Origin of the sequence: Nocardia aurea, assembly GCF_003123685.1 — a bacterium.
GTDB lineage: Bacteria > Actinomycetota > Actinomycetes > Mycobacteriales > Mycobacteriaceae > Nocardia > Nocardia aurea.
On sequence record NZ_QCYJ01000154.1, the window covers coordinates 112,286 to 168,500 of the forward strand.

General features: G+C 67.5%; 53 protein-coding genes. 28 read left to right on the forward strand and 25 right to left on the reverse strand.

The window, feature by feature from the left end:
• The first annotated feature begins 128 nt into the window (after positions 1-128).
• The 3 genes from DAT37_RS38390 (at position 129) to DAT37_RS38400 (ending at position 2,608) form a co-directional block, all read left to right on the forward strand.
• Positions 129-641, forward strand: a complete 513-nt coding sequence (locus DAT37_RS38390) for a hypothetical protein (RefSeq protein ID WP_157978893.1) — start codon at positions 129-131, stop codon at positions 639-641.
• Between the two features lie 275 nt (positions 642-916).
• Positions 917-1,576 carry a hypothetical protein gene (locus DAT37_RS38395; protein ID WP_109529853.1) on the forward strand — a complete coding sequence of 220 codons (660 nt, stop codon included), beginning with the start codon at positions 917-919 and terminating at the stop codon, positions 1,574-1,576.
• Positions 1,577-1,813: 237 nt separating this feature from the next.
• The gene (locus tag DAT37_RS38400) at positions 1,814-2,608 is read left to right on the forward strand and encodes a hypothetical protein (protein WP_109529854.1); all 795 of its coding nucleotides are present in this window, start codon (positions 1,814-1,816) and stop codon (positions 2,606-2,608) included.
• Positions 2,609-3,015: 407 nt separating this feature from the next.
• Here DAT37_RS38400 and DAT37_RS44520 read toward each other — a convergent pair whose 3' ends face one another.
• The 3 genes from DAT37_RS44520 to DAT37_RS38410 all read right to left on the reverse strand — a co-directional run bounded on the left by DAT37_RS44520 (position 3,016) and on the right by DAT37_RS38410 (position 5,262).
• Positions 3,016-3,192, reverse strand: coding sequence for a hypothetical protein (locus DAT37_RS44520; RefSeq protein WP_157978894.1), 177 nt, complete (start codon positions 3,190-3,192; stop codon positions 3,016-3,018).
• A 527-nt stretch (positions 3,193-3,719) separates the two neighbouring features.
• A complete protein-coding gene (locus tag DAT37_RS38405; RefSeq protein ID WP_109529855.1) occupies positions 3,720-4,214 on the reverse strand; it encodes a DUF6764 family protein in 495 nt (164 codons plus the stop codon).
• 718 nt (positions 4,215-4,932) lie between these two features.
• Positions 4,933-5,262 (reverse strand): hypothetical protein, encoded by a 330-nt coding sequence (locus tag DAT37_RS38410; RefSeq protein WP_157978895.1) that lies wholly within the window; start codon positions 5,260-5,262, stop codon positions 4,933-4,935.
• Positions 5,263-5,639: 377 nt separating this feature from the next.
• Between DAT37_RS38410 and DAT37_RS38420 the strand changes: the two genes are divergently transcribed.
• Genes DAT37_RS38420 through DAT37_RS38430 form a run of 3 tightly spaced genes read left to right on the forward strand, consistent with a single transcriptional unit; the run spans position 5,640 to position 8,317 of the window.
• Positions 5,640-6,560, forward strand: a complete 921-nt coding sequence (locus tag DAT37_RS38420) for an ABC transporter substrate-binding protein (RefSeq protein ID WP_109529858.1) — start codon at positions 5,640-5,642, stop codon at positions 6,558-6,560.
• Between the two features lie 3 nt (positions 6,561-6,563).
• Positions 6,564-7,517: an amino acid ABC transporter permease gene (locus tag DAT37_RS38425; RefSeq protein ID WP_109529859.1), complete on the forward strand. Its 954-nt coding sequence runs from the start codon at positions 6,564-6,566 to the stop codon at positions 7,515-7,517.
• Positions 7,518-7,564: 47 nt separating this feature from the next.
• A complete protein-coding gene (locus tag DAT37_RS38430; RefSeq protein WP_109529949.1) occupies positions 7,565-8,317 on the forward strand; it encodes an amino acid ABC transporter ATP-binding protein in 753 nt (250 codons plus the stop codon).
• Positions 8,318-8,400: 83 nt separating this feature from the next.
• Here DAT37_RS38430 and DAT37_RS38435 read toward each other — a convergent pair whose 3' ends face one another.
• The 3 genes from DAT37_RS38435 to DAT37_RS38445 form a co-directional block, all read right to left on the reverse strand.
• Positions 8,401-8,940, reverse strand: a complete 540-nt coding sequence (locus DAT37_RS38435) for a hypothetical protein (protein ID WP_232840256.1) — start codon at positions 8,938-8,940, stop codon at positions 8,401-8,403.
• Between the two features lie 173 nt (positions 8,941-9,113).
• Complete coding sequence (locus DAT37_RS38440; protein WP_109529860.1) at positions 9,114-9,797, reverse strand: respiratory nitrate reductase subunit gamma; 684 nt, start codon at positions 9,795-9,797, stop codon at positions 9,114-9,116.
• A 96-nt stretch (positions 9,798-9,893) separates the two neighbouring features.
• A complete protein-coding gene (locus tag DAT37_RS38445; RefSeq protein ID WP_109529861.1) occupies positions 9,894-10,793 on the reverse strand; it encodes a LysR family transcriptional regulator in 900 nt (299 codons plus the stop codon).
• Between the two features lie 71 nt (positions 10,794-10,864).
• On the opposite strand from DAT37_RS38445, the gene DAT37_RS38450 reads away from it, so the two are divergent.
• The 4 genes from DAT37_RS38450 to DAT37_RS38460 all read left to right on the forward strand — a co-directional run bounded on the left by DAT37_RS38450 (position 10,865) and on the right by DAT37_RS38460 (position 13,667).
• Positions 10,865-12,235 (forward strand): FAD-binding oxidoreductase, encoded by a 1,371-nt coding sequence (locus DAT37_RS38450; protein ID WP_109529951.1) that lies wholly within the window; start codon positions 10,865-10,867, stop codon positions 12,233-12,235.
• A gap of 76 nt (positions 12,236-12,311) precedes the next feature.
• A complete protein-coding gene (locus DAT37_RS38455; protein WP_109529862.1) occupies positions 12,312-13,196 on the forward strand; it encodes an SPFH domain-containing protein in 885 nt (294 codons plus the stop codon).
• Positions 13,197-13,204: 8 nt separating this feature from the next.
• Positions 13,205-13,381 carry a hypothetical protein gene (locus DAT37_RS45105; RefSeq protein ID WP_198654649.1) on the forward strand — a complete coding sequence of 59 codons (177 nt, stop codon included), beginning with the start codon at positions 13,205-13,207 and terminating at the stop codon, positions 13,379-13,381.
• Positions 13,382-13,466: 85 nt separating this feature from the next.
• Positions 13,467-13,667, forward strand: a complete 201-nt coding sequence (locus DAT37_RS38460) for a cold shock domain-containing protein (RefSeq protein WP_109529863.1) — start codon at positions 13,467-13,469, stop codon at positions 13,665-13,667.
• Positions 13,668-13,839: 172 nt separating this feature from the next.
• Here DAT37_RS38460 and DAT37_RS38465 read toward each other — a convergent pair whose 3' ends face one another.
• On the reverse strand, positions 13,840-14,691 hold the full coding sequence (locus DAT37_RS38465; protein ID WP_109529864.1) for a class I SAM-dependent methyltransferase: 852 nt from the start codon (positions 14,689-14,691) through the stop codon (positions 13,840-13,842).
• Positions 14,692-14,985: 294 nt separating this feature from the next.
• Between DAT37_RS38465 and rpsA the strand changes: the two genes are divergently transcribed.
• Positions 14,986-16,464 (forward strand): 30S ribosomal protein S1, encoded by a 1,479-nt coding sequence (gene rpsA / locus DAT37_RS38470; protein WP_109529865.1) that lies wholly within the window; start codon positions 14,986-14,988, stop codon positions 16,462-16,464.
• 128 nt (positions 16,465-16,592) lie between these two features.
• Positions 16,593-17,225, forward strand: coding sequence for a TetR/AcrR family transcriptional regulator (locus tag DAT37_RS38475; RefSeq protein WP_109529866.1), 633 nt, complete (start codon positions 16,593-16,595; stop codon positions 17,223-17,225).
• Here the strand turns inward: DAT37_RS38475 and DAT37_RS38480 are convergent.
• Positions 17,197-19,428 carry an MMPL family transporter gene (locus DAT37_RS38480; protein ID WP_232840257.1) on the reverse strand — a complete coding sequence of 744 codons (2,232 nt, stop codon included), beginning with the start codon at positions 19,426-19,428 and terminating at the stop codon, positions 17,197-17,199. The genes DAT37_RS38475 and DAT37_RS38480 overlap by 29 nt on opposite strands.
• Before the next feature lie 249 nt (positions 19,429-19,677).
• Between DAT37_RS38480 and DAT37_RS38485 the strand changes: the two genes are divergently transcribed.
• Together DAT37_RS38485 and DAT37_RS38490 are read left to right on the forward strand one after the other, a co-directional pair.
• Positions 19,678-21,096, forward strand: coding sequence for an SPFH domain-containing protein (locus DAT37_RS38485; protein WP_109529868.1), 1,419 nt, complete (start codon positions 19,678-19,680; stop codon positions 21,094-21,096).
• Between the two features lie 150 nt (positions 21,097-21,246).
• Complete coding sequence (locus DAT37_RS38490) at positions 21,247-22,785, forward strand: phospholipase C (protein ID WP_109529869.1); 1,539 nt, start codon at positions 21,247-21,249, stop codon at positions 22,783-22,785.
• A gap of 64 nt (positions 22,786-22,849) precedes the next feature.
• On the opposite strand, the gene DAT37_RS44525 is transcribed toward DAT37_RS38490, so the two are convergent.
• Positions 22,850-23,062 (reverse strand): hypothetical protein, encoded by a 213-nt coding sequence (locus tag DAT37_RS44525; protein WP_157978896.1) that lies wholly within the window; start codon positions 23,060-23,062, stop codon positions 22,850-22,852.
• 319 nt (positions 23,063-23,381) lie between these two features.
• Here DAT37_RS44525 and coaE point away from each other — a divergent pair, with 319 nt between their 5' ends.
• The gene (coaE, locus tag DAT37_RS38495; protein WP_109529870.1) at positions 23,382-24,578 is read left to right on the forward strand and encodes a dephospho-CoA kinase; all 1,197 of its coding nucleotides are present in this window, start codon (positions 23,382-23,384) and stop codon (positions 24,576-24,578) included.
• Here the strand turns inward: coaE and DAT37_RS38500 are convergent.
• The 5 genes from DAT37_RS38500 to DAT37_RS38520 all read right to left on the reverse strand — a co-directional run bounded on the left by DAT37_RS38500 (position 24,548) and on the right by DAT37_RS38520 (position 27,232).
• The gene (locus DAT37_RS38500; protein ID WP_109529871.1) at positions 24,548-25,036 is read right to left on the reverse strand and encodes an SRPBCC family protein; all 489 of its coding nucleotides are present in this window, start codon (positions 25,034-25,036) and stop codon (positions 24,548-24,550) included. The two genes, coaE and DAT37_RS38500, sit on opposite strands and share 31 nt — an antisense overlap.
• 61 nt (positions 25,037-25,097) lie before the next feature.
• Positions 25,098-25,589 carry a pyridoxamine 5'-phosphate oxidase family protein gene (locus tag DAT37_RS38505; protein WP_109529872.1) on the reverse strand — a complete coding sequence of 164 codons (492 nt, stop codon included), beginning with the start codon at positions 25,587-25,589 and terminating at the stop codon, positions 25,098-25,100.
• On the reverse strand, positions 25,586-25,924 hold the full coding sequence (locus DAT37_RS38510; protein ID WP_109529873.1) for an ArsR/SmtB family transcription factor: 339 nt from the start codon (positions 25,922-25,924) through the stop codon (positions 25,586-25,588). The genes DAT37_RS38505 and DAT37_RS38510 overlap by 4 nt, the downstream gene beginning before the upstream one ends.
• A 93-nt stretch (positions 25,925-26,017) precedes the next feature.
• A complete protein-coding gene (locus DAT37_RS38515) occupies positions 26,018-26,542 on the reverse strand; it encodes a DUF402 domain-containing protein (protein WP_109529874.1) in 525 nt (174 codons plus the stop codon).
• Between the two features lie 69 nt (positions 26,543-26,611).
• Positions 26,612-27,232: a DUF402 domain-containing protein gene (locus DAT37_RS38520; RefSeq protein WP_109529875.1), complete on the reverse strand. Its 621-nt coding sequence runs from the start codon at positions 27,230-27,232 to the stop codon at positions 26,612-26,614.
• A gap of 296 nt (positions 27,233-27,528) precedes the next feature.
• Here DAT37_RS38520 and uvrB point away from each other — a divergent pair, with 296 nt between their 5' ends.
• Complete coding sequence (gene uvrB / locus DAT37_RS38525; protein ID WP_232840258.1) at positions 27,529-29,718, forward strand: excinuclease ABC subunit UvrB; 2,190 nt, start codon at positions 27,529-27,531, stop codon at positions 29,716-29,718.
• A gap of 17 nt (positions 29,719-29,735) precedes the next feature.
• Here uvrB and DAT37_RS38530 read toward each other — a convergent pair whose 3' ends face one another.
• On the reverse strand, positions 29,736-30,218 hold the full coding sequence (locus DAT37_RS38530; RefSeq protein WP_109529876.1) for a VOC family protein: 483 nt from the start codon (positions 30,216-30,218) through the stop codon (positions 29,736-29,738).
• 52 nt (positions 30,219-30,270) lie between these two features.
• Here DAT37_RS38530 and DAT37_RS38535 point away from each other — a divergent pair, with 52 nt between their 5' ends.
• Together DAT37_RS38535 and DAT37_RS38540 are read left to right on the forward strand one after the other, a co-directional pair.
• Positions 30,271-31,158: a helix-turn-helix domain-containing protein gene (locus DAT37_RS38535; RefSeq protein ID WP_109529877.1), complete on the forward strand. Its 888-nt coding sequence runs from the start codon at positions 30,271-30,273 to the stop codon at positions 31,156-31,158.
• A 306-nt stretch (positions 31,159-31,464) separates the two neighbouring features.
• Positions 31,465-31,917, forward strand: coding sequence for a universal stress protein (locus DAT37_RS38540; protein WP_109529878.1), 453 nt, complete (start codon positions 31,465-31,467; stop codon positions 31,915-31,917).
• A gap of 63 nt (positions 31,918-31,980) precedes the next feature.
• Here DAT37_RS38540 and DAT37_RS38545 read toward each other — a convergent pair whose 3' ends face one another.
• From DAT37_RS38545 to DAT37_RS38555, 3 genes are all read right to left on the reverse strand, one after another.
• Entirely contained in the window at positions 31,981-34,320 is a 2,340-nt protein-coding gene (locus DAT37_RS38545; RefSeq protein ID WP_109529879.1) for a HelD family protein, read from the reverse strand.
• Between the two features lie 85 nt (positions 34,321-34,405).
• Complete coding sequence (locus DAT37_RS38550; protein ID WP_109529880.1) at positions 34,406-34,744, reverse strand: antibiotic biosynthesis monooxygenase family protein; 339 nt, start codon at positions 34,742-34,744, stop codon at positions 34,406-34,408.
• Positions 34,745-34,753: 9 nt separating this feature from the next.
• Positions 34,754-36,094: a sensor domain-containing diguanylate cyclase gene (locus tag DAT37_RS38555; RefSeq protein WP_109529881.1), complete on the reverse strand. Its 1,341-nt coding sequence runs from the start codon at positions 36,092-36,094 to the stop codon at positions 34,754-34,756.
• Positions 36,095-36,350: 256 nt separating this feature from the next.
• Here DAT37_RS38555 and DAT37_RS38560 point away from each other — a divergent pair, with 256 nt between their 5' ends.
• The gene (locus tag DAT37_RS38560) at positions 36,351-37,496 is read left to right on the forward strand and encodes a beta-ketoacyl synthase N-terminal-like domain-containing protein (RefSeq protein ID WP_109529882.1); all 1,146 of its coding nucleotides are present in this window, start codon (positions 36,351-36,353) and stop codon (positions 37,494-37,496) included.
• Here the strand turns inward: DAT37_RS38560 and DAT37_RS38565 are convergent, their stop codons facing one another.
• Positions 37,497-39,254 carry a sensor histidine kinase gene (locus DAT37_RS38565; protein ID WP_109529883.1) on the reverse strand — a complete coding sequence of 586 codons (1,758 nt, stop codon included), beginning with the start codon at positions 39,252-39,254 and terminating at the stop codon, positions 37,497-37,499.
• A 138-nt stretch (positions 39,255-39,392) separates the two neighbouring features.
• On the opposite strand from DAT37_RS38565, the gene DAT37_RS38570 reads away from it, so the two are divergent.
• On the forward strand, positions 39,393-40,178 hold the full coding sequence (locus DAT37_RS38570) for a sigma 54 modulation/S30EA ribosomal C-terminal domain-containing protein (RefSeq protein WP_109529884.1): 786 nt from the start codon (positions 39,393-39,395) through the stop codon (positions 40,176-40,178).
• 9 nt (positions 40,179-40,187) lie between these two features.
• Here DAT37_RS38570 and DAT37_RS38575 read toward each other — a convergent pair whose 3' ends face one another.
• Positions 40,188-40,820 carry a response regulator gene (locus DAT37_RS38575; RefSeq protein ID WP_109529885.1) on the reverse strand — a complete coding sequence of 211 codons (633 nt, stop codon included), beginning with the start codon at positions 40,818-40,820 and terminating at the stop codon, positions 40,188-40,190.
• Positions 40,821-41,474: 654 nt separating this feature from the next.
• Here DAT37_RS38575 and uvrA point away from each other — a divergent pair.
• A complete protein-coding gene (uvrA, locus tag DAT37_RS38580; RefSeq protein WP_109529886.1) occupies positions 41,475-44,495 on the forward strand; it encodes an excinuclease ABC subunit UvrA in 3,021 nt (1,006 codons plus the stop codon).
• Positions 44,496-45,063: 568 nt separating this feature from the next.
• On the opposite strand, the gene DAT37_RS38585 is transcribed toward uvrA, so the two are convergent.
• From DAT37_RS38585 to DAT37_RS38600, 4 genes are all read right to left on the reverse strand, one after another.
• Positions 45,064-45,765 (reverse strand): alpha/beta fold hydrolase, encoded by a 702-nt coding sequence (locus tag DAT37_RS38585; RefSeq protein ID WP_109529887.1) that lies wholly within the window; start codon positions 45,763-45,765, stop codon positions 45,064-45,066.
• Positions 45,766-46,049: 284 nt separating this feature from the next.
• Complete coding sequence (locus tag DAT37_RS38590) at positions 46,050-46,376, reverse strand: type II toxin-antitoxin system death-on-curing family toxin (RefSeq protein WP_109529888.1); 327 nt, start codon at positions 46,374-46,376, stop codon at positions 46,050-46,052.
• Between the two features lie 62 nt (positions 46,377-46,438).
• Positions 46,439-46,678 (reverse strand): type II toxin-antitoxin system prevent-host-death family antitoxin, encoded by a 240-nt coding sequence (locus tag DAT37_RS38595; protein ID WP_109529889.1) that lies wholly within the window; start codon positions 46,676-46,678, stop codon positions 46,439-46,441.
• Between the two features lie 67 nt (positions 46,679-46,745).
• Complete coding sequence (locus tag DAT37_RS38600; protein ID WP_109529890.1) at positions 46,746-47,084, reverse strand: DUF1844 domain-containing protein; 339 nt, start codon at positions 47,082-47,084, stop codon at positions 46,746-46,748.
• A 401-nt stretch (positions 47,085-47,485) separates the two neighbouring features.
• Here DAT37_RS38600 and infC point away from each other — a divergent pair, with 401 nt between their 5' ends.
• From infC to DAT37_RS38620, 4 genes are all read left to right on the forward strand, one after another.
• The gene (gene infC, locus DAT37_RS38605) at positions 47,486-48,178 is read left to right on the forward strand and encodes a translation initiation factor IF-3 (protein ID WP_109529953.1); all 693 of its coding nucleotides are present in this window, start codon (positions 47,486-47,488) and stop codon (positions 48,176-48,178) included.
• Between the two features lie 57 nt (positions 48,179-48,235).
• Entirely contained in the window at positions 48,236-48,430 is a 195-nt protein-coding gene (gene rpmI / locus DAT37_RS38610) for a 50S ribosomal protein L35 (RefSeq protein WP_109529891.1), read from the forward strand.
• Between the two features lie 101 nt (positions 48,431-48,531).
• Entirely contained in the window at positions 48,532-48,912 is a 381-nt protein-coding gene (gene rplT / locus DAT37_RS38615) for a 50S ribosomal protein L20 (protein ID WP_109529892.1), read from the forward strand.
• 43 nt (positions 48,913-48,955) lie between these two features.
• Complete coding sequence (locus tag DAT37_RS38620) at positions 48,956-49,783, forward strand: TrmH family RNA methyltransferase (RefSeq protein ID WP_109529954.1); 828 nt, start codon at positions 48,956-48,958, stop codon at positions 49,781-49,783.
• Between the two features lie 177 nt (positions 49,784-49,960).
• Here DAT37_RS38620 and DAT37_RS38625 read toward each other — a convergent pair whose 3' ends face one another.
• Entirely contained in the window at positions 49,961-50,539 is a 579-nt protein-coding gene (locus tag DAT37_RS38625) for a TetR/AcrR family transcriptional regulator (RefSeq protein ID WP_109529893.1), read from the reverse strand.
• 89 nt (positions 50,540-50,628) lie between these two features.
• Here DAT37_RS38625 and DAT37_RS38630 point away from each other — a divergent pair, with 89 nt between their 5' ends.
• From DAT37_RS38630 to pheT, 3 genes are all read left to right on the forward strand, one after another.
• Positions 50,629-52,041, forward strand: coding sequence for an MFS transporter (locus DAT37_RS38630; RefSeq protein WP_109529894.1), 1,413 nt, complete (start codon positions 50,629-50,631; stop codon positions 52,039-52,041).
• 362 nt (positions 52,042-52,403) lie between these two features.
• Positions 52,404-53,468 (forward strand): phenylalanine--tRNA ligase subunit alpha, encoded by a 1,065-nt coding sequence (gene pheS / locus DAT37_RS38635; protein WP_198654650.1) that lies wholly within the window; start codon positions 52,404-52,406, stop codon positions 53,466-53,468.
• 31 nt (positions 53,469-53,499) lie between these two features.
• Positions 53,500-56,004 (forward strand): phenylalanine--tRNA ligase subunit beta, encoded by a 2,505-nt coding sequence (gene pheT / locus DAT37_RS38640; RefSeq protein WP_109529895.1) that lies wholly within the window; start codon positions 53,500-53,502, stop codon positions 56,002-56,004.
• Positions 56,005-56,215 lie beyond the last annotated feature (211 nt).

Consider the following 56,215-nt stretch of genomic DNA (forward strand, 5'->3'; position numbering starts at 1 on the left):
GCCCCTGTCGAAGAGTCAGAGCGATCGTGCATACGAAAACGGGAACCTCCTCCCGTCCGCCTCGGCGACGACCGATCCCGCGAGGCGATATCGCGGAGGTGTTCCCCGCAACTTCACGGAGGTACGGCATGAGAAGTGAACAGGTAGCCTGGGCCGATCTGCCGCCCATGTACGCCCCGCAGGCGCGCGAGCGCGCCACGTCGCAGGGGGACGCCGAATTCGCCGCCCGTCTCGACGGGCTGATCACCGCGTGGGAGTCGGGGAACGGCCGCCCGCTCCAATACCGTTCGCTGGTCGAAGCGCTGGCGCACAAGGGGCAGGTGACCTCCGCGTCCTATGTGTCGATGCTGCGTCGCGGGCACCGTCGTCATCCACGGCCCGAACTTGTCGAGGCGCTCGCCGAATTCTTCGACGCCGACGCGCACTGGCTCCGGACCGGAATTCGCCGGGGGGAGCGGCGCACCGATGTCAGTGCCGTCGCGACCGTCTCGCACTACCCGCTGCGGCGACTGCTGCTCGCGGCCATCGACCTGTCTTCACCGTCGTTGTCCATGCTCGCCGATCTGGCCGAGCGGATCCGGCCGGGCGACGCCGACCTGCCGACGCTCCGGCACACGGCCCGCCTGACCGACGTGTCGTAGCCGGACATCGCACGAGGTAGCAGGGGGTTCGAATACCGATTCGCGTCGTATCGCCGATTTCCGATCGGCCGTATAACTTGGGGTAAGCCAACTTTCGGTACGTGAGTATCCGCGTTTCCCGACGTTTGCTCGGGCCGATCACCTATTTCTCCCCGACGAGCCGTTCACTCGATATCTGCTGTGGTTTTGTCGTCGCTCGGAGCGGCCGGACCCGGCCGTGGACTGCGTCGGCCCGATGTCTCGGGCCGCAACCACGAAATCGAGAAGGATACTTCGTGATCGAAATCTCGCGTATCGCGTCGGTCGCTTGCGCTGTGGTCGCTGCGGTCGTACCGGTGACCGCGCACGCGGACGAATCCGTCGACCGTGACATCGAATACAAGATCACTTCGTCGGATCACGTTGTGAAAACCACACTTACGGGCGGGACCTTCGTCATCGACGACGACCACCGCACCTTCACGGTGCTCGATCGCGGCGGCGCGCCGGTCGTCCGCGTGCCGACCCGGTTCACGATGGGGGACAGGGAGGTGACGGCCGAACCCGCGCTCGGTGCGAACGGAACCGAATTGCGGTTGGTCGCCGGCGCGCCGAAGCCTTCCACCACGCCCGTTGTCGAAGCCGTCGCTTCTCCGCTCGAGGACAACGCCGCGTTGAACGAGTTCTCGACCCGGTTCGGTCTCGCCACCGCGATCGGCGCGATGGTCGGCAGTGCGGCCGGACTCGTCGTCGGATGTGTCTTCGGCATGCCGCTGTTCGGATTCGGATGCCTGGCAGGCGCGGCGGCGGGAGCGGGACTCGGTGGAATACTCGGAACGATCGCCGTCGGTGGTCCGGTTATGGTGGTGTCGGCGGTAGAGTTGCTCAACACGCTCAACGCTCCCGCTGGTTCGAGCAAATGGGCGCAGAACTATTATCTCCAACCGGCGAATTAGTCTGTCCGCCAACCCTCTCTGTCGGTAGCATGATCGCGCTGATATCGGGTGGCAACGGCGATTCGCCCTCGCACTTTCAGCGTTCGATCGACCTACCTCGTCGGAGCCGGTGGTTTGCTACCGAATTCCGAAGCGTTTCGCAGTGCCGCGCAGGGCGGTTCGGAGTGGCACGGGGTGAGGATGCACGGATATCGACCCACCAGATCCATTTTTTCGATGTATCAGAGAGGTTGAGTAATGCAGGGAAATCGTGACACGGCGGCCCGCCGGACATTGGCCGCTCGTGCGGCGGTCGTGGCGTTCGCCGGCGTGGCGCCGGTGCTCGCGCACTCCGTGGCGACGGCCGCGCCGATCGAGGGACCGGGCGCGGGCACCTCGTACCTGACATCCGGTGACGAATCGGCCTCCGCCCCGGACGGCGCGTACACCGCGATCGCCGAACAGGTGCTCGACGCGCAGACCGCGCGCAACGACCTCACCCACAAACGGCAGGGTCCGTCCGCGTTCGAGATGGTCCACGTCGACCCCGGCCAGCTGCGCGTCCCGGACATCTTCGCCATGGCGCCCCCCGTCGCTCCGATCGAAGCGCCGGAAGGCCAGGTCCGCATCGGGACCATGCAGGTCGGCGTGCCGGACTGGATTCCCGCCGAGCCCATCGATCAGGTCAACGACGCCGCGGCGGGCGCCGAGGCGGGCCTGGCCCAGGTGCTCGATTCGGCCGGTTTCGATCCCGGCCGCTCGGACCGCATCGCCGCGAACGTCCTCGGTTCGGCGGCTATCGGCGCGTCGGTCGGTTCGACATTGGCCAGCCCGATCGCCGCGCCGGGCGCGGTCATCGGTGCCGTCTCCGGTTTCGTCGCGGGCACCGTGTTCGCGCCCGCCGGATGGTTCGTGCTGACACCGGTCGGCGCCGCCATCGGATACGGCATGGTCGCGGCGCCGTTCATGCTCGTCGGCGCTGCGGCGGGCGCCGTCGTCGGCGCGGTCCAGGGGTATACCGACAACACGCCGGTGATGCCGCCCGTCCAGTAGTCGTTCCGCCGCAGGGCGGGACGTGGTCACTCCCGGGGTGTGCATCGAAATTGCGTCATATGAGGCATTGGGCGCTCCCGCGGTCGGGGACACGCCCGCACCTGCGGGACGGATTCTGAACAGTCGGCCCACGCGGCCTCGAAGGTGACCTTCGGCGCTGCTGGACCGATGCGTACACATCGGGTCATGCGCGCTTCTTCGAGCAGCAGCCGGTCCACGTACCTCCCCACCGTCCTGGGAGAAGTTCTCGCCGCTGGTCCGCCGGGTCGTGCTGGTGCCCGGTTCCGAGACCGGGGCACCACGATGGGACATGCAGACCTCCGAGAGTAAATGCGTTGCTGGACAGCTCGCACTTCACTCGGAGGTCTTCGCTACGCGGCCGGACACGCCGCGACCGACCTCTGTGGTCAGTACACCTGGGCCGTGCCGCGGCCGGTGTCGCGTTGCGGACGGGTTGTCCGCAACGGGCTGTCCGCGACCAGACCGGGGCCGTGTCGCAACCCGGGCCGGGCTGGGCTGGGCTGCCGTGTCGTCGCCCGGTCGGGCTGCCGTGTCGTCATCAGGTCGGGCTGCCGTGTCGTCATCAGGTCGGGCTGCCGCGTTGTCGCCGGGCTGGGCTGCCGCGTTGTCATCAGGTCGGGCTGCCGCGTTATCGCCGGGCCGGACCGCCGCGTCGTCGCCTGGTCGGCTGCCGTGTTGTCGTTGGACAGGGCTGTCGTGTCGTAGCCGGGTCGGGCTGCCGTGTTGTCGTTGGGCCGAGGCACTGCCGGGGCCGGGGTGATGCCACCGGGCAGAGCTGAGCCAGGGCCGAGCCTAGGGCGAGTCTGAGCCAGGCCCGAGTCGAGGTGGGCCGCTGGCGCTCGATCGGTTACCGGCTTCCGCGCACGTCGAGTTCCCGCTCGGCCGACGAACCGATCATCCGGTTCGTCGGTCACCGAGGAGGGAGTGCGGCGTCAGGCGTCCGCGACCGCCAGGTTTCAGGTAGGCATGCGTCGGTGCGTCGGTGCGTCGGTGCGTCGGTGCGTCGGTGCTCGACGTCCCAGCGCTCGACGCGTCGGTCGCTGACGCATCAGGTGCGTGAAATAACGACGTCACCAGAGACTTTCGGTACTTACCTGACCGACAGGCAGCCCTGCAAGGTTTGGAAATCTCCGGCGAATCCCACACCGCCGGTGCAGGTCGGTGCCGCTGTGCCGGGGACCGTCACCGTCGCGCCCGGTCCCGCGATACCGATGGCGAGTCCCGGCCGTACGCCGGCCGTCGTCACCGTCGCGCCGGGGCCGAGCGCGATCGCGGCGGGGCCGGACAGCATCGTCGACGTCGATGTCGCGACGCCGCCGTTCTGGGCGATAGCCAGTGACAGGCTCGTCGGGCCCGCGTCGGCCGAGGCATCCCCGCCCAATCCGTACGCGGCCGCGGCGCCGCCCGCGCTGGTGGCCGAACAGCTGGCTCCGTCGGCGTCTGTCGCGGTGGCGCTCGTGCCGGGGGCCGGACATGCCGCGGTCTCCGCGTTCGCGGTCGCGGTACCGAGTAGACACAGTCCGATCACCGTGGGGACGGCGGCGAATAACGCGGCCGCTCCTCGGCGGGTGAGGGAAGTATTCATCGCAACTCCTGCCCGCGACCCCGCCGGTCGACGGATCGGCCGATGCGGACCGCTCGCCCACGGCGATCGCGGGAACTCGATCATGCGGATTCGGTGTGCGCGCCGGCGCATCCCGGCGCTACACCATCCACGGTAACCCATTATTCGATGCAATTTCGATGCATCCGGTGAATCGAACCCGGACCAGAGGCCGGGCCGGAGCCGGGTATCGCTGTTCGGAACGAGCGAGACGGCCCGGCGCGACAGCGCTTCCGCCGGAAGTATCGGCGTCTCCGGTTTTCGGAAATTCGCTACTGCCCGAAACCGCGTCGGGCTACTATCTCCCGAGATGCTCACCCGGCTTGCCGTAGGTGAGCATCGCCATTTTCCGGATCCCCCGGGAGCGCCCACCCGGCCCCGGCGACGTGCCGCCGACAATCGACGACACCGGAGCTGTCACCTCGGTCCTTCCGTGAACGGTCGGCAGGCGGGTCCGCGCTCGTGTACGAGGAAATCCGTTCGGGTGATCCTCGGCTGACGGTGACGATCATGTATCGCCACCTACCCCACCTGCCTCGGAAGCCACGCCCCAGCGCCCCGGCCGGTTACCCGCCGATCGAAACCCCGATCCTCGAGGCGAACACCTCGGTGATCGGGCCGGGAGACACGGTCGAACTGTCCGACAGCGACACGCGCACCGACCGCGAGGGCGAACTCGCGACCGTCGAGCGCCGGGCCGTCAGTGCACGCGGGCGCGAATCGAATCGGCGTGCGCGCGCAACGCGGCGGGCAGGTCCGCCAGGTCGACGGTATCGGCGCGGTGTTCGATGACGCACGCCTGCGCCCATACCGCGAGGCTGTACCCGATACCCGCCCGTTCGAGCAGCAGCAGCGTGCGGGCCAGCGGGTCGATGCCGACGCGCACCGCGAGTTCGTCCAATGCCGCCGCGATCTGCGCACCGGTCCCGCTGTGGCGCGCCCGCCACCACAGATGCCTGCTCGCGGGCCACGTCAATTCCACCAAGCAGTCCAGCTGCTCGGCGGGATCGGATTCGGGCCGTGTGACCATCGGAAGCATTTTGTCCCGTGAGCCGTCGATACGTGCTCATCTTCGGGATCGCGCGGCGTTTCCTGTCCGATAACCGCTTCGGCGCGCCGCGTCCGATCGTCGTCGGCAGCCGATACCGAAGACCGGTCCGGTTACCATCCGGAAAACTCGTTCAGGGGGCGCACCGCTCGCCACGGACCCCGGTCCGCGCATCGAATATCACAAACGCGCTGGTCAGGCTGTGAGGTTCGGGGTTGCGCGGCACGGGTGCGGAGTTTCGGCCGCGCGACGACATGCAACGAGTTCGTGACGCTGTGGGCCCAGTGTCCAGCGCGAAGCGATTCGGTCGCCTACATTTCCGGAAACGGGTGGTGACACCCGGGTTTCCCTTATCCGAAATGTGGAGGGCTGCTGTGTCTGTTCGAACGGTTCTTGGCAGGAGCGCCCTACGGGCCGTATGCGTCGTGGCGGGTGGTGCGCTGATACTGACGGGCTGTAGCAACAACACCGAGGAATCCGGCCCGGCCGTTCCGAAGGTGTCGGTGGACAAGGTCGACGCGATCGCGGCGACACTTCCCGAGAAGATCACGCAGTCCGGCAAACTCGTCGTCGGTGTGAATGTCCCGTATCAGCCCAACGAGTACAAGGACGCAGACGGCAAGATCGTCGGATTCGACGTCGACCTGCTGGACGCCGTCGGCTCCGTCCTCGGTGTGAAGGTCGAATACGTCGAATCCGCGTTCGAGAAGATCATTCCGGCGATCCAGGCGGGCACCTACGACGTCGGCATGTCGTCGATCACCGATACCAAGGAACGTCAGCAGCAGGTCGATTTCACCGACTACTTCAAGGCGGGCGTCCAGTGGGCGCAGCAGATCGGCAAGCCGGTCGACCCGGACAACGCCTGCGGCAAGAAGGTCGCCGTGCAGGCCACCACCATCGAGCACACCGAAGAGGTGCCTGCCAAGAGCGACGCCTGCGTCGCCGCGGGTAAGCCCGCGATCGATATCAAACCGTTCGACGAGCAGAGCGCCGCGACCAACGCGCTGGTGCTCGGGCAGGTCGACGCGATGTCCGCCGATTCCCCGGTGACGGCGTACGCGATCAAGAAGAGCGACGGCAAGATCGAGGCCGCGGGTTCGGTGTTCGACTCCGCCCCCTACGGCTGGGCCGTTCCGAAGAATTCGCCGCTGGCGAAGGCGCTCCAGTCGGCTCTCAACCATCTGATCAAGAACGGCCAGTACAAGACCATTACCGAGAACTGGGGTGTGCAGGAGGGCGCGATCACCGAATCGGTCATCAACGGCGCCGAGAGCTGACCGATGTCGGATTCCGTGCCCGGCACCGCGTCCGGCGAACCCGGACGCGGTGCGGCCGGGGGCGAACCGGAACCGATCAGAGCGGTTCCGCTGCGCCACCCCGGCCGCTGGATCGCCGCCGCCGTCGTCCTCGTGCTGCTGGGACTGTTCCTCTACGGCGCCGCCACCAACGAGGCCTACCAGTGGAACACCTACGGCAAGTATCTGTTCGACACCAGGATCCTCGCGGGCGTGGTCGTCACCCTCGAGCTGACGGTGATCGCCATGGCCATCGCCGTCGTACTCGGAACGATCCTGTCGGTGATGCGGCTCTCGCCGAATCCGGTGCTGCGCTCGACCGCGTGGGTGTACCTGTGGATCTTCCGCGGTACGCCGGTCTACGTCCAGTTGGTGTTCTGGGGCCTGGTGCCCTCCCTGTACCGGCAGATCGCCCTCGGCATCCCGTTCGGCCCGCAGTTCTTCCATCTCGACGTGCAGGGGTTGCAGGCGGCCTTCGCCTTCGCCGTCCTCGGGCTCGGCCTGAACGAGGCCGCGTACATGGCCGAGATCGTGCGCGCCGGAATCAATTCCGTCGGTGAGGGGCAGCGCGAGGCGTCGACCGCGCTCGGCATGTCATGGACGCAGACCATGCGCCGCACGGTGTTGCCGCAGGCGATGCGGGTCATCATCCCGCCGACCGGCAACGAATTCATCGGCATGCTCAAGACCACATCGCTGGTGACCGCGATTCCGTTGAGTACGGACCTGTTCGGCCGTGCCCGCGATATCTACGGCGTGAACTTCCAGCCGATTCCGCTGCTCATGGTCACCGCCACCTGGTATCTGGTCATCACCAGCGTGCTGATGGTCGGGCAGTTCTACCTGGAGCGCTACTACTCGCGCGGAATATCGAGGCAGTTGACCGCCAAGCAATTGCAGCAATTGGCCGACGCGCGGGGTGTGGTGAATCCGAAATGAGTCCTGATCTCTCGAAGGGGGCGGAGGCCGGGGTCGACACTCCGCCGATGATTCTCGCCGACCGGGTGTGCAAGAGTTTCGGCGCGCTCCAGGTGCTCAACGGCATCTCGCTCGAGGTGGCGCGCGGCGAGGTGCTGTGCCTGATCGGGCCGTCCGGTTCGGGTAAGTCGACATTCCTGCGGTGTATCAACCATCTGGAGCGGGTCAACGCGGGACGGCTCTACGTCGACGGCGACCTGGTCGGCTACCGGGAGAAGGGCGACAAACTCTACGAACTGCATCCGCGCGTCGCCGCCGCGCAGCGCCGTGACATCGGCATGGTCTTCCAGCATTTCAATCTGTTCCCGCACCGGACGGCCCTGGAGAACATCATCGAGGCGCCGACGCAGGTCAAGAAGATTCGCAAGGCCGAAGCCGTCGCGCGGGCGAACGAATTGCTGGACCGGGTCGGTATGGGCGACAAGGCGAATGCCTATCCGGCGCAGCTCTCGGGCGGCCAGCAGCAGCGTGTCGCCATCGCGCGCGCCTTGGCGATGGATCCGAAATTGATGCTCTTCGACGAACCGACCTCGGCGCTGGATCCGGAACTGGTCGGCGAGGTACTCGAAGTGATGCGTGAACTCGCCCGCGACGGTATGACCATGGTGGTGGTGACCCACGAAATGGGTTTCGCGCGCGAGGTCGCCGACCGTCTGGTGTTCATGGACGGCGGTGTGGTCGTCGAGGCGGGCGTGCCCCGCGAGGTACTGGCCAACCCGGAACACGAACGCACGAAAGCGTTTCTCTCCCGACTGCTCTGAAAACTGCCCGGCGACAAGAGAATACGGCCGTGGGCCGGGTGCGCGACGGCGACCCGGCCCACAGCGTATCCGGTGCTACCGCATCACGGTCCGGGGACGAAGAGGAATCCCACCCCGGCGCCGATGACCGCGCCGATCGCGCAGCCGGCGATCGCGCCGACGACGAAGAACCAGATGCCGAGCGCGATGCCGATCAGACAGCCGATACCCGCGCCCGCGAGAACGGTGATCGGCCCGCCCACCTCGTGGGTACCGGGAATATCGCGCGAGAGCGGACCGCCGACCGGGGTCAGGCTCAACTGCGTGGCCGAGGCGTCGACGACGGGGGTGACCTCGAAACTCTGTCCCGCGTCCGTGCGCAATGTCGTCGGAATGCTGCCGACCACCGTGCCGTCGTCCGCGCGGACCTCGACCGCGTCGGGTGTCACGACGAACGTGCCGGAAGCCAACGAGACCAGCGCGCTCGAGTGGTCGGCGGCCAGATTCGCCGTGTAGGCGATCGGGCCGTCGGTCGCGTCGAAGGAGACATCGGCCAGACCGGCCTCTCCCTGTGCTGTCGCGGTCGCGATTCCGGTGGCGGCGATGGCCATGAACGCCGTCGTCACCAATTTCTTGATAAACATGGGTCTCCATTCCTTACCGTTGGACGTTCCCCGACGAACGGCACCGGACGATGCAGATGTGATCTTCACGGTGATCACGCGATTTCGAGTGCGGGTTCGCGGTATTCGCTGCCCCCGAATTCCGGTTTGTTTCGTCCCCCACGGGGAACGGCCTCCGGTTCGATCGAACCGTTCTATTTCTCGGCGACCGGAGACGAGTCGTCGCGCCCGGCGCGCGCCGGGCGCGGATTCCGGCGTATCCACCGCACCACCGGTCCGGCGAACATCCCGGAAAGCCGGGTGTAGGGCCAGATTCCGACGATGAGCAGCAGGATCAGGCCGCGCGCCTGGTAGATGAACGGCGCGTCCCTGATGGATTCGGTCTGCGGGTGCAGGGTGAACAGCGAGCGGACCCAGGCGAAGAGGGTTTCCGCGGTGCGATAGCGATCCCCGGTGGAATTCGGGTCGAACCGGACGATGATCCCCGAGAACAGGCCTGCCGCCAGCGCGGGCAAGGTGATCCGGTCGAGCGGGGTGACGCTCTCGCGCGGCGGCGCGGCGATCAGATCGGGCAGGAACAGCAGCACCGCGCCGGCCGACGCCGCCACGACACCCGCGCATTCCACGACGACCAGGGCGACGAACAGTCCGCCGACGGGATGGTTGTCGGGACCGGAGGTGAGCAGGTCGATCACCCGCGCGGCGATCACGAGCGCGAATCCGGTCCGGAACCCCGCCCGACCGAGGCCCTGCACATGATCGGTGTCGGGCGCGGCGGTGAAGGCGCGGAACCGATCGCGGCGGTACTGCCAGAGGTGGCCGATGACGAACGAGGCAAATGCCGTGTACGGCAGGATGATCCAGAGCTGCGGCAGCATCGTTCGCGATCACTTTCGGCATCGGGGGCAACGGCGCGCACCACTGTGTCAGGGCGCACGCCGCCCATCTAGGGGCCAATGACACCTACCCGGGAGTCAGCCCCCGTCTCGGCCGAACGCGGTACGCAACCGCCCGAGCAGAACCGCGGTCGCGGGGTTGCCCGGCCGTCCTCTGCGCCAGATCAGCGCGAGGCTGCCGCGCAGTTCGGGGTCGGTCACGCGCAGCGCGCGCACACCCGCCGCCGCGGCATCGGCCTCGGACAATCCGGGGACGACGGCCGTGCCGAGGCCGTGGGCCGCGAGCTGGAGCAGCAGCGCCGGTGTCGCGGCCTCGTAGGCGATCTCGGGCGTGAGACCGGCTGTGGCGCAAGCACGATCGAAGACGCCGCGAATTCCGGTGCCCGGTGGCAGGCAGATCAGTCGATGCCCGGCGAGTTCGGTCAGACCGATCGCCGCGCGGGACGCACCGTCGGCCGCGACCGCCGCGACGATCGGTGTCTCCAGCACGACGTCGACGCCGAGACCGGGATCGAGTTCGGCTCCGTCCAGTCCGATCACCGCGATATCCAGTTGCCCGTGCCGGACCGCGGCCACCATCTCCTCCGAGGTGTGTTCGGTAAGTCCGATGGCGACGCCGGGGTGATCCCGATGGAATTCCGCCAGCACCCGCGCGAGATCGATGATCTCTCCCGCCGCGCCGGAGACGAACCCGAGACGAACCCGACCTCGGAGCAGTCCGGTGAATTCGTCGACGGTGCGGGCCACCAGTTCGGCGGATTCGATCGCGGCCCTGGCGTGCGGGAGTACGGCGGCGCCGACCGGGGTGGGGGTGACTGTCCGCGCGCCGCGTTCGAGCAGTGGCTGGCCGAGTTCGCGTTCCAATCGGCGGATCTGGGAACTGAGGCCGGGCTGGGTCAGGTGCAGGCGCGCGGCGGCACGGGTGAAGTTCTTCTCCTCGACCACGGCGACGAAATACCCGAGCTGACGTAGTTCCATAACTGCTGATTATAGAAACGAGAAAAACTATCTGTTCGACTTCTGATTCTGGGCCGAGCATGGTCGGATACATGGGAGATAACACGGCACGAATCGACGATCTCGACATCGGCACCGGCCCGGTGTTCCGCCCGGGCGAGCCCGGATACGGCGACGACATCGCGGGTTTCCAGACCGCCTACACCCATCGTCCCGATCTCGTGGTCGGCGCCGCGACCGCCGAGGACGTACGGGCCGCCGTGGAATACGCGGCCGGGCGCGAACTTCCGGTCGCGGTGCAGGCAACCGGTCACGGGCTCTCGGTCGCGGCCGAGCGCGGTGTGGTGATCACCACCCACCGGATGACCGATATCCGCGTCGATCCGCGAACGCGAATCGCCCGGGTCGCGGCGGGGGTTCGGGCCGGTGCGCTGGTCGAGGCCGCGGCGCCGTACGGTCTCGCACCGCTCATCGGCTCCTCGCCGTCGGTCGGTGTGGTCGGATATCACCTCGGCGGCGGGATCGGTCTGCTGGCAAGGGAATTCGGCTACGCGGCCGATCGCGTCCGGCGTATCGAACTGGTCACCGCGGACGGCAGCGTGCGCACGCTCACCCCGGAGCACGAATTGTTCGCGGCGGTACTCGGTTCCGGCGGCAATTTCGGGGTGGTGACCGCGCTCGAGGTGCAGCTGCTGCCGGTGACCGAGGTGTACGGGGGTCGGCTCGTCTTCGATACGCCGCTGGTGGAGCCCGCGCTGCGCGCATGGCGGGAATGGACTGCGACGGTTCCGGATGAGCTGACCTCCACCGTGGCCCTGATGGCCTACCCCGATATCCCGCAGATTCCGCAGTCGCTGCGCGGCCGGTACGCGGCGTCGATCCGCGTCGCCTTCCACGGTGCCGAAGCCGACGGTGAACGACTGGTCGCCCCGTTGCGCGCGGTCGGCGAACGCGTCGAGGACAACCTGCGGACGATGCCCTACACCGAATCGCACACCATCCACTCCGATCCCGACCACCCGCACGCCTACGCCGCCACCAACGCGCTGCTCGGCGCGTTCACCGAGGAGACGGTGACGGCATTGCTGGCGACGGCGGGCCCGGACGGGCCGGTGCGGGCCGTGGTCGACATCCGCCACCTCGGTGGAGCGCTGCGTGACCGGGACGCCGCCGCGTCGATCGACCACCGCGACGCCGCCTACCTCGTTCGGGTCATCACGATGCACGCTCCCGGCGCGGGACCGGCGGTGCCCGAGGAACACGGGATCGTCCGCTCGGCACTGGCGCCGTGGACTATCGGCCACAACCTGAATTTCCTGTACGGCGCCGGATCGGGCGCAGACGAAGAGCAGACCCGAGCGGGCTACGACGCCGCGACCTACGACCGCCTCGCCGCGCTGAAGGCGAAGTACGACCCGCGCAACATGTTCCGGTTCAACCGCAATATCCGTCCCGCCGACTGAGCGCGCGCCCGTAGGTCTTGCCGTCGCGGCCGGATGCGCTATCGTAGTGATATCACTTTGATACCCGGAGGATGTCATGAAGCTCAGGTCCGCTTTCCACGTCAACGGTTTTCTCGTGCTGTTGGCCTGGTTGGTGCTCACCCTCTTCTTCGGCGCGGCGGCCGCCGTCGGCTATGTCGCCGCGGCGGACGGCGGGAATGTCCCCGCGCTGGTCGCCGCGATCGTGGCGACCGTCGTCGTGGTGGTGCTCCTGCTGCTGGCGACCGGGTTGACGGTGATCAACCCGAACGAGGCGAAGGTGGTGCAGTTCTTCGGGCGCTACATCGGTTCGGTGAGCGAACCGGGCTTCTACTCGGTCGTGCCCCTGACCGATCGCAAGAGCATCTCGCTGCGCGTGCGCAATTTCGAGACTCAGAAACTCAAGGTCAACGACGCGGACGGCAATCCGGTCGAAATCGCCGCGGTGGTCGTCTACCGCGTGGTCGACAGTTTCAAGGCGGCATTCGCCGTCGACGACTACGAGGAGTACGTCGAGACCCAGTCCGAGGCGGCGGTCCGTCATCTGGCGACGACCCACCCCTACGACGCGCACGACGCCGACCGCACCAGCCTGCGCGACGGCACCGAGGTGGCGGAGGAACTGACCGTCGAACTGCGCGAGCGCACCGAGCTGGCGGGTATCGAGGTGCTGGAGGCCCGCATCACCCACCTCGCCTACGCCCCGGAGATCGCCCAGGCGATGCTGGTGCGTCAGCAGGCCGCCCAGGTCGTCGCGGCCCGCACCCACATCGTGGAGGGCGCGGTCGGTATGGTCGGTCTCGCCCTGGATCGACTCACCGCACAGGGCGTCGTAGAACTCGACGAGGAGCGAAGGGCCGCAATGGTTTCCAATCTGCTGGTGGTGCTGTGTGGCGACCGCGCGACCCAGCCCGTCGTCAACGCCGGCACTCTCTACAACTGAGTCCCGGCATGGTCGAACGCAAGAAGCTACTGCTCCGTCTCGACCCGGCCGTCCACGAGGCCATGGCCAAGTGGGCGGCCGACGACTTGCGCAGCATCAACGCCCAGATCGAATTCGCGTTGCGCCTCGCGCTCGAACAGGCGGGACGCGCGCCGAGACGACGGGGCGATGACACCGCGACATGAGCGCGGCCAAATACCGCGTTTCCGGGGTGGGAGCGGGCAGGATGTACAGCGATCCACCAGCAATCCCCTACTTCAGGAGCGAGCGATGCAAGGCACTGTCAAATGGTTCAACGCGGACAAGGGCTTCGGCTTCATCGCCCCTGACGACGGAAGCGCGGATGTGTTCGTCCATTTCAGCGCCATCGGAGGCAGCGGTTTCCGCAGCCTCGATGATGAACAGCGCGTGGAATTCGAGGTGACACAGGGCCCGAAGGGTCCGCAGGCCGATAACGTCCGCCTGCTCTGATCTCGTCGGTCGATGCCACGGACTCGTGACAGCAGCGCCTGCCGGGTCCTGGCATTGCATTCGGCGAACGCGCCGACCAGCTGATCGTCGATCGTCCGTTCCCGACCGGGTCGGCCTCGGTGGTAATCCACTGGCAAATACCCACCCGGACACGTGAGCGGGGCGGATGCCGTCAGCCCGCCGGTTTGGTGCTGACGAAGATGGCGGTTCCGGGGAAGATCTCGCCGCGCAGCGGACTCCACTGCCCCCATTCCCGGTCGAGCCATTCCGGCCAGTCGGGTTCGACGATGTCCTCGACGACGAGACCGGCGGCGACGAGTTCCCTGACCCGATCTCCGATCGTGCGATGGTGCTCGACATAGGTCGGTGTGCCGTCCGCGTCCACCTCCACGTAGGGGGTGCGGTCGAAGTACGGGATGGCCGCGGTCAGCCCGGCCCGGCCCGGATCGTCGGGAAAGATCCAGCGCAGCGGGTGGTTCACCGAGAACACCCAGCGCCCGCCGGGGCGCAGCACCCTGGACACCTCGCGCATCACCCGGGCGGAATCGGCGACGAACGGAATGGCGCCGAAGGCCGAACAGGCGAGGTCGAAACTGGCGTCGGCGAAGGGCAGATCCTCGGCGCCCGCCTGGACCAGCGGCACCGTCGGCCCGCCGCGCGCCATCGCCGCGAGTCCGCGCTCCAGCATTCCGCGCGACAGGTCCAGGCCCACCGGCAGGCCGCCGTGTCCGGCCAGCCAACGCGAACAGGGCGCCGAACCGCATCCGATCTCCAGGATCCGCTTGCCCTCGATATCGCCGAGCAGGCGCATATCGCCCTCGTGCAGCCCCTCCGGACACCAGACGAACTCACCGCCGGGGGAGTCGACGCCGAGGAAGTCGGCGTGGGTCTCGTGGTACTGGATCGCGTCGGCGTCCCACCACCGGCGACTGGCGTGCTGACTGGCGGCGGAACCGATTCGTGTGCGCGCGGTTCCGGTGGTTCCCAGCAGTGCGTTTGCTTGCGCATGGCGATCTTCCGACACGCTGAAACCTTATCCCGGCGTGGCGTGCGGACCGGTTTGCCCGTGCCGACCACGGTCGCGTACGCTGAACCAGCGAGTGCCTTCTGTACTGGCGTACCGATGTAGTCGAGGGTGACGATCCACCGACGGCTACAGTGTAGTGAGTAACAGGGGGCCCGTGCTGGGTTTCACAGTGAGTGCAGTACGTGCGGTAGGTTCCCAATGTCCGTCGTCGCATCGTCGCGGTGATCTCGCAGCGTACCGAAAGTTCCAATGTCCGCAACCGACCACAATCCGTCCGGAGCAAACCGACACATGCCCACCACCGTCACCTCGCCGCAGGTAGCCGTCAACGACATCGGCTCCGCCGAGGACTTCCTCGCCGCCATCGATGCCACGATCAAGTACTTCAACGACGGCGACATCGTTGAGGGAACCATCGTCAAGGTCGACCGCGACGAGGTCCTGCTCGACATCGGTTACAAGACCGAAGGCGTCATCCCCTCCCGCGAACTCTCCATCAAACACGATGTCGACCCGAACGAGGTCGTTTCCGTGGGTGATGAGGTGGAGGCCCTCGTCCTCACCAAGGAGGACAAGGAAGGCCGCCTGATCCTGTCGAAGAAACGGGCGCAGTACGAGCGCGCGTGGGGCACGATCGAGGAGCTCAAGGAGAAGGACGAGGCCGTCAAGGGCACCGTCATCGAGGTCGTCAAGGGCGGCCTGATCCTGGACATCGGTCTGCGCGGCTTCCTCCCGGCGTCGCTCGTCGAGATGCGCCGTGTCCGCGACCTCCAGCCGTACGTCGGCAAGGAGATCGAGGCCAAGATCATCGAGCTGGACAAGAACCGCAACAACGTGGTCCTGTCCCGCCGCGCGTGGCTGGAGCAGACCCAGTCCGAGGTGCGCTCCGAGTTCCTGCACCAGCTGCAGAAGGGCCAGGTCCGCAAGGGTGTGGTCTCCTCGATCGTCAACTTCGGCGCCTTCGTCGATCTGGGCGGCGTGGACGGCCTGGTGCACGTCTCCGAGCTGTCCTGGAAGCACATCGACCACCCCTCCGAGGTCGTCGAGGTCGGCAACGAGGTCACCGTCGAGGTTCTCGACGTCGATCTGGATCGCGAGCGGGTTTCGCTGTCGCTCAAGGCGACCCAGGAAGATCCGTGGCGTCAGTTCGCCCGCACCCACGCGATCGGCCAGATCGTTCCGGGCAAGGTCACCAAGCTGGTTCCGTTCGGTGCGTTCGTGCGCGTCGAAGAGGGCATCGAGGGCCTGGTGCACATCTCCGAGCTGGCCGAGCGCCACGTCGAGGTTCCGGACCAGGTCGTCGCCGTCGGTGACGACGCGATGGTCAAGGTCATCGACATCGACCTCGAGCGTCGCCGGATCTCGCTGTCGCTGAAGCAGGCGAACGAGGACTACCACGCCGAGTTCGACCCGTCGAAGTACGGCATGGCCGACAGCTACGACGACCAGGGCAACTACATCTTCCCCGAGGGCTTCGATCCCGACACCAACGAATGGTTGGACGGCTTCGACAAGCAGCGCGAAGAGTGGGAAGGCCGTTACGCCGAGGCGGAGCGTCGTCACAAGATGCACACCGCGCAGATGGAGAAGATGGCGGCCGACGCCGCGGCCGAGGCCGCGAACGGTGGCGGTTCGTCCAACTACTCCTCCGAGAGCGGTGGCGGCGCGCAGTCGTCGTCCTCCTCCAGCCCGGCCGAGTCCGCAGGCGGTTCGCTGGCCAGCGACGCCCAGCTCGCGGCCCTGCGGGAGAAGCTCTCCGGCAACGCCTGATTCGAGTAGTAGACACCACGGCGGAAGGCCCCGGTCCATACGGACCGGGGCCTTCCCCGCGTCCCGGCACCTTCCCGCCACCGCGATCGGGACCGTTGCCGCATGTCGGGCGGGTACCCTGAGCTGCGATGTCCGATGTCAGCGTGGAGTCCTCGGCGGGCGTGTGGGAGCGCAGGAAGCGCGAGGCGATGAGCCGTATCCAGGCGGTGGCGCTGGATCTGTTCGAGGAATACGGCTACCGGGCGGTGACGATCGAGCGGATCGCCAGCGAGGCCGGGGTGTCGGCCAGTTCGGTGTACCGGTATTTCGGCGTCAAGGAGATGCTGGTCCTCTACGACGAACACGATCTGCGGATTCTGGAGGCGATCAGGGACAGCGGCGGCGGCGAACCGATGCCGCCCGGCGAACTGATCGCGGCGGCCAGGCTACTGGCGCCGATGCTGATCGAATCGATGCTGACGCGCGAGACCGAACTGCGGCTGCGTAGGCGGATGCGCTACGTGGCGACCATTCCGGAGATCGCCGACGCGCAGAACCGGCAGATGCGGGATCTGGAATCGCAGATCGTCGCGTTGTTCGCCGAGCGCACCGGCGGCGATCCGAACGATCTGCGGCTGTGTGTCGCGGCGGCCACCGGTGTCTGGGGGATCATGGCCGCGCTGAATCATTGGACGACAGCGGATTTCGTTCGCCCGCTGCGTGAGGTCTACACCGAGGCGGTCGACGCGGTCGTCAGTGCGATCGAACGGATTCTTCTCTAGCGGAACCGAATCGCGGCAACCACCAATTCCAACGCCCGAACAGTTGCATGAACGCGGGCACCAGCACCAGGCGCACGATCAGCGCGTCGATCGCGATCGCCACCGCGAGCGCGAATCCGATCTGCTGGAGTTCCAGCACATCCGCGGTGACGAAACTGGCGAACACCGCGACCATGATCGCCGCGGCGGCCGTGATGGGCCGGGCGGTGCGCTGCAACCCCTCGGCGACAGCGGCGGCGTTGTCCGGATTCCGGTCCCACGCCTCCTTCATCCGCCGGATCAGGAACACCTCGTAATCCATGGACAGGCCGAACAATACGGCGAACACCAGCATCGGTAGATAGACCTGGAGGAATCCGGTGCTCTCGAAACCGAGCAGTGATTCACCGATGCCGTGCTGGAAGACCGCGACCGTGATTCCCAGTGCCGCACCGGTAGCCAGCAGATTCAGCAGAATCGCCTTGAACGCCAGCACGATACTGCGGAACGCGAACACGAGGAACGCCAGCGAGACCGTCAGCACCAGTCCGATCACCAGGAACAGTCGATCGGTGATGCGTTCGGAGACGTCGGCGAAGGTGGCGGAGGTGCCGCCGATGTGGATCTGCGCGCCGGTGACCTCGTCGGCCTCGGCACGGATGTCGGCGGTCAGTTCGGCGACGGCGGTCGAGTCGAAGGTGTCGCGTGGCACGACGGTGGCCAGAACGCGCCCGTCCGCCTGTTGCGGGATGACCCGGATGACCCGTTCGTCCGCGGCGAGCCCGTCGATGAACGTCGCGACCCCGGTCGAGGCCGACGCGGCGAGTGGGCCGTCGTCGGGACCGGTCGCGACGAGAGTGATCGGCCCGAGTAGTCCCGGCCCGAAATTGTCCTCGACGAGGGTGGTGGCCCGGCCGCTCGGCCGCTCGGCGAGCGAACCGATACCCATGTCGACGCCGTACTGGATACCGGTGATCGGGAACGCGGCCAACAGCAGCGTGCCGACACCCAGCGCGCCGAAGAGCACAGGTCTGCCCATCACCAGGCGCGCCCACCGCGCCCAGTTGTTCGACGCTGTCGCCGAACGGGTCTCGGCCGGTCGTAGCCGTGCGGGCAGCGCGCCGCGATTGATCGCGGGCCCGAGTACCGCGAGGAGGGCGGGCAGCAGTGTGAAGGCGGCGGCGAGCGTGGCGACGACCGCGGTGACCACGCCGATCGCGATTCCGGTGAGCATCGGCAACCCGACCACCGCGAGCGAGCACAGCGAGATCATGACGATGATGCCCGACGCGAGCACCGTGCGGCCGGTGGTGTCGAGGGCGACGCCGATCGCGGCCTCGATTTCGGCTCGCGCCCTGCGATCCCCGATGCCGCGGCGGGTCGATTCCTCGTTGAACCTGCTGACGATGAACATCGCGTAGTCGATGGCGGTGCCGGTGGCGATCATGGTCGCCACCGAGAGCACCAGCGAATCGAAGGTGAGGAAGGTGGTGAGTCCGAACAGGACCCCCACACCGACCGCGATTCCGGCGACGGTGACGGTGATCGGGATCGTGGCGGCGACCGCCGCGCCCAACGCGAGAACCAGCACCGCCGCCGCGACCGGCAGGCCGATCCCCTCGGCACGCTGCATATCGGCGGTCTCGATCGCCATCAGGTCGGCCTGGATCGGCGCGTAGCCGGTGATCGACGCTTCGATCCCGCCGCCGCTGATACCCGGTTGGGAGCCCAAGGCGGATTGCACACGGATCGCGACATCGACCCGCTCGGCCATCGACCCGTTCAGGCCGACGATGCCGAAGGCCGTATGCCCGTCCTCGGAGATCTGGATCGAGGGGACCCCGTCGAAGGGTCCGACCACCCCGGCGACGCCCTCGGTCGCGCGTGTGGTGGCGAGGGCGGAATCGACGGCGGCTCGGAATTCTGGTGCGTCGGCGCGGTATCGGTCGGAATGGAAGACGATGACGTCCTGTTCCGCACCCATCTGCGAGAAATGTTCGGCGGCAAGCTGTTCGACGCGGTTCGAGCCCGATCCGGGCACCGTGTAGTCCGGTGCGCCGAGGCGATCGTGCAGCGCCGGGTAGCCGGCGCCGCAGAGCAGGACCAGCAGTATCCAGCCGCCGAGCACGATCCGGCGATGCCGGGCCATGAACTCACCCCACCGGCCGACCGCCCCCGGTCGAGTCGCCGGTTGCGGTCGTTCCACGGTGGCGTGCGTTGTCATCGGCCCTCCCGGGGTCACTACCTGAAAGTCACTATCAGGTTTTCCCAGTCTAGGAACTCCGGCGAGGGAGACGCAAGGGCGATGCCCGGATGGATCGGTCGCGGCCGGAGCGACCATGAAGGTCGAGATCACCGACGACCACGGGTGGATCGGGGCGGTTCTCCGGGAGTGAGGTGCGGTTCGCGCTCGAATACGGACCGACCGCATAAAGATTCGCGCGCGCGGGATTCGGCGGTAGTCTCCACCGGCATGGGCTCCAATTCGGGCAAGAACTCCTATCTCGACCAGGTCGTGGCGCAACAGGCCGCGCTGGAGGACGATCTGCGCACGCGCAAACCCGCCCCGGCCGCGGCCTCGATGCCGCCGCCACCCGGCGCACCGGCACCGCGAGGCGCGATGGCGAAGCGGGCCGAGGCGATCGGCCCGAGCACACCGGGCTCGGGCCCCGGTCCGGTCGAGGTCAGGGTCACCGGTTTCTGGCGTCGGCGCACCGTCCTGGTTCCGCCGAATGCCTTTGTCGTGCATACCCGTCGGGGCCGCGGCGAACCGCTGCACATCGGATTGGGCGTGTCCTTCCGGTTCAATCCGGCCACCGATTCCTATCTCGTCGTGCCCGGCGCGATGCAGACGATTCTGATCAACGCCTACTGCATATGCGGCGAACTCCAGGGTGTCCTCGTCCAGGGATACGTGCAGTGGATCATCGAGGATTTCGGCACCGCCTACCGAAAACTGGATTTCTCCGACGCCGAGGATCCCATGCGGCTGGTCAACATCCAGTTGCGCGAACAGGCGGAGGCCGCGATCAAGGACAAGGTCTCCACCATGGGCGTGCGTGACGTGCTCAGCGATAAGCAGCCCATCATCGAGGAGTTGACCGCACGGCTGCGCGCGGTCGCCGAGGGCGCGGCGGACGCGGCCGACGGACGCGGCGATCACGGGTTGGGGCTGCGCATCGTCACCGTGCAGATCAAAGAGGCCGTGGTGAGCTCGTCGACGCTGTGGGAGAACTTGCAGAAGCCCTATCGCAGTGAACAGAACCAGATCGCCCGCCTCGCGGAACTGGCCGCGCAGGAGGTGATCTCGGCGCGGGAAACCGCCGCGCACCGCACGGCGGAGGAACGGCGCATCGAGAACGAACGCGAACTCGCCGATCTGCGGGCCGGACACGAGGCGTCGCGTTTCGACAGGGAGACCGCCGAACAGCTGCGCCGCACCACCCGCGAACACGACGATCAGCGCACGGTCGCCGATCTGGCCGCCGAGACGGCGCTGCACGCGCTGCGCCTCGAGCGCGAGCAGCACGCCGAACAGGCCGAGAACCTGCGCAGGCGCCAGGAATTGCGCCGCGAGGAACTGGACGGCGAACTGTCGCTCGCCGCCGCGCGTCGGCGCGCCGCGCACGAAGGAGAACTGCTCGACCTGGAACGCGATCGGGTCCGCGTCAGCACCGCCAACGAGCAGAACAGCACCAATATCCAGGCCAGACTGATCGACAACCTGCCGCAGATCGTGTCGCAGCTCCCCGCCCCCGCCGAACTCAAGACCTACCAAGTCGGTGGCGACCTGTCCGGCCTGGCGCCCCTGCTCGCCCAGATATCCGGTCTGCTGAAGGCATGGACCGCGACGGACGGTCAGGGGGAGACGCGCGACCGGCTTTCCTCCTGACGCCTGCCGATCTTCGGTCGAAGGCGGGACGACGCCGTCGGTTCGGCGCTGCGCCGCAGGTGGCGGTGGTAACGCCGCGCCGCGCGTCGGGTAGGGTCTGCGCCGATCGTGAACCTGGCTAGGACATTCCGGCAGAAGGGTTGACCGAACATGGGCGCATCGGGTCCGTTCGGCGGTCTCGACCGTAGGCGCTTCCTGACGAAGGCGATGGCGGCCGGTGCGGTGGGTGCGCTGGCGTCGTGGGCGAATCCGATCATCGAACGCGCCCATGCCGCCGATCCGGCGGGGCAGGGCGGGCTGGGCGATATCGAGCATTTCGTCCTGCTGATGCAGGAGAACCGTTCCTTCGACCACTATTTCGGCGCGTTCTCCGGCGTGCGCGGTTTCGGCGAGGCGTCCACCGCCTGGCAGCAGTACGGGTGGACGCCCGGAATCGGTCCCGCCCCGGACGGTTTCGTGAATCCGTTCCGTCTCGACACCACGCGCGGGCCCACACTGGACGGCGAATGCGTCAACGATCCCGACCACAGCTGGGGCGGCATGCACCGGGCGTGGAACGGCGGCGCGAACGACCGGTGGATGCCGATGTCGATCGACAGCGTCGGACCGGCCAACGCCCCCGCCGCCATGGGGTATTACCTGCGAGAAGACATTCCGATCCATCACGAACTCGCGGACGCGTTCACCCTGTGCGACAACTACCACTGCTCGGTCCTCGGCCCCACCGACCCGAACCGGCTGTACTGGATCGGCGCGACCATCGACCCCGACGGCGTCGCGGGCGGTCCGCTCGTCGAAACGCCGCTGTTGCTCCCGCGTCATGTCTACAGCTGGCGGACCTACCCGGAGAACCTGTCCGAGGCAGGTGTGGACTGGAAGATCTACAACAATCGCGACTTCGGTCCGCTCGCCTCGGTGCTGCTGGACGGGATGATCGGCTGTTTCACCCAGTCCTCGGACCCGGATTCGGAACTCGCGCGGCGGGGGACGGCCCCGACATACCCGAACGATTTCCGGGACGATGTCGCCGCCGACCGGCTGCCCGCCGTCTCCTGGGTGGTTCCGTCGGTGCTCACCTGCGAACATCCCGCGCTGCCCGCCGCGTTCGGCGCTTTCGGCATCGTCCAACTGCTCGACATCCTCACGTCCAATCCGGCGGTGTGGGAGAAGACCGCGCTCATCGTGACCTATGACGAGAACGGCGGGTTCTTCGACCACGTCACCCCGCCGACCGCGCCACCGGGAACGCCGGGGGAGTTCCTCACGGTTCCTTTGGACCGGGTGTCGTCGTCCGCGGGTATCGCGGGGCCGATCGGACTGGGCTATCGCGTTCCCGGCCTTGTCATCTCGCCCTACAGTCGCGGCGGCCTCGTCGCCTCGGAGACGTTCGACCACACCTCGCAGTTACGACTGCTCGAAACCAGGTTCGGCGTGGAGGTGCCGAACCTGACGGCGTGGCGACGTGGCGTCACGGGGGATATGACATCGGCCTTCGACTTCGGAGCCGCGCCGGATCCGGCGTCCCCGCTACTGACCGATCCCGGACCGAGAATCGGCGCGGCCGCGGCGCAGTGCGGTCCGAATGTCGCGCTCGGCACCGCGAATCTCGGCATTCCCTACCCGGTTCCGCCCAACGCGATGCCCGAGCAGCGGCCGGGTGCGCGCCGGAGCCCGAGTGGACCGGTGTGACACACCCCGGACATGCGACAGTGGCCCGACCCGGAGCGGGTGGGGCCACTGCCCGAAGGAGAGGTCAGCCGGCGGTGGCGGGAACCCAGCGCACGGATGCGAAAGCTGGACGTTTTCGCATGGCCGCGAAACTGTGCCGTGCCGGACTGATCAAAGCGGTGAACCATGAGCGGCGGTGCTCGGCGAGCGCGGCCGCGACAGCGGGGATCTGGATGCAGTGCACGCCTCCCGCCATTCCCAGGCGGTGGCGACCCGACTGGTTGATTCTGGTGCCCAATGAGTTTCCTTTGCTAGCTGGTTCTGGCCTGGATCGCCACGGCGAAGATTAGCCGACAAAAAGGGCGCCGCAGAGTATTTTGCGCGAGTAATTGCCTCGGCGTGTCGGAAAGTTGACGCGCGGGTGTGGGGGTCGGCCGGAAATGTTGCGAATCGGTCTCGGCGTCGTCACGGATCGGGCAAAACCGGCGAGTGGAGGTGAATTCGGGATCGGTGATGGGTAATCACGCGCTTCGGGGCAGACCGCTCGCGTCAGCGGGCACGACGTCGGCACGTGGGTGGTCGGCGGTGCGGGGAATCGCGAATGCGAGACTGTGGGCATGTTGCGGATCGGCCTCACCGGAGGCATGGGAGCGGGTAAGTCGACGGTGGCGCGGATCCTGGCCGAACGGGGCGCGGTGATCATCGACGCCGACGCCATCGCGCGCGAGGTCGTCGCGCCGGGTACCGAGGGCCTCGCGGCGTTGGCGCAGGCGTTCGGACCGGAGATCCTGGCGGCGGACGGCAGCCTGGATCGGCCCGCGCTCGCGGCCCGCGCATTCGCCGACGAAGAATCCAGGAAGAAACTGAATTCGATAACTCATCCGCTGGTCGGAAAGCGCACGACGGAATTGATCGACGCGGCGGAATCCGACGCGATTCTGGTGCAGGATATTCCGCTGCTGGTCGAGAGCGGAATGGCGCCGTATCTCCATCTGGTATTGGTGGTCGACGTCGACGCGGAAACTCGAATTCGCCGACTCGTCGAATTCCGGGGAGTTCCCGAAGCCGATGCGCGGGCCAGGATTTCGGCACAGGCCACCGACGAACAGCGTCACGCCGTCGCCGATGTACTACTCGACAACAGTGGCGAGCCCGGTGCGATCGAGCCGGTGGTGCGGCGACTCTGGGAGCAGCGGTTGGTGCCGTTCGAACGTAATCTGCGTGCCGGGACGGTCGCGGCGCGGGAACTGCGGCTGGTTCCCGCCGACCCGGAATGGGCGGCCCAGGCGCAGCGGCTGATCGCCCGACTGGCGGCGGCCTGCGGGTCGGCGGCGATCCGGATCGACCACATCGGCTCGACCGCCGTACCGGATCTGCCCGCCAAGGATGTCATCGACATCCAGATCACCGTCGCGGATCTCGCGGCCGCCGACGGATTGCGAGATGCGCTGGGAGCGGCGGGTTTTCCGGTCAAGGCGCACCTGGCACACGACAACCCGAAGCCGACCGGGGCCGATCCCGCGGGCACCGACACCGCGCTGTGGGCCAAGCGCGTGCACGGCAGTGCCGATCCGGGACGACCCGCCAACGTCCATCTTCGCGTCGAAGGATCACCGGGGGCGGAGTTCGCCCTGGCATTCCGTGACCGGCTGCGCGCCGACGCCGACCTGCGGTCGGAATACCTCACCGTGAAGCGGAAGGCCGAAGCGGCGGCGGCCGACAGTTCCGGGGAGGCCGCCGCCGAGGCGTACTACGCGGTGAAGGAGCCCTGGTTCGACGACGTCTACGAGCGGATTCGCGGCGCGGCGGACTGAGTGACCGCGCGCTGCCGGAGCAGCGCGACCAGGCGGTCCAGGCTCTGGCCCCAGCCCTCCCGCGCGCCGTCCTCCGGGGCGAGCGGTCCGGGGGCGAGCAGGTGGAAGGTCATGGTGGTCTCGTTCGCGCCGGTTTCGGCGAAGGTCACCGTGGCGACGGATTCGCTGTCGGCGCCGCCGTCACCGGTCGGATCACCCCAGGTGAAGACCAGGCGTTCCGGTGCGACGATCTCGCGGAACACGCCCGCGCTCGGGTAGCGGGCGCCGTCGGTGTCGGAGACCATGACCGAGTCGTAGCGGCCACCGACGCGCGGCTCGACGACGATGGTGTCGCGCGGTGTCGAGAACCCGTGCGGACCGGCCCATCGCACCAGTTGGTCGGGATCGAGCCAGGCCTCGAACACCAGCTCGCGGGGCGCGTCGAAGGTGCGTACTATGGTGAATTCTCGGTCGCTCATATCGAAAAGTCCTCTCGGCGTAGTGGATCCGTGTCATCGGTGCGGGCTGTGCGGTGCGGCGCTACGCGCCCTTCATCCAGTCGGGGGCGCCGGAGGGGAAGCGGGTCCGGAAATCCATGACGCCGACCCAGGTGGGGCGCACGACGATTCGTTCCATTCGAGGCGCCATCGCGCGCAGGAATTCGAGCCGTTCGGCGGCGGCCTCGTCGCCGCCCTTGTTCATCGCCAGCGCGTACTCCGGTGCCAATCCGTCGATTTCGTGAATTTCCGCCCGGCCGCGTATCAGTAGAACTTCCGGTGGTGCGGATTCGGTGTCGATCGTGATCGCGACATCGGGGTGCCTGCGCAGCATTCGCGCTTTCTTCGACGGCGCGAAACCGGCCATGATCAATTCCGATCCGTTCCACCAGAAATTGATCGGCAGCACTCTCGGGGTGCCGTCGGCGGCGGTGAAGGCCAGGCGGGCGGGCAGATTCGCCGCGAGTAGTCGCCGCGCGGTATCGGTCTCCAACAGGCGGATATCGCCCTGGGGCAGTTCGGTCGATGCGGTCACCGGTCGCTCTCCTTGTGCTGTATGCGGCGCAGATGTTCGTCGAGGCGGTCGAAGCGGCCGTCCCAGAACTGCCGGTACCGGTCCAGCCAGCCGGTGGCCGTGCCCAGCGGGGCTGCCTCCAACCGACACGGGCGCCACTGCGCGTGTTGCCCTCGGGTGATGAGTCCGGCGCGTTCGAGAACCTTCAGGTGTTTGGAGATGGCGGGCAGGCTCATCGCGAACGGTTCCGCGAGTTCGGTCACGGTGGCCTCGCCCTCGGCCAGACGTGCGAGGATCGCCCGCCTGGTCGGATCCGCGAGTGCCGCGAAGGTTCTGCTGAGTTCGTCGCCCGTCATAGCTTGTATTCAACCACCTAGCTAATTAACTGGATGGTTAAATGCTGCACCCGGCGCCGCGGGTTGTCAAGGGTGGTCGAAGCCGGTGGAGAACTACTTCCAGGTCAGCGTGATGCCGAGCGATTCCGTCCAGCGCTCCAGCGAGTAGCCGTTGGCCGCGATGCCGTCGATCGCGGTGGCGGCACGTTCGATCGCCGCCTGGGATTCGGCCGCTCCGAGCAGTCCCGCGGTGTGGGCGGCCAGCAGTTCGTCCACATCGAGCAATTCGGTGTCGCGTCCGGTGCGGACCACGATGTCGAGGTAGTGGTCCACCGAGGTCCACCGTTCGTCGGTCACCCGGGTGAACTCGCCGATATCGAGGTAGTAGTCCTGATCGCGCCGGTGTTCCGGGTGGTAGTGGAAGATCGACGCTCGCAGTCCCAGATCGGGCAGCAGCCACGATTCGATGTAGTGGAACTGCGGATGATCGGAGGCTCGTGCCATGTACAGGCCCCACGGTTGCACGTGGTACCGCTCGACCGCCCGGACGAACCCCTTGGGGTCGGTATTGGTCAGGCTCTCGAGATCGAAGTACTCGACCTTGGGCCGGTGCACGTCCACTGTTGGTGCCTGTGTCATGTCCTCAGAATCTACCGGTGTACCGCCCGGCGTCGAGTCGGACAGGGCTCGGCCGGGCCGTCGAGGTGACTACATCCAGGTCAGCACGATGCCCTCCGAGGCGAGCCACTGTTCGAGGTCGTGCTCGTGCGACGCGCATCCGTCCACGACCTTCGTGGCCCGGTCGAAGGCGCGTCGGGCCCGCGCGGCGTCGAGGAAACCGGCCGCGTGCGCCGCGAGCAGTTGCTCGGCGCCGTGCAGTTCGGCGGGCCTGCCCTGCCGTACGACGACGTCGAGGTACAGGTCGGTCGCCCGCCAGCGTTTCGGCGTGACCTCGGAGAATTCCCCGATGTCGAGCCGATAGTCGTGTTTGCCGAACCGGGCCGGGCGGGTGTGCTCCCTGGTCGCCCTGATGCCGAGATCGGGCAGCAGCCAGGTTTCGGTGTGACGACGTTCGGGCTGGTCGGCGGCGCGGGAGATGTACAACCCCCACGATTCCCGGTGACAGCGGTCGACCGAGGTGATGTAGCCCCTGCTGTCGGTGCAGGTCAGGTCCGCGAGGTCGAAATATTCGACGACCGGTCGGCGGACCGGGTTCCCCGGTGGCGTCCGCGGTGGCTCGGCGCTGCCGCGCCGTAGATCACGGGCCATATAGCCTGCTATTCCGGACATCGTCGGTGCGGCGACGAGCAGGGGAACCAGAACGCTCATGGCGAGTCCTTCGGCAGGTCCGGTAAATACTCAGGCTACACCCGGCGCGGCCTCGGCGTGCGGTGCGGAAGTATCCGCTCGCGGACCGAATGGAGTTGCCGCCCGGTATGTTTCGCGGCGTACCATGCGGCGCGCGTCGTCGTCGTGTGAGTCGTCTCTCGTTCCGGGCGGCCGGTCGCGGGTACGGCCGAGCCCGGGTGCCGTCGGCCGATTTCCCGTGGTCGGGACCACACGCGGGCTGCGGCGGTGAGCACATGCCGGGAAATCTGTCGGTGGGTCCGCCTACCCTGGTGAACATGGCATTCGCAACCGAGATTCCGGCCGAGGGCTACGAGGACCGGGCCCACGGTGAGCAGCCGCTCGCGCATTCGGAGTTCCGTCCGGTCGGTGTGATCGAGCGTGCCGACGGCCGCTTCCAGGTCGTCAGCGACCACAAGCCCGCGGGTGATCAGCCCACCGCCATCGCCGAGTTGCAGCGCAGGATCGAGGCGGGGGAGCGCGATGTGGTCCTGCTCGGCGCGACCGGTACGGGTAAATCGGCGACCACCGCGTGGCTGATCGAGAAATTGCAGCGACCGACGTTGTTGATGGCGCCGAACAAGACGCTGGCCGCGCAGTTGGCCAACGAGTTGCGGGAGATGTTGCCCAACAACGCCGTCGAGTATTTCGTCTCGTACTACGACTACTACCAACCCGAGGCCTACATCGCCCAGACCGATACCTACATCGAGAAGGACAGCTCGATCAACGACGACGTGGAGCGGCTGCGTCACTCGGCGACATCGAGCCTGCTCTCACGGCGTGACGTGGTCGTGGTCGCCTCGGTGTCGTGCATCTACGGCCTGGGCACACCGCAGTCCTATCTGGATCGGTCCGTGCAGCTCGAGGTGGGCGCCGAGATCGACCGCGACGCGTTGCTGCGGCTGCTGGTCGACGTGCAGTACACCCGCAACGACATGTCCTTCGTGCGCGGCTCGTTCCGGGTGCGCGGCGACACCGTCGAGATCATCCCGTCCTACGAGGAACTCGCGGTGCGCATCGAATTCTTCGGCGACGAGATCGAGGCGCTGTACTACCTGCACCCGCTCACCGGCGACGTGGTGCGCCAGGTCGACACACTGCGCATCTTCCCCGCCACCCACTACGTCGCGGGCCAGGAGCGCATGGAACGCGCGGTCGGCGATATCGAGCGGGAGTTGGAGGAGCGGCTGGCCGAACTGGAACGGCAGGGCAAACTGCTCGAAGCGCAACGTCTGCGGATGCGCACCCAGTACGACCTGGAGATGATCCGCCAGGTCGGCTTCTGTTCCGGTATCGAGAACTATTCGCGGCATATCGACGGTCGCGGGCCCGGGACGGCGCCCGCCACCCTGATCGACTACTTCCCCGAGGACTTCCTGCTCGTCATCGACGAATCCCACGTCACGGTCCCGCAGATCGGCGGTATGTACGAGGGCGATATGTCGCGGAAGCGGAATCTGGTCGATTTCGGCTTCCGCCTGCCGTCCGCCGTCGACAACCGGCCGCTGACCTGGGAGGAATTCGCCGATCGCATCGGGCAGACCGTCTACCTCTCGGCGACCCCCGGCCCGTACGAACTCGGGCAGGCGGGCGGCGAGGTGGTCGAGCAGGTCATCCGCCCGACCGGCCTGGTCGATCCGAAGGTGGTCGTGAAACCGACCAAGGGCCAGATCGACGATCTCCTGCACGAGATCCGCGCGCGCACCGAACGCGACGAGCGCGTCCTGGTCACCACCCTGACCAAGAAGATGGCCGAGGATCTCACCGATTACCTGCTCGGCCTCGGTGTCCGGGTGCGGTACCTGCACTCGGAGATCGACACCCTGCGCCGCGTGGAACTGCTCCGCCAGCTGCGGTTGGGCGAATACGACGTCCTGGTCGGCATCAACCTGCTGCGCGAGGGCCTCGACCTGCCGGAGGTGTCGCTGGTGGCGATTCTCGACGCGGACAAGGAGGGGTTCCTGCGCAGCAGTACCAGCCTGATCCAGACCATCGGCCGCGCCGCCCGCAACGTCTCCGGCGAAGTGCACATGTACGCCGACAAGATCACCGACTCGATGCGTCACGCCATCGACGAGACGGATCGGCGCCGGGCCAAACAGGTCGCCTACAACACCGAGAAGGGCATCGACCCGCAGCCGCTGCGCAAGAAGATCGCCGACATCCTGGATCAGGTGTATCAGGAGGCCGACGACGAGGTCGCGGTCGGCGGATCGGGACGCAACGCCAGCCGTGGCAGGCGCGCACAGGGCGAGCCGGGCCGTGCGGTCAGCGCGGGGGTGTACGAGGGGCGCGATATCAAGTCGATGCCGCGCGCCGAACTCGCCGACCTGGTCAAGGAACTCACCGCGCAGATGATGAACGCGGCCAGGGAATTGCAGTTCGAATTAGCGGGCAGGCTCCGCGACGAGATCGCGGACCTGAAGAAGGAGCTGCGAGGCATGGACGCGGCCGGGCTCAGTTGAGCACCGGCCGGTCCCGATCACACCTGCGTCGCCATCCATTCGTTCACGCGCCGCTCGGCTTCCTCACGCGAGACGTCCTCGATCCTGGTCATCACCGCCCAGCGATGACCGAACGGGTCGATGACGACGCCGTAGCGGTCCCCGGTGACGAAGGTCTGCGGTGGTTCCGCGCTACGCGCGCCGTGCGCGACGGCGCGTTCGATGACGGCGTCCACGTCGGGGCAGTAGTGCACCATCGAGGTGTGCACCCACTCGCCGTTGGGGGCGAGCACGCCGTTGTCCGGAATCGGCATACCCATCTGCAGGATCGAATCGCCGATCTTCAGTTCGGCGTGGGCGGGTTGGCCGTCGGGCATATCGTTGCGGCTGATCACCTCGGCGCCGAAGACCGCGCCGTAGAATTCGATCGCCTTCCTGCCGTCGGGGACAGCGAGGAAACAGGTGATCGAGTGGTAGCCGTCGGGGATGGGTCGCACTGTCGAAATCTCTGTATCGCTCATGGGGACAACTCTGCTCGACGGTCGAGGCGCGGTCTTGTAAGAAAGCGACACGGTGCCTGACGGGGGCGGGGGCGTTCCGGACAGGGGTGTTCCCGGCGCGGACGACGTCAAGGGCATCCTGCATCCGGTCGAGCAGGCCAGGCACCGCACACTGGCGCGGCTGCCCGCCGGACCATCGGTCGACCGCTTCGTCGAGTGGTATTGGTCGGTGCGCTGGGATCTGCGCGGGCGTCCACCGTATTTCGCCGAGGTGCTCTCCTATCCGTGTGTGAACATCACTTTCGAGCGCACCGAGACCCGCACCGGAGGATTCGTCAACGGTGTCGGCACCACCAAATACATTCGCGAACTCGGCGGACTCGGTGAGACATTCGGCATCCGTTTCCGCGCCGGTGGTTTCGGCGCCTATACCGGATTGGATGTCGGCGCCTTCCGTGATTCCGTCGTCGAACTGACCGAGGTAATACCCGAAGCCGCCGGGCTCACCGATCGGGTGCTGGAGGCATCATCCGATGCCGAACGCCGGGCGATCGTCGAGGAATTCTTCGGCGCGCGGTCGTGTCCCGACGACCCGACCTACGGGCTCGTGCTGCGCATCGTCGCCGCGATGGAGCGTGATCTCGAGTTGACGCGGGTCGATCAGGTCACCGACCGGTTCGGGATCCCGGTACGCACACTGCAACGGATGTTTCGCCGCTACGTGGGGGCGGGCCCGAAATGGGTGCTGCGCAGGTATCGGCTGCAGGACGGCGCGGATCTGCTCGCCCGCGGCCGGACCGAGGACCTGGCCGCGCTCGCCGCCGAACTGGGCTACTTCGATCAGGCGCATTTCTCGCGGGAGTTCACCGCGGCGGTCGGAATGCCGCCGTTGGAATACGCGAAGAATTCGGTACGATCGCGTAACGAAGTTACTGCCAAAGTTTTTCCGCCGGGGCGGTAGCGCGGCGGCGCCGCCGAGACCCCGCTGTGATGAATATCCCAGGGCCGCAACCGGGTTCGTCCGACTTGTGATGGGTCACAGAATTCGATCCGCGGAATTGAATCCGCCCTGGTAGTTCGGGCCCCATGGATTCTGTCGCATGACGCGGGCGTGTGAAAGCCGCGACGCCACCGAGTGTGATGTGCTGCGATTTGTGAAATTTCGGGGTGATTTGCCGCTATGGTCGAGCGCAGTCGCCGCAACGGTGCTCCCGACTCGTTCAGGTAGCGCTGCTGCAGGCACCCGACCCACATAGTTGGAGGACTCATGACCGCCTACCGGACCATTGTTGTCGGTACCGATGGCTCGGACTCGTCGTACGTCGCCGTCGACAAGGCCGCTTCGCTGGCCGGCGCCGCGGGCGCGACCCTCGTCGTCGCGTGCGCCTTCTACCCGACCGACGATCGCGACGTGGCCGCCGCCGCCGATGTACTCAAGGACGAGGCGTACCAGGTACGCGGGTCCGCTCCCACCAGCGAGATCCTGCGGGTCGCCCGCGATCGCGCCACCTCGGCGGGCGCGAAGGAGATCGTCGAACGCGCCATCGTCGGCGAGCCCGTCGAATCGCTGCTCGACCTGGTCAAGGAAGTACAGGCCGATCTGCTCGTGGTCGGTAACCGAGGCCTCAACACCCTGGCGGGACGACTGCTGGGATCGGTCCCCTCCGATGTGGCGCGCAAGTCGCGCTCGGACGTCCTGATCGTCCACACCGTTCGCTAGACGACGAATCCGCGAGCCCCGCATACCGCCCGTTCATCGGTGCGGATGCGGGGCTTTCGCGTGTCAGGCCAGCGCGCCGAGCACCGGCGGCAGCGCCTCGGTGTGCACCACGGTCAGCCGCTGGGTGGCTCGGGTCAGCGCGACGTAGAGATCGTTGAGACCGCGCGGTGATTCGTCGAGTATCCGATGCGGTTCCACCAGGTACACCCCGTCGAATTCCAGGCCCTTCACATCGTGCACGGTGAGCACCCGCACCGACTCCGCGGCCAGCCCCGACAGTTCGGGAACCAGGTCGTGCGGGGCGATGACGGCCGTGGTGCCCGGCCCGTGCTCCGCGGCGACCGAATCCGCCAGCGCGGTGGGTAATTCGGCCGCGGTGACCCGGATCGCGCGCGGCGCGTTACCCGATTCGCGCACCGAACGCGGGACGGCGGTACCGGGATCGATGGCGGCGAGCACATCCGCGGCGACCGCCATGATCTCGGCGGGCGTGCGGTAGTTGACGGTCAGCTCGGTCAGCTTCCAGCGTTGTGCCACATACGGTTCCAGCATCGACTGCCACGACGACGCGCCCGCGGGATCACCGGTCTGGGCCACATCCCCGACGACGGTGATCCACCGATTCGGAATACGCCGCATCACCATGCGCCACGCCATCTCCGACAGTTCCTGTGCCTCGTCGACGATGACGTGCCCGTAGGTCCAGGTGCGGTCGCCCGCGGCACGTTCGGCCGTGGTCTGTCTGGCCCGCACGTCCTGGCGTTCGGCGAGCTGACTCGCGTCGATCAGGTCGTAGGCCATCAGGATCTCGGGGTCGAGTTCGTCTTCGAGATCCTGCGGGGCCGAACCGGTCAGGATGTCGAGAGCGTCCTGGGCCTCGGCCAATTGGGCGCGCCAGCGCCGCCGGGCCCGTTCGCGATCCTCGGTGTCGTCGACGCCCAGCAGTTCGGCCAGTTCGTCGAGCAGAGGCGCGTCGGCGGCGCTGAACTCGCCGTCGTCGTCGCGGACCAGTTCCGCGCGGTCGGCGGGGGCGAGCGAGGACGCCACCCGGTCCAGGCGTTTCGGATCGGCGAACAGGTCCGCGAGAACGTCCTGCGGCGCCAGGATCGGCCACAGCCGTCCGATCGCCGCCTGCACGGCGGGATCGGATTTCATCTCGTCCCTGATCTCGGCGAGATCGGTACCGCTGAGCAGACTCTGGCCGCCGGACAGATCCGCGCCCATGGTCTGGGCGAGCTGCTCGGTGAGCGCGTCGATCACCGAACTCGCGAAGATCGGGCGCGCCAGATTGTGCGGCCGCCGCGAGGACCGGGCCCGGCCCCTGGCCCTGGTGGCGATCTTGCGGTCCAGCAGCACCGGATAGCCGTCGAAGGCGAGGCGGATCGGGTCCGCCGGTATCTCCTGGCGGTCGCGTACCGCCTGTTTGAGCACCTCCAGGATCGCCGTCGAACCCTTCACCTCGCCCGCCCGCAGGGAATCCTCGCGGGTGGCCTTCACCCCGGGGTACAGGTCGCCGATGGTGGACAGCAGCACACCGGTCTCGCCCAGCGAGGGCAGCACCTGCCCGATGTAGTCGAGGAAGGTGGCGTTGGGACCGATGATGAGCACGCCGCTCTTGGCCAGTTGCTGGCGATAGGTGTAGAGCAGGTAGGCCGCGCGGTGCAGCGCCACCGCGGTCTTGCCGGTGCCCGGCCCGCCCTGGACGACGAGCACGCTCTTGTGCTCGGAACGGATGATCGCGTCCTGCTCGGTCTGGATCGTCTCGACGATGTCGTTCATATGGCCGGTGCGGGCCGCGTTCAACGCTGCGAGCAGGGCGCTCTCGCTGCCGACGCCGCCGTCGCCCCCGGACGTCCCGGCCCGCCGCGCCGCGTCGAGATCCAGGTATTCGTCGTTGATCGCGGTGACCTTGCGGTTGCGCGATCGGATATGCCTGCGCCGGATCACCCCGTCGGGGGTGGCCGTGGTGGCGAGGTAGAACGGGCGTGCCAGCGGCGCGCGCCAGTCCAGCAGCAACGTCTCGTAGTCGTCCTTCTCGTCGAGGATGCCGAGCCTGCCGATGTAGCGGGTCTCACCGTCCCCGGCGGCGACGGAATCGGTCGAATCGGTCGCATCGACCTCCAAATCGATGCGACCGAAACACAGCCCGTGTTCGGCGGCGTCGTATTTGGACAGGTCCTCGTTGTAGAGCTGACTGAACGACTCCCGCTCGGTCCGGGCCTGCGGGGTGCCGCCGGTTTCGAGCAGCACGGCCTTGAGCCGGTTCTTGGCGTATTCGCGCATACCGTCGAGCCGGTCGTACAGCACGGACAGGTAGGCCTGCTCCTGTGCGATCTGCAGGTCGCGGTTCCGCTCGGGAGCGCCGTCGGGCTCGGCACGGTCCTGGGTGAGGCGGTCGGGCAAAACTGAACTCCTTGTCACCGCGATGAGCCGGACAGCGCGCGAAAAGAGTGTGGCTCGCGCGCGAGTGAAAACAGAGTTGTCGAGTCTACTGTGCTTCCGGCACGCTCGCCGCAACCGCAGGTGGAGCCCCGGAAGCCAGGACCGGTTCGAAGTGGCGCACGGCGGGGAAGGGATCGTAGAAATGGTGCAGCAATCGGGACCACTCCTCGTATTCCGGCGATCCGCGAAAGCCGTCGACGTGATCGCCCAGCGTGTCCCACTCGACGAGTAGCAGATACGTCCCCGGGATCTCGACACCGCGTGACAGCGACAGTGTCCGGAAGCCGGGCATCGACTCGATGATCAGGCGTGCCCGCGCGAAGGCCGCCTCGAATTCCGCGGCGCGGTCCGGCCGGACGGGCAGCAGGACGTGTTCGATGATCATGGGTCGAGCCTAGGAAGCGTGGGTGCTGTTCGGCAGGCGGGTCGCGCCGAGTGCGTCGTCGCGGTTGGTCTTGGCCCGGTACATGGCCAGATCGGCGTCGTGCAGCACCGCCTCCGGTGTGCGGTGCTCTTCGGAGGACAGCGCGGTCACCCCGATGGAGGCGTTCACCTCGATCCGATGCCCGCGCGCGATGATCGGTTCCGACATCTTCGAACGCACTCGGTCGACCAGGGAGTCGAGATCGACCGTGCGGGGCGCGCCGGAGAGCAGTACCAGGAACTCGTCGCCGCCCAGCCGTCCGACCAGGTCCTCGGCGCGCAGCGCGCGTTGCAGCCGCTGCGCCACGATCTGGAGGACGGTATCGCCGATGGCGTGGCCCAGGGTGTCGTTGATGACCTTGAAATCGTCCAGGTCGATGAAGAGCACCGTCGAGACCGGGAGATCCTCGCTGCCCGCGAGCGCTCCGGCCAGCTGAGCCAGGATCAGCGAGCGGTTGGCCAGTCCGGTCAGCGAATCGTGGGTGGCCTGGTACTCGAGCTGCCTGCGACTGGCGCGGAATTCGGTGATATCGGCGAAGGAGGAGACGGCCGCGGAGTGTGGATCGCCCGGATTGAGCAATCGGCTGCTCCCCGAGAGCCAGCGCCGCTGCCCGTCCTCGCGGTCGACGCCGAAGACATAACCGGTGATGGTCTCGCCGGTCGCCAGCGTGCGCGCCACCGGATGGCGCGCGGTCGGCAGCGGTTTGGCGTTGGCGTCGAGCAGCACCAGGGGCAGATCGTCGATGGTCGAGCCGGTCAGATCCCCGGTGCTCGGATTGCTGCCGAAGATCCTGAGCGCGGCGGGATTGGCGGATTCGATCCGTCCGTTGCGGTCGATCACCACCACGCCCTCCTCCAGTTGGGAGACGACGGTGGTGAAATGCTGTTCGGCCTTGCGCTGGGCCGCCTCGGCGGTGCGCTGGGCGGTCAGATCATGGATGACGACCTGGTAGGCCAGGCGATCGAACCACGGCGTGCGCACCGAGACGGTCTCGACCTGGACGGTGTGCCCGTCCAGGCGCGACAGTGTCATCTCGGTGGGTTTGGAAGCCGATCCCTCGCCCTCGAGACTGTCGATCCGCTCGAGCATGGCGGACACGGAATCGGGGTGGACGAAGCGGGTGAGTGGCTGGCCGATCAGTTGGTCGGCGTCCTCGGCCGCGAGTAGGCGCACGGTAGCCCGGTTGACATAGACGACCACGCCGTCCTCGTGCACACAGATCCCGTCCGGGGTGTGCTCGACCAGGGACCGATACCGCTGGGCCAGCTGCTCGGCATCCGCCGAGCTGTTCGCCGCCCTGTCCTCACCCACTCGGAACCCCCGATCGTCGACCGATTCATGGCCATTGGAACACGGGATATTTCTGGTATCGACGTGTACAAGATCACACCGACTTCTGTCTTGCTTCGATCATGTCGTGGGCATTCCATTGTGCGCCCTCGGTGATCATTACAGAAAGCCGGACTTTCCGGGCCGTCGCCGAGGTGTATCCGGCCCGTGGGGCCGGCGGAGGAGCGATGCCATGTCGAGCGCCACTTCGACCACCGTAGAGCACTCTCGCGATCATATGACGATCGCCGGGATAGGGGCCGTCACCGGATACGGCTGGGGCCGCGAAGCGCTGTGGCGCGGACTGATGAGTGCCAAACCCGCGGCCACCCTCGAATCCGGATACGGGCACGACGGCGACGAACACGCCTGGGTGGCGTTGGTACCCGACGGCGGTGATCACGCCGTCAGCAGCAGCCGCTACGGGCGTGCCGTGCACGAGTCGGCGCGCGAGGCGATCGCCGACGCCACCGACCGGGGCTGGCGCGCGGGCCGCACCGTGGGGCTGCTGCACGCGATCGTGCTCGGCGACGTGGTGAACTGGCGCGATTTCTACCTGGTCGACGGCGGTCGCCGCCGTCCGCGTGACTTCCTCCGACTACTACCGTCGACGCCGGTTTCGGTGCTGATGCAGGAATACGGATTCCACGGCCCGTCGATGAACGTCTCGGCCGCGTGCAGCTCGGCCAATGTCGCCCTCATCACCGCCGAACTGTGGATCGACAGCGGAATCGCCGACGATGTCATCTGTGTCGCGACCGATATGTCCGCGACACCCGACCTCGTCGACCATTTCGTCCGACTCGGTGCGGCGGTGATCGACAGCGAGCCGCTCGATGCCACCCGCCCGTTCCAGCAGGGCAGCCGGGGCTTCACGATGGCGGAGGCGTCGGTGGCCTTCGTGCTGAGCCGCAGCGTCGAACGCCCGTACGCGGCGGTGCTCGGCGGCGGGATGTCCAACGACGCCTATCACGTGGTCTCGGTCGAGCCGACGCACGAACAGATCTTCGAATGCGCCGGGCGCGCGCTGCGCGATGCCGGAATCACCGCGGCGGATGTCCGATACTTCAACGCCCACGGCACCGGCACCGCGCAGTGCGACAACGCCGAACGCGATCTGCTGGCGCGGATGTTCGCCGATCGCCCCGAGGTCTACGCGATCAAACCGCTGACCGGACACTGCCAGGGCGCGGCCGCCGCCGTCGAGATCGCCGCCGCCGCAATGGGTTACGAACGCGGCGTGGTGCCCGCGGCGCCCATCGTCGCACCCGCCTACGGGCGTCTGCTCGACGGTGTGACCCCCTTCGCAGGCGGTATCACCGCCAAACTCTCCCTCGGCATGGGCGGGCACAATTCGATGGTCGTGCTCGGTCCGGCCCGCTGATCACGCGGTCGGCAGCGGCACCGACCACCGCAACCGGGTGCCCGGCATCGCGGCCTCGCTGTCGGTATCGCCCGCCGGGCCTTCGGTGGTGCCCGCGGGACCGATGACGAATTCGCCGTGTGATTTCTCCGCCCGCTGTTCCAGATTCCGCAGGCCGCTGCGGATCACGTGATTCGGGATACCCCAGCCGTTGTCGGTGACGACGATCGTCAGATTGTCGTCGACGCTGATCTCCACCCCGACCGTGTCCGCGCCGGAATGGCGCACCGCGTTGCTGAGCGCCTCGCGCACGACCGCCTCGGCGTGATCGGCCAATTCGGCCTCGACCACCGACAGCGGCCCGGTCACCTGGACCGTCGCGCGTAACGGCGCGTCGGTGGTCTGTTGCCGGACCGCCTGTTCGATGCGGTGTTGCAGGCGCGTGCCGTCCCCGTCGCCGCCGTGCAGGTCGAAGATCGAGGTGCGGATTTCCTGCACCACTTCCTGCAATTCGTTGACCACCGTCGTAAGTCGTTGCCGCACTTCGGGAACCACCGCCTTCGGCACCGCGCCCTGCAGGGTGAGCCCGATGGCGAACAGTCGCTGGATGACGTGGTCGTGCAGATCGCGCGCGATGCGGTCGCGGTCGGCGAGCAGGTCGAGTTCACGCACCCGCCGCTGGGTTCCGGCCAGTCGCAGGGCCAGCGCGGCCTGATCGGTGAAGGCCGCGGTCAGTTCGACCAGCTCGTCGGTGTAGGGCGGGGAGCCCGCGGGCCGGACCGTGACCAGAACGCCGAGGGTCGAATCCGGCGTGCACAGCGGCAGGATCAGCGCGGGGCCGAGATCCTCGATCGTGACACCGAGATCGATCCGCGCGGCGTCGTCGAAGCGCAGCGGAACCCGGCCGGCGAGCGCCTCGCCCAGTGCCGTGGCCTCGGTCGGCACCGGACGACCCTCGTGCCCGGCGCTCGGTCCCGACCACTGGCTCAGCAGCAGGTCGTCGCTTCCCTCGGTCTGTTTGCCGGTGGCTCCGGCCAGGAAGGCACGATGGGATCCGGTCAGCGTGCGCGCGTGATCGACCACCTGGGCCAGTACCCGGTCCGGTTCGGTGCCCGCGAGGAATTCGGTCGCGATATCGCGGGTCGCCTCGATCCAGGCCTGTCTGGTGCGCGCCGATTCGTAGAGCCTGGCGTTGTCGACCGCGATACCCGCCGCCGAGGCCAGCGCACGCACCAGCACGTCGTCGTCCTCGGTGAACGGCTGCCCGCCTGCCTTCTCGGTGAGATACAGCGCCCCGAACACCTCGTCGCGGATCCGAACGGGCACACCGAGAAAGGTGTGCATCGGCGGGTGTCCCGGCGGCAGGCCGATCGAGGAGGGATGTTCGGTCAGGTCGTCCAGACGTAGCGGTTTGGACACGTCGAACACCGCGCCGAGCACACCGTGTCCGACGGGCAGCCTGCCGATCTTCTGGCGCGTCCCGTCGTCCATGCCCTCATCGATGAACTGGGTCACCTGCTGGTCGTGCCCGCGCACCGCGAGCGCGCCGTAGCGCGCGTCGACCAGACTCGTCGCGGTGCGGACGATGGCGCGCAGCGTGTCGTCCAGATCGAGCCCCGAGGTGACGGTGAGCATCGCTTCGACGAGGCCGTCCATCCGGTCACGGGAATCGATGATCAGCTCGACGCGTTCCTTGACCTCGCTGAGCAATTCACGTAATCGCAGCTGGGACAGCGTGTCGCGCACCGAGTACAGGTCGCCTGCGCTGTCGTCGGTCATGTGGGTCCCCCTCGCGGAAACGCAATTTGCTGCGCTCGGTTCAGTCTAATTCCCGGATCAGGGACTTTCGGCCCTGTACGCGACGGCGTCGTCGCGGTGGGATGAGCGGACCGGAGGATTAGATAGCAGAGGTGTCCTATGAATTCGTCGCAGCCGTTGTACCTGTCGGAGCAGTGGACCACCGCGGCGGACCCGGACCTCGCGGTCACCACCCGCGGTGCGGTTCCCCCCGCCGATGTCACGAGAGCGGTACGCGCCATCGGCCGCGTACTGCGCCGTCATCACCTCGACGTACCAGCCAGGGTGCGCGTGACCGCACCCGATGATCTCGATCAGCCGACCGTCGTGCAGGCCAACATCCGGATGCACGATACCCCGACCCGCGTCCAAGTGACAGGCCCGCGCGGATTCGCCGTCACCTTCGCCGTCGAGCGCCTGGATCGCCAGATCAGCCGCCTGGTCTCGCACGAATCGCGGTCGTGGCCCGATCCGGCCCGCCCGCCGCTGGCAAGGGTGACCGAACGTCGCCCCATCGTGCGCCGCAAGGAATGCGCGCTGCTCACCGGCACCCCGGCCGAGGCCGCTTCGGTGATGGACGCGATGGATTACGACTCGTACCTGTTCACCGACTCCCAGACCGGCGAGGACGCCGTCGTGCACTGGAACGGATCCGAGGGCATCGCGCTGGCGCGGCAGCGGGCGACGATCACCCCGGCTCCGCCCGCCGACCAGCCCCTCACCACGCATTCGCTGCCGGTGATGGTGCGCCCCGATCCGACGCCGACCCTCACCGAGGACGAGGCGTCGACCTGGCTGTGTCGGTCGGGCCTGGCGTTCCTGTTCTTCACCGACGAGCAGACCGGCCGCGGCAAACTGCTGTACCGCCGCTACGACGGCGACCTGACGGTGGTGGCTCCCGCCTGATCGGCGGCCTCAGGAATCGCGCAGCCGGGACGCCAGCACGGCGGCCTGGGTGCGCCGTTCCATGCCGAGTTTGGCGAGCAGCCGAGAGACGTAGTTCTTCACCGTCTTCTCCGCCAGGAACATGCGCGCGGCGATCTGCCGGTTGGTCAAGCCCTCGCCGAGCAGGGCGAGCAGTCGGCGTTCCTGTTCGGTGAGCCCCGCCAGCGGGCCGTCGTTCTCGGTACTGCTGCGCAACCGCGCCCGCAGCGCGGCCGCCGCACGGGTATCGAGCAGTGAGCGGCCCGAACCGACCACTTTGATGGCCTCGGCCAACTCCATGCCTTTGATGTTCTTCACCACATAACCGCTGGCCCCGGCCAGGATCGCGTCGAGCATCGCGTGTTCGTCGGTGTAGGAGGTGAGGATCAGGCAGTGCAATCCCTCCATGCCCGCGAGCAGGTCCCGGCACAGTTCGATCCCGTTGCCGTCGGGCAGGCGCACATCGAGGACCGCGACGTCGGGGCGGACCCGGGGGATTCCGGTCATGGCCTGGGCGACATCGCCCGCCTCGCCGATCACGCTGAGTTCGGGATCGCTGTTCAGCAGGTCGATCAGCCCACGTCGCACTATCTCGTGGTCATCGACCAGGAACACCTTGATCACGCTCGCCTCCCAGCGTTCTCGGACGTCGGCTCACCCCGGGCGGACGACCTCGCCGGGCCTGCTGCCGATATCCCCCTGGGGTAACCGTAGCCCCCGTCCCCGATCGCATACGGCGGAATCGGCAGGGCGGTGGGAATGTCGGCGTCGCAGTCTGTTTCGGGCCGTCGGTGGCCGTCGGTCGACCCGGTCGAAGTGGTCATCGTATCGAAGCTGTTGGCGTAGTGAGGAATTGAATCACCGCGCCGCGCGCTCGCCCATTTCATCCGGGCCGGTCGGTACGTCCGGCGGCGGGTGTGCGTCCGGGCCGAGGGCGGCCGTGCCCACCCGGGTATTCGCCCGGCGGACGAGTGGTCATGGCAATGCTCACATTCGATGTGCGGAGGCTATTACTCGAGCGAACGGCGGCCGACGGACGAGGAGCGGGAAGGATACTGTGGATGCAGGCACGGCTCGCGACGTCTCGGCGCGGAATCGGACTCCGCGTGGTCGGTACGGCGCTGGTCGGGGGCGGAGAGCACGGGTCGACGAAACTTGTCGGTGGTCGGGTCTAGCATCACGGCGGGGTGGGGTCCGGGTGCCGCCGGGTGGGTCGGTGACCCGCCCGGACACCGTGATTTATACGAACGCCGACACGATCGAGAAGGGACTCACCTGGTGGCGGAACGCCTCACTGTGCGCGGAGCTCGGGAGCACAACCTCAAGGGGGTCGACCTGGATCTGCCCCGCGACAGTCTCATCGTGTTCACCGGTCTGTCCGGCTCCGGCAAATCCAGCCTCGCCTTCGACACCATCTTCGCCGAGGGCCAGCGCCGGTATGTGGAATCGCTGTCGGCCTACGCCAGGCAATTCCTCGGGCAGATGGACAAGCCGGACGTCGACTTCATCGAGGGTCTCTCGCCCGCGGTGTCGATCGACCAGAAGTCGACCAATCGCAATCCCCGCTCCACGGTCGGCACCATCACCGAGGTCTACGACTATCTACGTCTGCTGTACGCGCGCGCGGGCACCCCGCACTGCCCGGTCTGCCACGAGCTGATCGAGAAGCAGACACCGCAGCAGATCGTCGACCAGGTGCTCGCCATGGAGGAGGGCATCAAATTCCAGGTGCTCGCGCCGGTGGTGCGCACCCGCAAGGGCGAATTCGTCGACCTGTTCGACCAGCTGAACACGCAGGGCTATTCGCGCGTGCGGGTCGACGGTGTCGTCTATCCCCTCACCGATCCGCCGAAGCTGAAGAAACAGGAGAAGCACGACGTCGAGGTGGTCGTCGACCGGCTCGCCGTCAAACCGAACTCCAAGCAGCGGCTCACCGATTCGATCGAGACGGCGCTGCGCCTGGCCGACGGCATCGTCGTGCTGGATTTCGTCGACCGCGACGAGCACGCGCACGACCGCGAGCGCCGTTTCTCCGAACGCCTGGCCTGCCCGAACGGCCATCCGCTCGATATCGAGGATCTCGAACCCCGGTCGTTCTCCTTCAACTCGCCCTACGGCGCGTGCCCGGACTGCACCGGCCTCGGCATCCGCAAGGAGGTCGATCCGGATCTGGTGGTGCCCGACACCGAGCTGAGCCTGAGCGAGGGCGCCATCGCGCCGTGGTCGCGCGGGCAGACCGCCGAATATTTCACCCGCCTGCTGTCGGGGCTGGCCGAGGCCGTCGGATTCTCGATGGACACCCCGTGGCAGGAATTGCCGCTCAAGGCGCGCAAAGCCGTGCTCGAGGGCAGTTCGGACCAGGTGCACGTCTCCTACACCAATCGCTACGGAAGGAAGCGGTCGTACTACGCCGATTTCGAGGGCGTGATGCCGTTCCTTCAGCGGCGTATGGAGAACACCGAATCCGAACAGATGAAGGAGCATTACGACGGGTACATGCGCGACGTGCCGTGCCCGGTCTGCGACGGCGCGCGGCTGCGCCCGGAGATTCTCGCCGTCACCATCAATTCGGGCGGCGACCGTAAATCCATCGCCGACGTCAGCGAACTGTCCATCGCGGATTGCGCGGAATTCCTCGGGTCGCTGACCCTGGGTGAGCGCGAGACCGCGATCGCGGGTCAGGTACTCAAGGAGGTGCAGGCGCGGCTCGGCTTCCTGCTCGACGTGGGTTTGCAGTACCTGTCGCTCTCGCGTGCCGCCGCGACCCTGTCCGGCGGCGAGGCGCAGCGGATCCGGCTCGCCACCCAGATCGGCTCCGGCCTGGTGGGCGTGCTGTACGTCCTGGACGAACCGTCCATCGGCCTGCACCAGCGCGACAACCGCAGACTCATCGAAACCCTCACCCGGCTGCGCAATCTCGGCAATACGCTGATCGTCGTCGAACACGACGAGGACACCATCCGGGCCTCGGACTGGGTGGTCGACATCGGCCCGCTCGCGGGCGAGCACGGTGGCCGGGTGGTGCACAGCGGCACCTATCAGGATCTGCTCACCGACCCGAATTCGCTGACCGGCGCGTATCTTTCGGGGCGCGAGCGGATCGATGTGCCGATGGTGCGGCGTCCGATCGACAAGAAGCGCAGGCTGACCGTCGTCGGCGCGACCGAGCACAATCTGAAGAATATCGACGTGTCGTTCCCGCTCGGCGTGGTCACCTCCGTCACCGGTGTCTCGGGCTCGGGGAAGTCGACACTCGTCAACGACATCCTGGCGACCGTGCTGGCGAACAAACTCAACGGCGCGCGGCAGGTACCGGGGCGGCATACGCGGGTCAACGGGCTGGATCATCTGGACAAACTGGTTCAGGTCGACCAGTCGCCGATCGGGCGCACGCCGCGTTCCAACCCGGCCACCTACACCGGCGTCTTCGACAAGATCCGCACCCTGTTCGCGGCGACCACCGAGGCGAAGGTGCGCGGCTACCAGCCGGGACGTTTCTCGTTCAACGTCAAGGGCGGTCGCTGCGAGGCGTGTTCGGGCGACGGCACCTTGAAGATCGAGATGAACTTCCTGCCGGACGTCTACGTGCCGTGCGAGGTGTGCCAGGGCGCCAGGTACAACCGGGAAACCCTGGAAGTGCACTACAAGGGCAAGACCATCGCCGAGGTGCTGGACATGCCGATCGACGAGGCCGCCGATTTCTTCGAACCGGTCACCTCGATCCACCGCTACCTCAAGACGCTGGTCGACGTCGGCCTGGGTTACGTGCGTCTCGGGCAGAGCGCGCCGACGCTGTCCGGTGGTGAGGCGCAACGCGTCAAACTGGCCGCCGAACTGCAGAAACGCTCCACCGGGCGCACCGTCTACATCCTCGACGAGCCGACCACGGGTCTGCACTTCGAGGACATCCGCAAACTGCTCCTGGTGATCAACGGCCTGGTCGACAAGGGCAATACGGTGATCGCCATCGAGCACAACCTCGATGTCATCAAGACCTCGGACTGGGTGATCGATATGGGGCCCGAAGGTGGTTCCGGCGGCGGCACCCTGGTGGCGGAGGGATCGCCGGAGGATGTGGCCGCCGTCGCCGACAGCTACACCGGTCAGTTCCTGAAGGACGTCCTAGCGGCCCCGCCCGCGTCGAAGAAAGCGCCCGCCAAGAAAGTGGCGAAGAAGGCGCCCGCGGCCAAGGCGGCGGCGACCAAGGCCACCGGAACCAAGGTGGCGGCGACCAAGAAGGCGGCTGCCGAGCCCGCGGCCGCCAAACGTCTGGCTCGGAAGGCGGCCGCGCTGCGCTGAGTCGCTTTCACCCCACCCGGTGGGCGCCGCGGACGAGCGGCCCCACCGGGTTTCGTGCTGTTCAGGGGGGTGCGCTCGGTCACAGTCCGAAACCGGCGAAAAAGTGAAACATCCGTGTGTAAGATTCGGCTCACCTGTTCGGATGTGACCGAACAGTACCGATACGTGAGCCGGATGCGGGCGCGTTCGCGGCACCTGCCGACGGGCCGAATCCGGTGTGAAGAAAGGAATTGCATGGAAGGCGTCGATATCGCCGCGTTGGTCGCCCTGATCCTCGGATTTCTCGCCACAGGCTCGTCCATCAACTACACACCGGGCGCCTGAGCGACCGACGAAAGGAATCAGATCATGGACACCGGAAGCGCGGGCTTCAGCGCCCTTTTCGCCGCTCTGGCCCAGGCGATCGCCACGGGCTCATCCATCTCGGTGACTCCCGGGACGTGAGTGCATGACAGGGTCGGCGCGCGGCCGACCCTGTCACCACGCCCGGCCTGTGCGGACAATCTCGCCCGCGAACGCCGGAGTCCCGTCGAAAACGGGGTGTGAGTGTCCGGTGCGGCCGGTTGCCCTAGGCAACCGAATGAATCACTTCCGCCAAACGCTTCGGTTCCGACCACATCGGCCAGTGCCCGGTCGGCAGATCCATCAAATCCGCCGCGACACGCGGCAATTCGCTGAAAATCGGGGCTTCTCCGCTGGTGCTCAACTGTCGCACCAATTCCGCCGCGATACTCGTGCACACGACCGTCGTCGGCACGTCGAGTCGCGCGGTCGAAGCACTCATCCGCAACGGTGATCCCGCGATTCTCGCGGGCTGCGAGACGGCCTTCTCCCGGAACCGGGCCAGCGCGATATCGTCCAGCCCGGTCAGGCTGTTGCCCTCGGCCTCCAGTTCCGCCCACGACGGCAATTCGAACTCCCGCGCCGAGCCAAGATCGTCGCGCAGGACGAAACCGTTCGGAATCGGGGCGCTGTCCACATAGATCGCGTGCCCGATCCGCTCCGGCACCAGATCCGTCGCCAGGTACACCGGCACCGCGGCACCCGAATGTGCCACCAGCACAGCCTTTTCGGCCGGATCGATGGCCTCGACGATCGCGCGCGCCTGCTGTTCCAACGTCGCGTCGAATCTGGACTCGTCCTCGGGATCGAGCCCCGGCAACGTCAGCGCGCACACATCGTGCCCCCGCCCGCGCAGTTCCTCGGCGACCTCGTCCCACGCCCACGCACCGAGCCAGAATCCGGGAACGAGCAGAATTCGAGTACCCATACAGCCAGCATGCCGCATCCGGCCGACATGCCGCCCGGCTGTTTCGGGAGCGGTGCGGTCACGTCCGCGGACCGCCCTGTCGCCCGGAGTACTGCCGCCGACATGCCACGGCAGAACAGTCGCCGAGGGTGGACCGCGCCGGGAACAGGCGGAACCGGTGTTCGATCCGGGGGCGAGCTGATAGCGGGGCATGGTGCGCAACCCGACCTGGTGCGACACGGTGCGAAGTGCACCAGGGCTTTTCGTGCCGCCGGACTGCGAAGATACCGCCGCCTGAACGGTCATCAAACGCGGTCGAACATTCCGATCAGCGCAGTCGCGATATCCGCTACCTCAACCAATTCGCTTTTCGCCACGGCGATCATGAGGTCGTAGGCGCGATCCTCGTTCAGGTGATCGACGTCGATTCCGTTGCGCGCCAGGAAGACGACCGCCGCCACGATCGCCAGACGCTTGTTCCCGTCGATCAGCGGATGATTACTCGCGATCGAGTGCAGCAGCGCCGCCGCTTTCTCCCACAGCGTGGGGTAGGCGTCGGCGCCGAAGACCGTGGCCTGCGATCTCGCCGCGGCCGATGCCGGAAAACCGGGGGCGCGTAGTGCGTAAATCACCCGCCTCGTCGCAGGTGATCGCGCGGAGGTCGGCCCGTCGGGGTAGTAGACCTATGGCTCGGTCATTCGGCGAGTCGATCGAGCAGACTCCGGTGCTTGTCGGCGAAACCTTTCGACAGCGCGCGGACCTGACTGTCCGCGGTTTCGGCCATCGGCTCCGGTCCGACTGCCACGACCCGGTGTCCGTGCCTGGTCAGGTGTACGACCGTGCCCGCCTCGGCCGCCGCGATGACCTCGGCGAGGCGTTCTCCAGCCTCGCTGACAGGTAGATCCCAACTCTCGGGTGTCGAGGCGGCAGTCACGTTCCGAATCGTCAGTATGGATCGCAGCTCTGTACGAAAGATGCGGCGGTGGGAGCGGCCGAACGGGTCAGTAGACCGGGCCGGTGTACTTCTCGCCGGGGCCCTTACCCGGCTCGTCCGGATGCGCCGATGTCTCGCGGAACGCGCGCTGCAAGGATTGCAGTCCGTCGCGGATCGGGCCCGCGTGCGGACCGAGGTATTCGACCGAAGCGGTGACCAGGCCGGCGAGCGCGGTGATCACGCGTCGGGCCTCGTCGAGATCGCGGCGGGGGCTGGTGTCCGGATCCTCGTCGGCCAGTCCGAGCTTCTCGGCCGCCGAGCTCATCAGCATCACGGCCGCCCGGCTGATGACCTCCACCGCGGGGATATCGGCGAGATCGCGAACGGTGTCCGGCTGTTCAGTCATGAGGAGAAGGCTAGGCGGGGGCGTCGGGGCGGGGTCGAGCGCCCTGCGGTGTGTCGACGCGGCGATCGTCGTCGTCGCAGGTGGCGGCGTCGGTCGGGGAGCGGCCACCAGGCGCGATTCGGCGATAGCGTTCGGCAATGTTAGACTTCTCGGCGACGACCGCCTCGGGCTTGCCTCGGGGCTGATAAGTGGAGCCCGACTCCCACCGTTGCCGACGAGTAATCGTACAGGTCACACGGTCCGGTCGCCCGCCTCGCGAGAGGCAGGGTTCTTCGTGCGGAGAGCGTTTTCCTGCACGGAGGTCGACGTGAGCGTTGTTCGTGCGTCGATGATCGGTCGACTCGGGCCTCGTGGTGGAAATATCACCGCGGGGCTTTTGTGTTGAACAAGGGGTTGCAGTTATTGCACGCGGTCGTCCGACGACACCGTTTGACCTAGGAGGCCCCATCAGCACTGAGACCCGCATCAACGATCGCATCCGTGTTCCCGAAGTCCGACTCATCGGGCCAGGCGGCGAACAGGTTGGGATCGTGCGTGTTGAAGATGCATTACGCGTCGCCCTCGAAGCCGACCTCGACCTCGTCGAGGTGGCCCCGGATGCCCGTCCACCGGTCTGCAAGATCATGGACTACGGCAAGTTCAAGTACGAGACAGCGCAGAAGGCGCGTGAGTCTCGGAAGAACCAAGTGCAGACCGTGATCAAGGAGCAGAAGCTCCGCCCCAAGATCGATGACCACGACTACGAGACCAAGAAGCGCAACGTCGTTCGCTTCCTCGATGCCGGGTCCAAGGTCAAGGTGACGATCATGTTCCGCGGTCGCGAGCAGTCGCGTCCCGAACTGGGTTTCCGGTTGTTGCAGCGCCTCGCCTCCGACGTCGCCGAACTGGGTTTCGTCGAGACCTCTGCCAAGCAGGACGGTCGCAATATGACCATGGTCCTCGCGCCCCACAAGGGTGCGAAGACGCGGGTGAAGGCCCAGCAGGAGTCGACGGCTCCGCGACCGCAGCCGACTGCGCCCGCGCAGCCCGCCGCACCCGCACCTGCTGCCGTCGCGCCCGCCGCGGAACAGGCCCCGCCGGCCGCGCCGCAGTAATACCGACAGAACCGGTGGTCCGCGAGGACCACCGGCACGAGACAGATAGAGGAATCCATGCCGAAGATGAAGAGCCACAGCGGCGCCTCGAAGCGATTCAAGGTGTCGGGTAAAGGCAAGCTGCTGCGTCAGCAGGCGAACCGTCGCCACCTGCTCGAGCACAAGTCGACTCGCCGGACTCGTCGTCTGGACGGCACGGAGGTCGTCGCGGCTGCCGACGTCCGTCGCGTGAAGAAGCTGCTGGGTCTCTGACACCCGCTTCGCAGCACACCGCGACCGGATATCTTCCGGCGCCGTACCGACCACATTTCGGGCGCGACGACCGCGCCCCCTACTTCGAACAGGACTGACCAGTGGCACGCGTCAAAAGGGCCGTCAACGCTCAGAAGAAGCGCCGTTCCATCCTCGAGGCCTCCAAGGGCTACCGGGGCCAGCGCTCACGGCTTTACCGCAAGGCCAAGGAACAGCAGCTGCACTCGCTCGCCTACGCCTACCGGGACCGCCGGGCGCGCAAGGGTGACTTCCGCAAGCTGTGGATCGCCCGCATCAACGCCGCGGCGCGCCTCAACGACATCACCTACAACCGCTTCATCCAGGGCCTGAAGGCCGCGGGTGTCGAGGTGGACCGCAAGATCCTCGCCGAGCTCGCCGTCTCCGACGCCGAGGCGTTCGCGGGCCTGGTCGCGGTCGCCAAGGCCGCGCTGCCCGCCGACGTCAACGCGCCTGCTGCGTGAATCGACACGGCGATATCGCTGTGTGCCGAGGCATGACGACGTCATGAGCTCGACATCTTCTCCGGAACGACCCGCGGACGCGCTCTCCGAGCGAAACCCGCGGGTCGTTTCGGCTGTGAAGCTCCATCGTGCGGCGCAGCGTCGCAAAACCGGGCAGTTCCTCGCCGAGGGGTCGAATTCGGTCGCCGCCGCCCTCGACACCGGGCGGGTGCGCGAACTGTTCTACTCCGCCGCCGCCGCGCACCGGGAACACGAACTGGTCGCCGGTGCCGCCGCCTCGGGGGTGCGCGTCACCCTGGTCGGTGATCGCGCGGCACAGCATCTCGGTGAGACCGTCACCGCGCCGGGACTGGTCGCGGTGTGCGATCTGGTCGACGTGCCGCTGTCGGACGTGCTCGCCTCCGGCCCGCGCATCCTCGCCGTTCCCGTCGAGATCGCCGAACCGGGCAACGCGGGCACGCTCATCCGGGTCGCCGACGCGGTCGGCGTCGACGGCGTCGTGCTGGCGGGGGAGACCGTCGACCCGCACAACGGCAAATGCGTGCGCGCCAGCGCGGGCAGCCTTTTCCACGTGCCGGTAGCGCGCGGACGCGATATCGCCGAAACCCTGGATTCGATTGCCGCGTCGGGCATCTCGCTCCTCGCGACGGCCGCCGACGGTGAGGTCGATCTGGAAGAGGCCGACGAATTGCTCGCGGGCCCGGTCGCCTGGCTGTTCGGCAACGAGGCGCACGGCCTCGACCCCGCCGCCGCCGCTCGCGCCGATCACCGCATCCGCATCCCCATCCACGGGCGCGCGGAAAGTCTCAATCTCGCCGCCGCGGCCGCGATCTGCCTGTACGCGAGTTCGCGCGTGCGGCACGCGAAATAGTCGGGCCGGTCGGATTCTCGGGTGTACGGCCCTGTTCGGTGCGTCCGACCCTCGACCGCTGATCGCCGTGCCATGTACTGCCGCATGCCGCCCCGCTCGCGCGGCCTCCAGTTGCCTCCCCCGGCTCTGTGCTGCCACCGGCTGAACCGATTCCGGCTCGGTGGCGAAGGTATGCGTTCAGTCCGGCCGGTCGGGGAGATCGTCGAGTAGTTCGGTCGCCCAGTCGACGGCGATCGCCTCGGGGCCCGCGACCCGCATGGCTGTCATCACCGTGAGCAGCATTCCGGTGGAAAGGAAGCGGCGCGTATCGGTGATCGGGGCGCCGCTGAGTTCCTTGATCAGGGCGTAGATCTGCCCGAAGCACTCGCGAACCGGACCGCCGATGGCCGGGTCGACGCTGGCCGCGAAGCCGTGCAGCATGACGAGCGGTAGTTCGCGTTCGGCCAGGAAGACATCGTAGGCCGCGCCGAGTTCACACAACGCCTCCCCCGGTGTGGCACCGGGCGGGATCGCGTTCCCGGCTTCGCGGAACACCTCTTCGATCCGGTCGCACGCGCTGCGCACGGCGGCGAGGAACAGATGCTGTTTGGTGCCGAACAGCCGGATGACATACGGCTGGGACACGCCTGCGCGCCGGGCGATGTCATCGGTTTTCGTCGCGGCGTAGCCGGATTCCGAGAAGGCGGTCACCGCCGCGGTCAATACCTCGGCGCTGCGTTCGGTCGCGGTCATTCTGGGCTTGGTCGAACCGGTCATCGTGCTCCTTCTACTCGACATTGACATGTTATCAGTGGATGCATACTCTCCAGTCAGTTATCAGTGAATAACAACTTGTAGGAGTGGGTATGACCGAAACCGTCGAAGAGGTCGCCGCACCCGCGGCCGCCCGCACATGGCCGCTCGCCGCGGTACTGGCCGCCGTCGGCATACCGATGTTCATGGTCACGCTGGACAACCTGGTGGTCACGAACGCGCTGCCGATCATTCGCACCGAACTCGGCGCCTCGCTGAGCGACCTGCAATGGTTCGTCAACGCCTACACGCTGTCGTTCGCGTCGTTGCTGCTCACCGCGTCGGCCGTCGGAGATCGGCTCGGTCACCGACGGGTGTTCCTCGCCGGTATCGCGCTGTTCACGATCGCCTCGGCGGCATGCGCGCTGGCCGCGGAACCGTGGATGCTGATCGCGGCGCGGGCGGTGCAGGGGTTCGGCGCGGCGGGTGTGATGCCGCTGTCGCTCACCCTGTTGTCGGCGGCGGTGCCCGAACGGATGCGCAGCGCGGCGATCGGCATCTGGGGCGGTATCGCCGGTCTCGGCGTCGCGGTCGGGCCGCTGGTCGGCGGTGCCGTGGTGGAAGGTCTGAACTGGCAGTGGATCTTCTGGGTGAACGTGCCGATCGGACTGCTCGCGCTGATCTTCGCGGCACGGGTCCTCGGTGAATCCTTCGGCGCCGCGCGGCGACTCGACCCGCTGGGGTTGGTGCTCGCCTCGGGGGGCGTACTCGCGCTGGTGTGGGGCGTGATCCACGGCGCGGAGGACGGCTGGACCTCGGCGGGCGTGCTCGGCGCCTTCGTCGGCGGCGCGGCACTGCTGGCGGCCCTGATCTACTGGGAACTGCGCACCCCGAACCCCATGCTGCCGCTGCGCCTGTTCCGTTCACGCGCCTTCCGGGTCGGCAATGTCACCGGGTTCACGTTCTCGGTGGGAGTCTTCGGCTCGATCTTCCTGCTCGCGCAGTATTTCCAGGTGGTGCAGGGCTACAACCCGCTCGAATCCGGGATTCGCACGATGCCGTGGACGCTCGCGCCGATGGTGGTCGCGCCCATCGCGGGTCTGATCGTCGACCGCGTCGGCGCGCGCACCCTGCTCGCGACCGGACAGTTGCTGTTGACCGCCGCGCTGGCCTGGATCGCCCTCGTGACCACCGTCGATCTCGACTACGTGAACCTGGTGCCCCCGTTCCTGCTCGCCGGCATCGGGATGGGGCTCACCTTCGCGCCGAGTTCGACGGTCATCATGGCGAGCGCGGCGCCCCAGGATCGCGCGATGGCCTCGGGGACCAACAGCACGATCCGCGAGGTCGGCGTGGCGATGGGCGTCGCCGTCCTCGCCTCGGTCTTCGCCTCGCGCGGTTCCTATACCTCCCCGCAGGACTACGTCGACGGACTCGTGCCCGCGGTCTGGGTCGGCGCGGGCATCGTCGGTATCGGCACGGTGGTCTCGCTGATGCTGCCGCGCCGTATCGAGGCATCGCTCTGACAGGCATCACGGTCGGACGGCGAGGGCGGCTCGTGTCGTTCTCGCCCGTCCGAGTGTGGGGGCGGATCGGTCGGCCGGAAAGTAGGCGACTGCGCCCGGCCCGGTGTGTCGGCATCGACAGGGCTTCCGCTACGCCGCGCCCGGTCGGCCGGACCGGTGAACCCGGTCCGAACACGCCGTCGCCTGGGCGGATAGCCGATTATCAAGGCGACGACATGCGTGGTCGACGAGTGGGGCCGCGGGCACCGGGTAATCCATGTGAATCCGAAATGCCCCATCCAATAGGATTCCACCAGCAGCAATGTGGGTGGGCAATCAGCCGAGCCCCTGTGAACCGACCCCAACGGGAGAGACGAACCATCGTGGCCGACGACACGAAAGACGCCGCCGTGCAGGATCCGGCGCTGACCGAGGAGTCGCTGGCCGCTGCCGCGGCGGCGGCCGAGAAGGCGTTCGCTGCCGCCGCCGATCTGGACGCGCTGGCGGTGGCCAAGACCGAGCATCTCGGCGGCAAGGCCGCGATCGCGCTGGCCCAGCGCGCGCTGGGTGGTCTGCCCAAATCGGAGAAGGCCGACGCGGGCAAGCGGGTGAACGTCGCCCGTGCGCGTGTCTCCGAGGCGTTCGAGGCGCGGCGCGCGGCCCTGCTGGCCGAACGCGACGCCGCGGTGCTGGTCGCCGAGGCGATCGACGTGACCCTGCCCGCGCGGCGACTGCCCGTGGGCGCGCGTCATCCGATCACCGTCATCTCCGAGCAGGTCGCCGACGTCTTCGTCGCGATGGGCTGGGAGGTCGCCGAGGGGCCCGAGGTCGAGACCGAGCATTTCAACTTCGACGCGCTCAATTTCCTCCCCGATCACCCGGCCCGCACCATGCAGGACACCTTCCACATCGCCCCCGAGGGATCGCGCCAGGTGCTGCGCACCCACACCTCCCCGGTGCAGGTCCGCTCCATGCTGTCGCGCGAACTGCCCATCTACGTGGTGTGTCCCGGCCGGACCTTCCGCACCGACGAACTCGACGCCACCCACACCCCGGTCTTCTCCCAGGTCGAGGGGCTGGCCGTGGACAAGGGCCTGACCATGGCGCATCTGCGCGGAACACTCGACGCGTTCGCGCGCGCGCTGTTCGGGCCGCAGACGCGTACTCGTATGCGCCCCAACTACTTCCCGTTCACCGAACCCTCCGCCGAGGTCGATGTGTGGTTCCCGGACAAGAAGGGCGGCGCGGGCTGGGTCGAATGGGGCGGCTGCGGCATGGTGAACCCGAAGGTGCTGATCGCCAGCGGGATCGACCCCGAGGTGTACAGCGGGTTCGCGTTCGGCATGGGCCTGGAGCGGACGTTGCAGTTCCGCAACGGCATCCCGGACATGCGCGACATCGTCGAGGGCGACGTGCGTTTCACGCAGCCCTTCGGTATCCGGTCCTGACCCTCCTTCGATCGAGAGAGCGAAACGTCAAGTGCGAGTAGCGCAGTCCTGGCTGACCGAAATCATCCAGCGCACCACCCCCGAGTGGTCGGTGACGCCGGAGGAACTGGATGCCGGATTCGTCCGAGTCGGCCTCGAGGTCGAGGAGGTCGACGAACTCCGGCCGGTGACGGGCGATATCGACAAACCCCTTGTCGTCGGCCGGGTCGCCGAGATCACCGAACTGACCGAGTTCAAGAAGCCGATCCGCTTCTGCAAGGTCGACGTCGGCAATCCCGAACCGCAGGAGATCGTCTGCGGCGCGAGCAATTTCGCCGTGGGCGACCTGGTCGTGGTGGTACTGCCCGGCGGGGTGCTGCCCGACGGTTTCGCGATCTCCTCGCGCAAGACCTACGGTCACGTGTCCAACGGCATGATCTGCTCGGTCGCCGAACTCGGCATCGGCAAGGATCACAGCGGCATCCTGGTGCTCGAGCCGGGAACCGCGGAACCGGGCACCGACGCCAACGAACTGCTCGGCCTCGGCGACACCGTCATCGAACTGAACATCACCCCCGACCGCGGCTACTGTTTCTCGGCGCGCGGCCTGGCCAGGGAACTGGCCTGCGGTTTCGACCTGGAATACGCCGATCTCGCGGTGCGCACCCTGCCCGACGACGAGAAGGACGCCTGGCAGGTGCGGCTCGAGCCGTCCTCCCAGTGCACCCGATTCGCGACGCGCAGGGTCACCGGCATCGACCAGTCGGCGGTGAGCCCGTGGTGGTTGCAGCGTCGACTGCTGTTGGCCGGAGTGCGCCCGATCTCGCCCGCGGTCGACGTCACCAACTACGTGATGCTCGAACTCGGTCAGCCGCTGCACGCCTTCGACGCCGCGAAGGTCAACGGCGCGCTGGTGGTGCGCACGGCCAACCGGGGCGAGACGCTGCGCACCCTGGACGAGGTGGAACGCACCCTCGATGCCGAGGACGTGGTCATCGCCGACGATTCCGGCGTCATCTCGCTGGCCGGTGTGATGGGCGGGGCGACCACCGAGGTCGGCCACGACACCGTCGACGTGCTGCTCGAGGCCGCCACCTGGAACCCGCTGCTGATCTACCGGACCTCGCGCAGGCACAAGTTGGTCTCCGAGGCGGGGAAACGATATGAGCGCGTCGTCGATCCGGAGATCAATATCGCCGCGCTCGATCGCGCGGCCACCCTGCTGGCCGATATCACCGGCGGCACCATCGCGGCCGAACTGACCGATGTCCGGGTTCCGGTGGCAGCGCCCGCGCCGATCCGCATCGATATCGACCTGGCCGACCGGGTCGCCGGCATCACCTATCCGACCGGTACCTCGGCGCGTCGTCTGGCCCAGATCGGTTGCACGGTCGAGGTTTCCGTCGACGAGCAGACCGGACACGGTCAGCTCGTCGTGACCCCGCCGAGCTGGCGGCCGGATCTGACCCAGCCCGCCGACCTGGTGGAGGAGGTGCTGCGGCTGGAGGGACTCGAGCAGATCCCGTCCGTGCTGCCCAGTGCCCCGGCCGGTCGCGGACTGACCGCGACCCAGCGTCGCCGTCGTGCGGTCAGCCGCGCGCTCGCCTTCGCGGGCGGCATCGAAGTGCCCGCACCGCCCTTCCTCGCCGCCGGTGTCTTCGATGTCTGGGGACTCGAGGCCGACGACCCGCGCCGGGCGACCACCCGGGTGCTGAACCCGCTCGACGTCGAGCGGGCCGAACTGGTCACCACCCTGCTGCCCGGACTGCTGGAGGTGGCGGCCCGCAACATCTCGCGCGGCGCGCGCGACCTCACCCTCTACGGCATCGCGCAGGTCGTGCTGCCCGGCGCGGACACCAGGGCGGTGGCGGCGCTGCCGGTCGACCGCAGGCCGACCGACGAGCAGATCGCCGAACTCATCGGCTCGCTGCCCGCCCAGCCGGTGCACGTCGCCGCGGTGCTGACCGGGCGTCGCGAGCCGCGCGGACCGTGGGGTCCGGGACGTCAGGCCGAGGCCGCCGACGCGTTCGCCCTCGCGGACACGGTCGCCGACGCGGCCGGAGTGACCTTCGAACGCCGTGCGGCGAACTACCTGCCGTGGCATCCGGGTCGCTGCGCGGAACTGCTGGTCGACGGAGTGGTCGTCGGTTACGCCGGTGAACTGCATCCGGCTGTACTCGAGCGCGCCGGTCTGCCCCCGCGCACCTGCGCGCTCGAACTCGACCTGGACGCGCTGCCGCTGGTCGAAGCGCGTCCCGTGCCCGTGGTGTCCCCGTTCCCCGCGGTCTTGCAGGACGTATCCGTGAGCGTGGAGAAGACCGTCGCCGCCGCGTCGGTCGAATCCGCGCTGCGCGGCGGTGGCGGCGAACTGCTCGAGGACATCGCCCTGTTCGACGTCTACGAGGGCGCGCAGGCAGGCGAGGGGCGCAAATCCCTCACCTACGCCCTGCGCTTCCGTGCGCAGGACCGGACCCTCACCGAGGACGAGGCGAGTGCGGCGCGCGACGCCGCGGTCGCGGCTGCCGCGGAATCCGTCGGAGCCGTACTGCGCGGCTGATGACGTCACGGAGACCTCGCCGTCACGGAGACCTCGCCGTCACGGAGACCTCGCCGTCGCGGTGGGGTCTCCGCGTCGCGGGGTGGGGCGAGAGTTCGCGAATCGCGTGCTCGACCGTATTCGCTGATCACACGCCGACACAGCGGAGCCGGTGCGGCCGCTGTGTGCGCCGGTGTGGTCAGCGGGGAATTTCGCGAGCCGTGTGGACGGT

Excerpts from the sequence above, each read along its gene's own strand:
- DAT37_RS38550 (WP_109529880.1), bottom strand. The coding sequence starts at position 34,744 with ATGATCATCGAACACGTCCTGCTGCCCGTCCGGCCGGACCGCGCCGCG.
- DAT37_RS38450 (WP_109529951.1), top strand. The coding sequence starts at position 10,865 with ATGGGAGATAACACGGCACGAATCGACGATCTCGACATCGGCACCGGC.
- DAT37_RS38440 (WP_109529860.1), bottom strand. The coding sequence starts at position 9,797 with ATGCTGCCGCAGCTCTGGATCATCCTGCCGTACACGGCATTTGCCTCG.
- DAT37_RS38400 (WP_109529854.1), top strand. The coding sequence starts at position 1,814 with ATGCAGGGAAATCGTGACACGGCGGCCCGCCGGACATTGGCCGCTCGT.
- DAT37_RS38565 (WP_109529883.1), bottom strand. The coding sequence starts at position 39,254 with ATGACCGACGACAGCGCAGGCGACCTGTACTCGGTGCGCGACACGCTG.
- DAT37_RS38390 (WP_157978893.1), top strand. The coding sequence starts at position 129 with ATGAGAAGTGAACAGGTAGCCTGGGCCGATCTGCCGCCCATGTACGCC.
- DAT37_RS38475 (WP_109529866.1), top strand. The coding sequence starts at position 16,593 with ATGTCCGATGTCAGCGTGGAGTCCTCGGCGGGCGTGTGGGAGCGCAGG.
- DAT37_RS38445 (WP_109529861.1), bottom strand. The coding sequence starts at position 10,793 with ATGGAACTACGTCAGCTCGGGTATTTCGTCGCCGTGGTCGAGGAGAAG.
- DAT37_RS38625 (WP_109529893.1), bottom strand. The coding sequence starts at position 50,539 with ATGACCGGTTCGACCAAGCCCAGAATGACCGCGACCGAACGCAGCGCC.
- DAT37_RS38430 (WP_109529949.1), top strand. The coding sequence starts at position 7,565 with ATGATTCTCGCCGACCGGGTGTGCAAGAGTTTCGGCGCGCTCCAGGTG.
- rpmI (WP_109529891.1), top strand. The coding sequence starts at position 48,236 with ATGCCGAAGATGAAGAGCCACAGCGGCGCCTCGAAGCGATTCAAGGTG.
- DAT37_RS38425 (WP_109529859.1), top strand. The coding sequence starts at position 6,564 with ATGTCGGATTCCGTGCCCGGCACCGCGTCCGGCGAACCCGGACGCGGT.
- rpsA (WP_109529865.1), top strand. The coding sequence starts at position 14,986 with ATGCCCACCACCGTCACCTCGCCGCAGGTAGCCGTCAACGACATCGGC.
- DAT37_RS38410 (WP_157978895.1), bottom strand. The coding sequence starts at position 5,262 with ATGGTCACACGGCCCGAATCCGATCCCGCCGAGCAGCTGGACTGCTTG.
- DAT37_RS38530 (WP_109529876.1), bottom strand. The coding sequence starts at position 30,218 with ATGAGCGATACAGAGATTTCGACAGTGCGACCCATCCCCGACGGCTAC.
- DAT37_RS38600 (WP_109529890.1), bottom strand. The coding sequence starts at position 47,084 with ATGACTGAACAGCCGGACACCGTTCGCGATCTCGCCGATATCCCCGCG.
- DAT37_RS38520 (WP_109529875.1), bottom strand. The coding sequence starts at position 27,232 with ATGAGCGTTCTGGTTCCCCTGCTCGTCGCCGCACCGACGATGTCCGGA.
- DAT37_RS38570 (WP_109529884.1), top strand. The coding sequence starts at position 39,393 with ATGAATTCGTCGCAGCCGTTGTACCTGTCGGAGCAGTGGACCACCGCG.
- DAT37_RS38500 (WP_109529871.1), bottom strand. The coding sequence starts at position 25,036 with ATGAGCGACCGAGAATTCACCATAGTACGCACCTTCGACGCGCCCCGC.
- DAT37_RS38480 (WP_232840257.1), bottom strand. The coding sequence starts at position 19,428 with ATGACAACGCACGCCACCGTGGAACGACCGCAACCGGCGACTCGACCG.
- DAT37_RS44520 (WP_157978894.1), bottom strand. The coding sequence starts at position 3,192 with ATGACGACACGGCAGCCCGACCTGATGACGACACGGCAGCCCGACCGG.
- DAT37_RS38620 (WP_109529954.1), top strand. The coding sequence starts at position 48,956 with ATGAGCTCGACATCTTCTCCGGAACGACCCGCGGACGCGCTCTCCGAG.
- DAT37_RS38455 (WP_109529862.1), top strand. The coding sequence starts at position 12,312 with ATGAAGCTCAGGTCCGCTTTCCACGTCAACGGTTTTCTCGTGCTGTTG.
- DAT37_RS38460 (WP_109529863.1), top strand. The coding sequence starts at position 13,467 with ATGCAAGGCACTGTCAAATGGTTCAACGCGGACAAGGGCTTCGGCTTC.
- DAT37_RS38630 (WP_109529894.1), top strand. The coding sequence starts at position 50,629 with ATGACCGAAACCGTCGAAGAGGTCGCCGCACCCGCGGCCGCCCGCACA.
- DAT37_RS38420 (WP_109529858.1), top strand. The coding sequence starts at position 5,640 with ATGTGGAGGGCTGCTGTGTCTGTTCGAACGGTTCTTGGCAGGAGCGCC.
- DAT37_RS38435 (WP_232840256.1), bottom strand. The coding sequence starts at position 8,940 with ATGTTTATCAAGAAATTGGTGACGACGGCGTTCATGGCCATCGCCGCC.
- DAT37_RS38510 (WP_109529873.1), bottom strand. The coding sequence starts at position 25,924 with ATGACGGGCGACGAACTCAGCAGAACCTTCGCGGCACTCGCGGATCCG.
- DAT37_RS38585 (WP_109529887.1), bottom strand. The coding sequence starts at position 45,765 with ATGGGTACTCGAATTCTGCTCGTTCCCGGATTCTGGCTCGGTGCGTGG.
- DAT37_RS38405 (WP_109529855.1), bottom strand. The coding sequence starts at position 4,214 with ATGAATACTTCCCTCACCCGCCGAGGAGCGGCCGCGTTATTCGCCGCC.
- DAT37_RS45105 (WP_198654649.1), top strand. The coding sequence starts at position 13,205 with ATGGTCGAACGCAAGAAGCTACTGCTCCGTCTCGACCCGGCCGTCCAC.
- DAT37_RS38540 (WP_109529878.1), top strand. The coding sequence starts at position 31,465 with ATGACCGCCTACCGGACCATTGTTGTCGGTACCGATGGCTCGGACTCG.
- DAT37_RS38515 (WP_109529874.1), bottom strand. The coding sequence starts at position 26,542 with ATGACACAGGCACCAACAGTGGACGTGCACCGGCCCAAGGTCGAGTAC.
- DAT37_RS38490 (WP_109529869.1), top strand. The coding sequence starts at position 21,247 with ATGGGCGCATCGGGTCCGTTCGGCGGTCTCGACCGTAGGCGCTTCCTG.
- DAT37_RS38560 (WP_109529882.1), top strand. The coding sequence starts at position 36,351 with ATGACGATCGCCGGGATAGGGGCCGTCACCGGATACGGCTGGGGCCGC.
- coaE (WP_109529870.1), top strand. The coding sequence starts at position 23,382 with ATGTTGCGGATCGGCCTCACCGGAGGCATGGGAGCGGGTAAGTCGACG.
- DAT37_RS38485 (WP_109529868.1), top strand. The coding sequence starts at position 19,678 with ATGGGCTCCAATTCGGGCAAGAACTCCTATCTCGACCAGGTCGTGGCG.
- uvrB (WP_232840258.1), top strand. The coding sequence starts at position 27,529 with ATGGCATTCGCAACCGAGATTCCGGCCGAGGGCTACGAGGACCGGGCC.